We start from the raw sequence: 57,671 nt of genomic DNA on the forward strand, positions 1-57,671 counted from the left end.
AGAGAGAGAGAGAGACTAACTTTTTTTACAAAACAATATACTTTACCTCAAATAGCGAAACAGACTATTTGGGGCTAAGCTATTTATGCGTATACCTATAAAAAAGCGATTTCTTGATAACCAGATTGACAACCGGATCAGCTCTATATACAAATCAATTTATAAAATAAATCAATATTAATTAAAGTTAATCCTTAATATTATTTCGCATGGAAAGAAAGAGAAAGAACAGATGCGCAAAAGTATTCCTGATTATTATGTTAGGAATAATCACTTTGTCATCAAGTATGCATGCCCAAAGTGGCACTATTACAGTAAAAGGAAATGTGAAAGACAGCAATGGCGAACCTATCATTAGTGGTAGTGTTGTTGTTAAAGGCACAACGACAGGTACTGTTACCGATTTGGATGGAAATTATGAACTTAAAGCACCGGAAAACGGAACACTGGTGTTCTCATATGTTGGTTTCACCTCACAGGAAATACAGATTGCCGGAAGAACATCTATCGACGTGGCGCTGAGCGAAGATGCCGAACTACTGAAAGAAGTGGTAATAATCGGTTATGGTAGCGTAAAGAAAGAAGACCTTACAGGTTCTGTAACAGCCATCTCGGCCAATTCCCTGGCTAAAGGGATGGCAACATCAGCCTCTGACCTGCTTATAGGTAAAGCCCCTGGTGTAAGTGTTGTCACAGACGGTGGTGCCCCCGGCTCAGCAGCTAAAATACGTATTCGTGGAGGCTCTTCGATGAAAGCCAGCAACGACCCTCTGATTGTTATCGACGGTGTACCGGTAGACAATACAACATCTATAAATGGTATGGCCAATCCGTTGGCATCAGTCAATCCTAATGATATCGAGAGTTTCTCTGTATTGAAAGACGCTTCTGCTGCCGCGATTTATGGTTCTCGTGCTTCAAATGGAGTTATTATCATTACTACCAAAAAAGGAAGTTCCGGTAAAGCGAAAATCAATTACAACGGAACATTCTCCATCAGTAATAAAACAGACGATATTGATGTGATGAGCGCTGATAACTTCAGAAATTTTGTAAAATCGAAATATGCTGAGGGCAGCAGTCAGGTAAATGCATTGGGAACAGCCAATACAGATTGGCAGGACGAAATATTCCGTACGGCTTTCAGTACAGACCATAATCTAAGCGTAGCCGGAGCTGCAGGAAATTTCCCTTACCGTGTGTCGATCGGTTACACTAACGAAAACGGTATTCTGAAAACATCTTATATGGATCGTTGGACAGGGTCACTGAACTTAAATCCGAAGTTTTTTGATAATCATCTGAGTGTACAACTTAGCCTAAAGGGAATATACAATACAAACCGTTTCGCTGATACAGGAGCAATTGGTGCCGCCGCAGAATTCGACCCGACCCAACCTGTATATAATAGCGACAGCAAATATGGCAACGGATATTATATGTCTCTTAAAGAGGACGGTACTCCTATCGATATAGGTTTGGCAAATCCAGTGGCAACTTTGAATCAAAAAAGAGATGCATCCAGGGTAAAAAGAAGCATTGGAAATATACAATTTGACTATAAGATGCATTTTCTTCCCGATCTGAGGGCAAATCTCAATCTGGGATATGATGTATCTAACAGTATCGGTTGGATCAGTATAGAAGACAACTCTCCATTGAGCTGGGTAACAGGAAACTTCAAAACAGGATTTGGAGAAAACAGAGACTATAAGCAATTGAAACGCAACCAGCTGATGGATTTCTACCTCAACTATGTGAAAGAATTAGGCAGTCACAAGTTTGATGTTATGGGCGGTTATTCATGGCAATATTTCTACAGATCAGAATCTAATATTTATCCATATTCTGAAGCTAAGCAAAATGAATTTGGAGCACTATCTTATAAAGATGGCGATAGCTTCAAAACAGAAAATTATCTGATATCTTACTTCGGACGTTTCAATTATACATTTGCAAACCGCTATTTATTAACAGCTACGCTTCGTAATGACGGGTCGTCCCGCTTTAGCAAAGATAACCGCTGGGGATTATTTCCTTCTGTAGCTTTAGCATGGCGGATAACAGAAGAATCATTCATGAAGAACCAGAATTTACTTTCTGATCTGAAACTTCGCTTGGGATACGGTATCACCGGACAACAAAATTTAGGAACCGGAGATTATCCTTATATGGCTAAATACCAATATAGCAAACCTGGAGCAAACTATTACTGGGGAGATGAAAAAGTTCAATTGATCCGTCCTAACGCTTACGATTCGGAATTGAAATGGGAAGAAACTACCACTTATAATATCGGATTGGACTACGGCTTCCTTGGCAACCGTATATCAGGAGCTGTAGACCTGTATTATAGAAAAACGAATGACATGTTGAATGAGATACCTATACCTGCCGGATCTAACTTTAGCAATGTACTATTGACTAATATCGGAAACATGACCAATAAGGGTATTGAATTTAATATAACTGCCCGTCCGATTGAGACAAAAGATATTAACTGGTCCCTGTCATATAATGTTTCCTATAATAAAAATGAAATTACGAAACTAGCCGAAGACCCGACCAGCATATTCAGATGGGGAGGTATCACCGGCGGTACAGGTAACCAGGTATTAGTACACAAGACCGGCCAACCTTACGGTACATTCTATGTTTATGAACAAATATATGATACCGATGGCAAGCCAATAGAAGGAGCTTATGTAGATCAGAATAACGATGGTGTAATAGACGGAGAAGATTTACGACCATATAAGAAAGCTTCACCTGACGTATACATGGGATTATCATCTCAATTCTCTTATAAAAACTGGGATTTCAACTTCGCATTGCGTGCCAGTTTCGGGAATTATGTATATAACAATATACAGTCAAACCGTGAAGCTTATGGTGGAGCTTGGTTAATGGACCCTACCGGATTCCTTAAAAACAGGGTAAGTAGTGCATCCGATACCAATTTCAGCCAGGCACAGTTTATCTCTGATTATTATATACAGAATGCATCCTTCCTGAGAATGGACAACATCTCTTTAGGATATACATTCCTGAAGCCATTCAAAGGACTGGAATCAGCCCGTCTGTATGCAACCGTTCAGAATCCTTTTATTATCACCAAATATAAAGGATTGGACCCTGAGTTCAATAACGATGGTATAGACAACAATATCTATCCTCGCCCACGTATTTATATGCTTGGTTTAAGTCTCAATTTTTAACATTAAACAGATTAGAAAATGAAATCACTGAAATATAAATTTATGACTGTTATGGCTGTTGCCTTAAGCACATTAGCTATAACATCATGCACAGACGATTTAAATACACTGCCTATCGATCCCAACGAAGTGGTTGGCGAAACTGTGTATGGAAAAGAAATAGGAGCCTATAAATCCGGATTAGCCAAGATATATGCAGGTTTAGCCATTTCGGGAAATAAAGGGGGAGATGATGAATCGGATGTAGCCGGAGTAGACGGGGGTAGCCAGGCCTCATTCCTTCGCGGATTATGGAACCTGCAGGAACTGCCCACCGATGAAGCTCACTGCTGCTGGGGAGACATCGGTATAAACGATTTCAATACTCTTGCATGGAATTCTACCAATGTTTTCGTTAAAGGTATGTATTACAGGCTATACTATCAGATAAATTTATCGAATGAATACCTTCGTGAAACATCAGAAGATAAACTATCTTCAAGAGGTGTGGATGAAAGTGTAAAATCAGAGATACGCGTTCTACGTGAAGATGCACGTTTCATGAGAGCATTGGCTTATTATTATCTGCTGGATATGTTCCGTAATGTACCATACGTTACAGAAGAAAGTGTTGTAGGAAAAGAATCCGCGCCTCAGATAATGGCCAAAGAATTATTTGCGTATATTGAAAAAGAGCTGACTGAATGCCAAAACGGCTTGTTAGATCCTTTTGTAGGATACAACAGCAAAAATTATGGACGCGTGACCAAAGCCGCCGCATGGTCTCTTCTTTCACGCTTATATCTGAATGCCGAAGCATATATCGGGGAGAAAAAATACACTGAAAGTTTGACATACAGTAAACAAGTATTAAGCGTAGGATATGAACTGGAACCAAAATATGCAGACATATTCAAAGCCGACAATGGTAAATCCAAAGAAATGATTTTCCCGATACGCTATGAGGGTGCAGACACTCAGACATGGGGCGGAATGACATTCCTTCTTTGTAGTACGGTACCTTCAGCTATGCAGGCCGATATTAACGCACAAGGCGCATGGCAAGGCAACCGCGCCCGGATTTCATTGCAGGAAACATTTACCAAACAAAGTAATAATAGTAAAGATATCCGTTATACTATGCTATATCCCACTTTGGCTGATAATATAAATATTGTAGACCCTTCTAATTATAAAAACGGTATACCTGTAGTAAAGTTTTCTAATGTTAACAAAGACGGATCTTTACCGGCAAGCAATATTGCATATACAGATTTTCCTTTATTCCGTTTAGGTGAAATATACCTGAATTATGCCGAAGCAGTTCTCCGCGGAGGAACCGGGGGATCAGAAGCCACAGCCCTCACATATATAAACGATCTTCGCAAACGTGCCTACGGCAACGATGCAAGCGCAGAAATAAGCCAAGCCAATCTCACTTTAGACTTTATTCTGGATGAAAGAGGACGTGAATTATTCTATGAGGCTCAACGCCGTACAGACCTTGTACGTTTCGATAAGCTCACCACAGGATCTTACACATGGCAATGGAAAGGTGGAACATACGGAGGAACATCTGTAGATAAGAAATTCAATATATACCCTATTCCGGCTGATGATATGGGAGCTAACCCTAATCTGACTCAGAATGAAGGCTATAATTAACCATCTCTAAACAAAAAACACATTAGAATATGAAAAAGTTAAATATACTGCTGACTTGCTTCATCGCTTTGTTCATCTTTGTTGCCTGTTCCAACGATGATGATCACATAAAACTGGGAGATGAAAGCAATATTGAAAAACCGGTGTTTACACAAAGTACGCTTCAGGATTTTGTTATAGACAAGGATACTAAAATGTCTGAAAAAATAGGAACATGGTCGTGGACAAGAACCAATTATAATATACAGGCTGCACCGGTTTATACCATCGAAGCGGCGACAAGTTCAACCTTTGAAAATGCTCAAGCTATAGTAACATCATACTCAAACAATGCAGAAATAACATATAAAGTTTTGAATGACGCCGCATTATTGTTTGTAAAGGAATCTCAACCAATAACGCTCTATTTACGTTTGCGAACAGGGCTTAACACCGTAGGAACAGGCCCGGTTTTCTATTCCGATATAAAAAGCGTTGCGTTCACTTGCTATGTTGCATTTCCTAAAGAACTATATATGGTGGGCGCTGATTTCGGAAATTGGAACTGGGATTCGGATGGAATCGTTTCATTAATTCCTATACAAAATAATGATGGAGAGGATGGAGCGTTCTGGTGCATCAAATATCTCACTGCCGGCAACGGCTTTAAATGGTCTCCTGACAAGACTTGGGCTACTGCTTACGGAAAGATGGATACAAACACTGGTTTCTCCAATGATGGTGATGGAAATGCTGTTGTCGCTACAAGCGGATTGTATGTAATATTCGTAAACTATCCGGACAAAGCAATTGCCATCGAACCGGCTAAAGTATATGGTATGGGAGATGCTTTCGGTGGATGGGACACAGGTAAATATCCTTTCACTATAACCGGAAACAAAGCTACAATTGTAACAGTAGCATCAAACAATTTGAGGATGTATGCATCTTCGAATGCTATAGATGCTTATAATAGCGATTGGTGGAGACATGAGTTCAATATATTCAGTGGAAAGATCGTTTATCGTGCTACAGGAGGAGATCAGGATGCAGTTCCTGTTGCAGCTGGCAAAACAGTCACTCTCGACTTTAATGCCGGAACAGGAACAATCCAATAAATAAAATATTAATAAATACCCTTTTCGAAAAAGTGAGGACATGTCCTCACTTTTTCTTTTTATATCCTTGCAAACGTTTGCAAACTTTTTAGCCCGCTTTAATAAATATACAGGCTGCTATTGATTCTTTAAAAGCGTTTCTTTGCTGTGTAAAACTTTTAAAAGAATCATGAAGAAAGTAATAAGTATTTCCATTTTTATCAGCTTTTGTTTAATATTCCAGACAATGAAAGCACAGGAACTAAAATCACCGGATGGTAATCTCACGCTGAAATTCTCTATCCAGAACGGAGGTATCCCAACATATGCTCTAACATACAAAAACAAAGATGTTATAAAAACATCCAAACTCGGGCTGGAACTGAAAGACGATAGTGACGCACACACGGACTTCAGTGACTTTTCGGTAAAGCCAAAAGACAATAACCCAAGTGAAGATAAAGTATCTTTACTGAACGGTTTTGAAATAACAGATACTAAAACCGCGACATTCGACGAATCGTGGAAACCGGTTTGGGGAGAAACGAACCAAATCCGGAATCACTATAATGAACTTGCCGTCACTCTGAACCAGAAATCGACAGACAGGCATATAGTTATCCGTTTCCGTTTGTTCGATGACGGGCTGGGATTCCGCTATGAATTCCCTGAGCAAAAAAATCTTACATACTTCGTAATCAAAGAAGAAAGAACCCAGTTTGCCATGGCCGGAGATCACAAAGCTTTCTGGATTCCGGGCGATTATGATACACAGGAATATGATTATACAACATCTAAGCTATCCGAGATCAGAGGATTGATGAGTAAAGCTATTACACCGAATTCATCTCAGACTCCTTTCTCTGAGACAGGGGTGCAAACAGCATTGATGATGAAAACCGATGATGGTTTATACATCAACCTGCACGAAGCGGCATTGATCAATTACTCTTGTATGCATCTCAATCTGGATGATAAAAATATGATATTCGAATCATGGCTTACTCCCGATGCACAAGGTTACAAAGGCTATATGCAGGCACCGTGTCATACGCCATGGCGTACGGTTATCGTAAGCGACGATGCCCGCAACGTATTGGCTTCACACATCACACTCAACCTGAATGAGCCTTCTAAAATAGAAGATACATCATGGATCAAACCCGTAAAATACATTGGAGTATGGTGGGAAATGATTACCGGCAAAAGCTCTTGGGCATACACTGATGACGTGTATAGCGTACAACTGGGTGTTACCGATTACAGTAAAACCAAACCAAATGGCAAACACGCCGCCAATACTGAACATGTGAAAGCATATATCGACTTTGCGGCATTACATGGTTTCGACGGTGTACTTGTAGAAGGATGGAATGTAGGATGGGAAGACTGGTTCGGCAAATCGAAAGACTATGTATTCGACTTTGTGACTCCTTATCCCGACTTCGATGTTAAAGAGCTGAATGCATATGCAAAAAGCAAAGGTGTGAAAATCATAATGCATCACGAGACTTCATCGTCGGTACGCAATTACGAACGTCACATAGACAAGGCATATCAATTTATGGTTGACAATGGATACAACTCTGTTAAAAGCGGCTATGTAGGCAATATTATCCCTCGTGGCGAACATCATTACGGACAATGGATGGTAAACCATTATCAGTATGCTTTTGAGAAAGCTGCTGACTATAAGATCATGGTAAATGCCCATGAGGCAGTACGTCCAACCGGCGTATGCCGCACATGGCCAAACCTTATAGGAAATGAATCGGCTCGCGGAACAGAATATCAGGCATTCGGCGGTAATAAACCGAACCATGTCACTGTACTTCCGTTCACCCGCCTTATCGGTGGCCCGATGGATTATACTCCGGGAATCTTCCAGATGGATGTAAGCAAATACAATCCAGGCAATAATTCTCATGTGAACAGTACTCTGGCCAATCAACTGGCTCTGTACGTAACCATGTACAGTCCGTTACAGATGGCAGCCGATCTGCCCGAAACATACAACCAATATCTGGACGCATTCCAATTTATTAAAGATGTAGCCATAGATTGGGACGAAAGTAAATATCTGGAAGCTGAGCCGGGTGAATATATTACAGTTGCCCGTAAAGCAAAGAATTCAAACAACTGGTTCGTAGGTAGCGTATGTGACGAGAACGGACGCACATCAAATATCACATTCGAATACCTGGATCCGGCCAAAACATACATCGCAACTATATACAGCGATGCGAAGGACGCTCACTACAAAACAAATCCTCAGGCATACACTATCCGCAAAGTAGTGGTAACCAGCAAGTCGAAGTTATCGCAACTATGCGCACCTGCCGGAGGTTACGCCATCAGCATTACAGAAGCTGATAAGGCGCAGACAAAAGGATTGAAAAGACTGTAAAAGGTTTAGATTCTAAATTGGTTATCAAATGGTTGAAAAAACGCTCCCGATCGGGAGCGTTTTTTATTTCTTTAAGCTATCCAGTAAATTGAATACATCTTCTTTTTTCTCCGGTAATAAATACCATTTATTATCAAATTTGGCTTTTCCCAACTCTTTCCATATAGATATCCAGCTGTTATCATCCTGCGATTTACCCTTATAATGCATAGTTATCATATAATCGGGAGCAACCATTTTCACCATTATTCCGCTATTGTTCCACGCAGTGTCATTTACCAATCGGGACAGCATCTCCCCTACCCGCTCTTTGTCTGTATCTCCTATTGGCACTTTCAACTCATCCTTATCTATATAGATAATTGTATCTATATAGATAATTGTCATTGTATCTACAGATGCAAAATCCAGATTCAGATTCAGTTTCATCGTATCCGCAATTGCTGCCGTATTCTCCTCCCCTTGCACATTCTTCTTTGAAGAATTACAGGCAGAGAAGCCAATTACTAAAGCCAGCCCGCAAACAGGCAGCACCTTAAATGCATTTCTTATTTTCATTCTTATCAATTTAACTATTTACTCGTCATTATCTTTAATACCAACTTATCAGTTTCCTGCATGCCAACAGCACCGATACTGGTCAAATTTTCAATGGTCTTATCCACATCATCGTCCACAATACCCTCTAAAGATGATACTACCTTATGTTCCATTGCCATGATGGCTGAAAGAACAGCTGTAGATACACCGCTCGATATTTTAAGAGCACAACTGGGCTTTGCTCCGTCGCAAATCATACCGGTTATATTTCCCACCATATTTTTCACAGCAAAGGTGACCTGGTTATAATCCCCTCCCATCAGATGAGTAATACCACAACTTGCACCTGTTGCCGCCGCCACACAACCACACAAAGCAGAAAGACGGCCTAGCTTTTGTTTTATATACACAACAGTCAAATGACTTAGGATTAATGCCCTGACAAGTTCATCTTCGGTGCAATTGGTATCTTCGGCAAAGGTAAGAACAGGCAAAGTCGCCGTAATCCCCTGATTACCACTACCCGAATTACTCATAACAGGGATCATCGCCCCATCCATACGGGCATCGCAAGCGGCAGCTGTATATGACATCATATGCGAAAGCATGGAATCTCCGAATATCTTTTTACCTAAAGTACCTGTAACTGTTTTAGCAACATTATGCCCGTAATTACCCTCATGCGATAACTTTGATGCCTTTCTGTTCAGTTCTGCTGCCTGAAGTATAAACCGTATATTATCTACGGGAACAGTAGTAGCAAATTCATATACCTTAGCAAAAGTCAATGTAACTTCATCTTTACAAACCTCCCCATTCTCACTACAAGCCTCATCGCAAAGTATATGTCCGTTTTTGGCTATATATGAAAAGTTTGTATGCGTTCCGCGAATGACAGCTTGCGTCTCATCCGCCCCTGCGATACAATGCGCTTCTATATATAAGTTGTCTGCGGCACCTTCTTTCAGCGCTATCTCTATACGTTTTTCGGATATATATTGTTTTCCGAGTTCAACATCGCCCGGGGTAAGATCTTTCAATACCTGCAAGCCATATTCACTCTTTCCGATAAGAGCACCCAAAGCGACAGCTATGGGCAAGCCTACCATACGGGTTCCCGGAATCCCCACCCCCATCGCATTCTTCAAAACATTGGCACTCAGGTATACTTTGATTTTCTCAGGTTGCGTTCCTAGCACTTCGGTCGCCTTTGCCACACACAATGATACTGCAATAGGTTCGGTACAACCAATAGCGGGCACAACTTCTTTTTTTATCAAACTTACAATTTGCTCTTTTTCCAATGTGTTAATCATAGTCTACTACTATATTTAGTATTATATACACAAAGATATTGATTTAATTGTGTCATTAATCTCAAACCACCTCTTTAAGAAAAAGTTTTTTTATCATTTCCCAATATATGACTTAGCAGAAGACTAAATATAATAGAGAAACAAGGCAGGCATTAAAAAAGAAACAGAGGTTGTTCATCAAAATAAGGAACAACCTCTGTCTTATAAAACTGTTTACATAAAATTAATAATCTGCGTCCAGAGAACTTTCCGGAGCCTGATCAATTAATTCCATAAACTGATCCAGCTTAGGAGTAATAATTATCTGCGTCCTGCGATTAAGCGCTTTTCCTTCTATAGTACTGTTACTTGCAACAGGATTGTACTCTCCCCGTCCTCCAGCTGTCATACGTTTAGGATCCACTCCATAGTTGTTTTGCAACGCCTGAACTACCGAAGAAGCACGTAGGGTACTCAAATCCCAGTTGTTACGAATATTAGGACGGGAAATCGGATCTGTATCGGTATTTCCCTCCACCAATACATCGTAATCCTTATAATCTAAAATAATTTTTGCAATTTTACTTAGTATCTCCCCTGCCTTTTCACTTATCTCATAGCTTCCCGAACGGTACAGCATATTGTCCGCTAAAGAAATGTATACAACGCCTTTCAGCACTTTAATGTCCAAATCTTGCATTTCGCTGCGCGAAAGCGAACGAGTAAGATTATTAACCATCACCAGATTCAAAGAATCCGACTTATTTTTGGCTTCCACCAGATGTTGGATAAAACGGTTCGATGCATTAATCTCATCCAACAGTTTAGCAATATTCACATTACCTTGGGAACTTTGTGCCAAACTCTTGTTCAATGAATTTTGAAGCTCAGCATAAGCAGCACGCAAATCCGCATTGTTTTGCTGGGCTTCCCGCAATCTATCTTCAAGGCTCGCTACACGAGTCTTACTTTCCCTCAATTGTAGCTGACCTTCCTGATAATCGTTTTTCAACAGATTATAATCTGCTTCCAGGCTCCTGAATTTACCTTTACTCACACAACTTGTAAAAAAAATACTCGCTGTCAGTATCAACAACGTCCAAATAAAATGTCTCATAAATCTTATATTATTATTTAAACCTATTATAAATATAACAATGCTCCTTCTTTATTTGTTTTAAACTATCATTAGGAATATAACCTCTCAATTATTAAACGGAAGATTTCTTAGAATTCATATATATATGATACTAAAGAAAATAAAATAACTGCCACACAGGCTATCTTTTCTAAATCGAACCTATTATTTGGTCTATGACTCTTAATATGTTATTTTTGTATTACAAAACTTTTATGTGCTGATGAAATGAGTGCAAAGAAAAAAATATATGCTATAATCAACCCGAAATCGGGAACGTCATCGAAGCAAAACCTTCCACACAAAATCGCGGAAACATTTGATGCGCACAGGTTTGATGTCCATATATTTATTACTGGTTATGCCGGACATGGATCTGAAATAGCCAGGCAAGCTATCAAAGATAAGGTAGACTACGTGATTGCAGTCGGAGGCGACGGCACAGTAAACGAAGTTGCCCGCACATTGGTCAACTCCCAGACAGCACTAGGCATCATCCCACTGGGTTCGGGAAATGGACTGGCACGTGACCTGAATATTTCTACTGACGCAAAGAAAGCGATGGGTATTATTCTGGACGAAAATATAATATCCATTGACTACGGGATGGTTAATGACCGTATATTTTTCTGTACCTGCGGTGTAGGATTTGATGCAGAAGTAGCGGCTATGTCGTCGGGCAAAAAAAGCAGAGGTTCATTTATGTATATTAAAAATATGCTGGAAACCTTTATCAGACAAAAGCCTGAAACTTATGAAATAATATGCCCGGAAGGCACAATAAAAGATAAGGCGTTTGTTGTAACTTGTGCTAATGCGTCGCAATATGGATACAATGCACATATTGCACCTCATGCCGACATACAGGATGGTATGATGAATATTGCAATACTAAAACCCCTCTCTATATTAGAAGTCCCTCAAACATCCCTTCAACTCTTCACAAAGAAGATAGATGAGAATAACAAGATGATTGAACTAATCACCAATGAAGTCACTATAAAGAGAGAACAAGAGGGAATGATGCACATAGACGGTGACCCTGTAGAAATGGGAAAAGAGATACATGTAAAAATAATACCACAAGGATTGAAAGTACTGGTGCCTGCAAATCCACAAAAAAAACATCCATTAGATCCACAGGAAGTACTCATGCGAATAGCTGATACCTTTTTCTGAAAACCGGGATTATTAAAAGTTCAGTTCAAACGACACTCTGAAACCATCTTTATCCACATTCGGATGGTCGAGATAATTTATTCTGCGTACATAATCGATACGGAATAGCTTAAAGATATTCTCTATTCCTATGTTATATTCCATGTATGGACCTCTATTGGTAGTATATGTATCTTGAGGAAATATGAGCAGATTTTTATTATGTTCCGGATTGTTTTTATTACTCAGCGAGCCAATAAAACCACGGAATCCAAATACTTCCCTCCATTTCAATACCTTAAGGAAAGGAACTCTGTTGAGAAACCAGCCCCCCATATGATAATATATTTCCCATGAAGCCTGTGCATCGTGCATAAACTCGAGGGGTTCTATTAAATAGTAGTTGCCCCGCTGTATAGTATATGAGTTGTTGGCACTGGGAGTTATAAGAAACGGAAAAGGCGTTTCGCCCCATATTTTTTCAGCTTGCGCCGACAGGTAAATTTTGCCATACGGTGCAACCCAAAACTGCTTGGATATAGCCAGTGATGTCTTGTTATAATGGTATTGGCCTCCAAATATATTTTCGAGAGCCATCGTATGTGTCAGGTTTGTTACAAGCCGTGGGGAAGGGATGGAATGCCTCTTCCTACGTTGTTGAAAAAACTTTTCGTTCGGAGCATAGCGCAGTGCCAGCATAGCTTCGGTGGTCTTTACCCTGTCCACCTTGTATATATTACCATTTTCGCCCATTTTTTCAAATACGATATTGGCCGCAGGACGCTCGTCAAATGTCTGACCGGTAAGTTTGAATGAGAATCCTCCATAAAACTCTTTATCCCAAGCTATCTGAGTCTGGCGGTTATATGTCATTTTAGAGTTTCCTGACGCCTGTATAGACATCAGTATATTATCCCGTTCGGCCTGTGTATAACGTTGTCCGAGCGTATTTAGATCATACTTATAGGCAACTATCAGGTTATTCTTCGGATACTCATCCTTATGTTTCTCTATCTTATTGAAAGCCCATGTAGCCTCACCATAATATTTAAATTTCTCGTCCCGGGTTCCATAAGCTCCATAGCCATAGAAGAAAAGATGTTGATGGAGATTCTTTGTTGTAGACAGTGTCATACGAAAACGATTACCTTCCGTTTTATTGAAACTATAGAATGTTGGAATAGTCCCTATCTCCAGCTTATTTGTCTCTGGGTCTTTCGATGTAGGGAAATACCCGGTAGACAGAACATCACCTGTCCTCAATAAAAGACGGAACAGAAATACCTTATTTACATCTTCCAGCATTTCATCCATGCGGTAGTCTTTTTTATGTTCAGCCGGCCGGTTATCTGCCCAGAAATTCTTATCTCTTTTCAAATAATCTTTTTCAAATACCTCCGGAGCACTGAGAACAAAAACCGGTTCCATAGGCCGGTTTTCAACAAAATCCACATATGTACGGGTTTTATCTATATAGAATTTAATAAGATCAGCCATCGTCACATCAATGGCCATTCGCTCTTCCATCGGAATCCATTTGTTATCTGCCGATTTCTTAAAGTCATGCTGAATAATAAGCTCCTGAACAAAGTTTATATTCATTTTCTTAGGAGTCCTTATCACAGCTCTCTTTACAGCATACATACTATCGAGAGAGATATACAGATTACCGGTAAAGCCAATGTCGCGGGAGTTGAAAGGGGCAAAATCGAGCTTCACATAGCGGTCTTTATCAATTGTCACCGTATCCGAAAGGTACCATCTGTAAAAATTAACGGCACTATGTTCGCTCAATGGACTCACAAAGGGCTGCAGTAGTAAATTAATCGAATTATCATATATAGATATATCTTTAAAGACTTCCTTTATTATAGCATCAAGCCCTTCTGTATCGAAAGTCTTATCCAGTCCTTCGATATGATAGCCTTTTACAATACGTTTGGCCGAATTATTTTCTTTTTTATAAAATACATCAGATATTCTTTCCCTGATAGAGAAAGGCAATATGATTTTATTATCAATCATTGATGTGTCCGCATAATTGGGCAGAAACTTATATTTTTTCAATAAAGGCATATCCGGATGATACTCATTCAGTGCAAAAAATATCCGTTCATATTCCTTATACTGGTAATAGTTGAGATCTGTTATATTATTCTCATCTTTGTGAGCGATCACTTTCTTTATCAGTTCGACAGCAGGATTATTCTTCTTGGAGTACTTCTCCTTCTGCGGACGAACAATAACTTCTTTTAATAATTTGTCCTCGGGTTCAAGATTTATTTCTATTGTGGTAGTTCTTCCAACAGGGATAGTGATGGTCTCGGACTTATACCCCAAAAGGGAAGCAGTAACAGATGTATTATTCCCTCGGTTGCTCAATCTGAATTCACCCTCTTCATCCGAAAATGTGCCGATAGTCGTCTTATCGAAAACGACGGTTACAAACGGTAGCTTCTCCTTTGTTACAGCATCTCTGACAGTACCTCTTACAATCGTGAGTGACTGGGCGCATACAGTACCACAAATGATAAGAAAGAAAGACAACAGGAGTATCATCTTCCTTCTGATAATATATTGTGGTATTTCACTCATTCAGTTAAAACGTTTTTTCCTTTTTTTTGTTTTTAGATTCTCATCTATATTCAATCTTCATCTCCTCCACTACTATCAGTTTCCCTGTAGCATTTCTTAGAGACTGTTCCGAAACGACCGCTTATTTCCTTGTTTGATAAAGGTTTCCTCATTTCGTTTATATAGAAGTTATAAAGAACCAAGAGCAAATGTAATTAAATCTGCTCTTGATTCTAGTATATTAGATGTATGCAACATACATTTAGTTGCAGTTGTTATGATTTTTTAATTAATCAGTTTGCGGTAACGAATACGTTTCGGCTCCACATTACCCATACGTGCCTTTTTGTTCTCTTCATATTCACTGTAACTTCCTTCAAAAAAGAATACTTCCGAATTGCCTTCAAAAGCCAGAATATGTGTACAGATACGGTCGAGGAACCAACGGTCATGCGATATCACAACAGCGCATCCTGCAAAGTTTTCCAAACCTTCTTCCAATGCACGCAATGTATTTACATCGATATCATTGGTAGGCTCATCGAGAAGCAATACATTGGCTTCCGACTTCAGCGTCAATGCCAGATGCAAGCGGTTACGCTCCCCTCCGGAAAGCACACCGGTAAGTTTTTCCTGGTCTCCTCCCGAGAAGTTGAAACGTGATAAGTAAGCACGGGCATTAATATCTTTTCCTCCTACACGCACAAACTCGCTTCCTCCCGAAATAACCTGATAAACACTTTTATTCGGATCGATCTCGGCATGCGACTGATCTACATATCCTATTTTCACGGTCTCTCCCACTTCAAATGTCCCTTTATCTGCTCTCTCCAAGCCCTGAATCAAGCGGAATAAGGTAGTTTTACCGGCTCCATTTGGCCCGATAATGCCGACAATACCCGATGGAGGCAACATAAATTCAAGATTGTCGAATAAGAGCTTATCTCCAAAAGCCTTTGTTACTCCATGTGCCTCTATTACCTTATTACCGAGGCGCGGGCCGTTAGGAATAAATATTTCCAGTTTTTCTTCCCGTTCTTTCTGGTCGGCATTAAGCATCTTCTCATAGTCATTCAGGCGGGCTTTACCTTTTGCATGACGGGCTTTAGGAGCCATTCGCACCCACTCCAACTCCCGTTCGAGGGTTTTGCGGCGCTTACTGGCCTGCTTTTCTTCCTGCTCCATACGCTTGGTTTTCTGCTCAAGCCATGATGTATAGTTTCCTTTCCATGGAATACCTTCTCCTCTGTCAAGTTCAAGAATCCATCCGGCAACATGGTCAAGGAAGTAGCGGTCGTGGGTGATACAGATTACAGTACCTTTATACTGTTGGAGATGTTGTTCCAACCAATCGATAGACTCCGCATCCAAGTGGTTGGTAGGCTCATCGAGAAGCAATACATCCGGTTCCTGAAGCAACAAACGGCAAAGTGCTACACGGCGGGCTTCCCCTCCCGACAGGTTTGCAGTTAATTGATCTTCGGGCGGACAACGAAGCGCGTCCATCGCACGCTCGAGTTTATTGTCTATATTCCATGCATCAGTTGCATCTATCTTATCCTGCAATACTGCCTGACGGGCAAACAGAGCATCCATTTTGTCAGCATCTTCGTAATATTCAGGCAATCCGAATTTTTCGTTAATGCCTTCATATTCTTTCAGCAAGTCCATGATAGGCTGTACGCCTTCCTGTACTATTTCCTTCACGGTTTTGGTAGGATCGAGTTTCGGGTCCTGTTCAAGATATCCTACCGAAAAGCCTTTGTCCGATACTATTTCGCCCTGATATTCCTTATCTATTCCGGCTATAATCTTTAACAGTGTGGATTTACCCGAACCGTTGAGACCGATAATACCTATCTTGGCTCCATAGAAGAATGACAGGTAAATATTCTTTAATACTTGTTTTTGTGGCGGGTATAATTTACCAACGCCCATCATTGAAAAAATAATCTTTTTATCGTCTACTGACATGATTTTATATATAAATTTTTATTTTCTATACTTCCAAACCGTTCTCACTCCCAGCAAGAACTTTTTGATCCTTATTGCTTACTCCTGTAAAAGGTAACAGATATATCAATTAACAGTCAACAGTCATTAACCCGTAACTATTAAAAAGGTAACAAAGGTAACAGTCTTTTGCCCTTGTGCTCTTTGTGATTTCCTTCGTGTACTTAGTGGTTAAATCTCTTTTACCACAAGGGGCACAAAGAGTTACACAAAGAACACTATATAAAAAGTAACAAAGGTAACACATATACCAGTTATCAGTGAACAGTCATCAGTTAGCAACTTGTATCTCGTGTCTCATAACTTTCAACTTATTACTCATTACTTAAAACTTACTACTTGTTAAAAGGTAACACTTTTACACGTTTTTTAATCTTGTTACTTTTTCTCTATATAACACGCTTGCTATATATACTATATAGATAAAATTATTGAAATAAAGTAACATCAAATCTAGATAACGGATTTGTATAACTGTACACTTACTTCTGATACAAAAACCGCTTTATACTCCTCTTCGGCGTCTTTTCGAATTCCTGATCCTGCAATCTGAAATTCACTACCTGGCTATATCCCGGCAAGCGTTTGTTTATTGCTTTCAATTCAGCCACAAAAATAGCAGAATAATCCTCTTCTTTCACATCATGCGCCTTCAAATAATCTTTATCAGGATAAATAAGAGCAATCAGTTTGCCGCTTTCCTCAATTATAAGTGATTCGGCAACATAAGGAGAATTATTGAAATAATCCTCTATCTCTTCGGGATAGATATTCTGCCCCGATCCACTGAGTATCATTGTTTTACTACGGCCACGAATAAACAGGAATCCATCACGGTCCATCACACCCAAATCTCCGGTGCGCAACCATCCGGAACTATCCAGAACTTGTTTTGTTGCTTCTTCATTTTTAAAATAACCAAGCATCACATTCTGTCCTTTCACTATTATTTCCCCGGCTTCGGTTTCCATATTAGATGATTCTATCCGCACATTCATACGGTCGACAGGGCGGCCACACGATCCTTGCTTATATGTTTCCCAATATTCATAGGAAATAAGCGGCCCGCATTCTGTCATTCCATAACCTACTGTGTAAGGGAACCTTATATCCGTGAGGAAAGCGCCGACTTCTTTGTTCAATGCAGCCCCACCAATAACTACCTCAACCAGCTTATTGCCAAAAACAGGTACAAGCTTTTCCGCAATCTTCTTATATACTTTTTTCCTGATGAAAGGGATTTTAATCAGTGTCTTGACCGGCTGCTTCTTCAATTGAGGAAAAACACGGGTCTGTATTATCTTTTCTATAATAAGCGGAACAGCCAGCACCAGCGTAGGGTTCACTTTCGAAAAGGCGTCCAGAATTATCTGAGGCGAAGGCACACGGGTCAGGTAATGGATATGGCAGCCTTTAGCAATGGAAAGCAATACCTCGAAGGCCAGCCCGTACATATGCGCCATAGGCAGCATACACACTATGCCGTCACCCGCCTTCACAAATTCGATACTATCTATCGCGAAACGGGTATTAGACCATAAACTACGATATGGGATCATTACTCCCTTCGGATTACTGGTAGTTCCTGATGTATAATTAAGTACAGCCAGTTCATCCGGAGACTCATCATAAAAGATGACATCTTCCTGTGAGAATCCTTTCGGATATTTAACATTGAATGTCTGCTCCAAGTGAGAACATGATTCCAAAAATTTAGCCGAGCGTGATTTCTGCGCCGAAAAGTCATCTATGAGCAAAATAGCTTCCACGGTCGGCATTTGTACAGGATCTATTTTAGACCATACATATTCATCTGCAAACAGGACTTTCGCTTCGGAATGATTTACTAGTGTATGAATATTTTCTCCGCTAAAATCGTGCAGAATGGTAGTTATAACAGCGCCATAAGTAAGTGACCCGAAAAAGGCGACAGCCCAGTTAGCCGAATTCTTGCCGCAAATAGCGATTTTATCTCCTTTCTGAACTTCAAGATCATCGAACAAGATATGTAATTGTGCTATTTTTTTTGCAAAATCCTTATATAGGTATGTTTCTCCGTTATAATCGGTCAATGCGGGACGTTCCCAGTTATTAACTATTCCCTCCCGGATGAGTGTTAAAAATTTATTATTTTCCATATAATCATTCTATAGGTGATATATGCAAATGTAAACAAATTCTTAGATTTTATGCCATATAAGCATTGCAAATATCATAATTGTAACAGTAATGCTAACAAGCATCATCTCAAACAGGTACTTTGCTATAATCATCGAAATACGGAAAACATTCTTCGATAAATCGTATCTGATACCTGTTGCAATAAACTATGAACATATATAAATAAAGGGTGAATAAAATCCACCCTTTATTTTATCACTGATAAACAGATATTTATTTATTCAGAATATCTATTTGCTGTCTTACCGACTCTTCGTGGATCGCTTCCAGAACCACACGCATAAATTCGGGATTCATACCCATACCTTCAGCCTGAGAAATACGCTTGCTTAGTATTTCATCATAGCGGTCGGTCTGCACGATAGTCATATTATGTTCCTTCTTGAAAGTACCTATCTCGCAAGAAATACGCATACGTTTAGCCAATAGTTCAAGTAACTGGTCGTCTATTTCGTCTATCTGTCTGCGCAATACCGACAAGTCTTCCGTCGACTGCTTACCATCACGGATAACCAAAACCGAGAGAATCTCTTTCAATCTCGATGGTGTTACCTGTTGCGAAGCATCGCTCCATGCATTATCAGGATCGCAATGTGTTTCAATAATCAACCCTTCGAAATTCAGGTCCATAGCCTGTTGCGAAAGAGGTTGTATCAGATCGCGCTTACCTCCGATATGGCTTGGGTCGCAGATGATAGGCAAATCAGGGTAACGGCGTTTCAGTTCGATAGGGATATGCCATTGGGGAAGATTACGGTAGATCTTTTTATCATACGAACTGAATCCACGATGGATCGCACCCAGTTTAGTCAACCCTACATTGCTAAGGCGTTCGAGCGCCCCTATCCATAATTCCAAATCGGGATTCACAGGATTCTTTACCAGTACAGGTATATCCACACCTTGCAAAGCTTCTGCAATTTCCTGTACGGCAAATGGGTTAGCCGTGGTGCGGGCTCCTATCCAGAGCATATCTATGCCGTACTTCAATGCTTCATATACATGCTTCTGTGTAGCAACTTCAGTTGAGACATACATTCCTGTTTCCTGCTTCACTTTTTTCAACCATGCAAGACCTTCACTGCCTACACCTTCAAACCCTCCGGGTTTTGTACGTGGTTTCCAGATACCGGCACGCATAATTTTTATACCATCAGCTGCCAGTTGACGGGCTGTATTTAATGTTTGCTCCTCTGTTTCGGCACTACACGGGCCAGCGATTACCAAAGGACGTTCCGGGTCGACGCCCGGCAATAAGATTGATTCTAATTCCATTTTATCTGAGTTTTTATGATTGTAATTTCTTTATTCTTTCCAGTGCCTCTTTCAGCATATGTTCGTTGCAGCATAGCGATATACGGATATATCTTTCCCCTTTGCTCCCAAATATAAAGCCGGGGGTTAGGAATACTCTGGCATCGTATAAGATTTTATCTGCCAGTTCCTCGCTGCTTTTATACTTCGCAGGTATTTTTCCCCAAAGAAACATACCTACCTGATTCTCATCATATGTGCAGTCCAGCTCATCCATTATGGCAGCAGCATATCTACGGCGGTTTGCATATAGTTCTATATTATTTTTCCTGTGCCACTCGTCCAAATTATTCAATGCTGCAATAGTGGCCATTTGCATAGGTTTTAGAATGCCGCTTTCGATGTTGCTGAGCACTTTGAGTATCCATCCTATAAACTGCGGATTGGAAACAACCAGACCGATACGCCATCCGGGCATATTATGCGATTTACTCATAGAATTCAACTCTATACAAATCTCTTTTGCTCCCTCCACTTGCATGATACTAAGCGGATTCTCGTTCAATATAAGGCTATACGGATTATCATGGGCGATGACAATGCCATGCTTTTTCCCAAATGCAACCAACTTTTCGAACAGGCCTAACGAACCGTTCGCTCCTGTAGGCATATTCGGATAATTAACCCACATCAGCTTTACACCGGATAAATCCATTTTTTCCAATGCTTCAAAATCGGGCTGCCAGTTGTTATTTTCATCCAGATCGTATGTATGTATCTTCGCGCCCACCATCTTACTTACAGATGTATATGTAGGATAACCGGGGTTTGGCACCAAGACACCATCTCCAGGATTGAGAAATGCCAGAGAGATATGAAGGATTCCTTCTTTTGAGCCGATTAGCGGCTGTATCTCCTTTGCCGAATCAATCGTCACGTCATACCAACGTTTATACCATGTAGCAAAAGCATCACGCAACTGAGGAATACCCACATGTGGCTGATAACCATGCGCGTCATTTTTCGCTGCGGATTCACTCAGAGCCCTTACTGTCTCTTCGGAAGGAGGCAGGTCGGGACTGCCAATGCCAAGACTGATCACATTCTTACCTGCGGCATTCATTTCCGCTACTTCTCTCAATTTGGTAGAGAAATAGTATTCCTGTACTGTATTCAGGCGGTCGGCGGGGATTATATTCATATTGATTTCAATATTTAAGATTCCAAAAATTCAAAATTAAAGTTCGCTCTGACGGCCTTCCGGGTATTCACCCAGTGTTTTCAGTTCACTTATCAGGGGACGGATAGCGTCCAGCGATTGGTGATAACGTTCCAAATCCGAGAATTTGAGGTCTACATAAAACTGATATTCCCACTCCCGGCCAACAATCGGCAAAGACTGTATCTTGGTCAGGCTAATACCATAGAAAGAAAATACAGATAAAACTTTCGAAAGGCTTCCTTCTGTATGCGGCAGGGTGAACACAATAGATGATTTGTTTATGACCTCATTTTGCTGAATCTCCTGTACTATCCATTTATTACCAAAAATAAGAAAGCGAGTAAAATTGTGCTTATTCGTCTCAATTCCTCTCGCCAGTATATTCAGTCCATAAATTTCAGCTGCTCTCACACTGCATATAGCAGCCGTAGCTTGCAAACGCTTTTCGGCGACATCTTTCGCTGCCAGAGCTGTATCCTCATGTTCAATAATGCGTACCCCGGGTAATGTATCCAGAAAATTAGTACATTGCATCAGCGCGATAGGATGCGATTCCACTTCCTTTATATCATGGATGGTTTGTCCGGGAAGCGCTGCCAGGCAATGAGATATACGTTGCTTAAACTCACCTGCAATAGGAAGCTTATTTTCTTTCAGTAATTCATAATTACCCAAAAGGCTCCCGGCAATGGTATTTTCTATAGCCATAATACCAATTGTATTCGGCTCTTTTTTGATGGCAGTAAAGATATCGCGAAATGTAATGCAGGGCACTATTTCGACCTCTTCTTCAAAGAAATTTTCAGCGGCAATGCCGTGATATGCTCCCAGTCCTCCTTGTATTGCAACTCTTCTCATTTATTTAGCTTATTGTCAAAAAAAAATCCCGTCATACCTGACAGGATTCTATATATCTGATTGTTTTATTTTATTTTCAATTTTCGCATACAAAATCCTGTTTCACCTTGCTAAAAAAGTAAAAGTAAAAAAAGAAAAAGTATGTAGAAAAATTCTTCATTTCAATAACCTTGTTATGATTATGGATACAAAAGTAATACTTTTTTGAATAAAACAAACATTTTGTCTTTTTTATTTCAAAAATTTTAAAATAAGTAAATCCCCGTATCCTCCGCTATTTCCATTTAGGATCGTAAAGAACCCGCTCCCCATCGGCAGAACTATACTGATTCAGTGAATCTTCCTTCGACTGAATAACCATATAAATCATTGTTTCATCAGAAGAATTACGCAGGCACCTCTTGCCTGCCGGTGACACTCTCACCACACTGCCTTCCATTATGGGAAAGCAATCCTCATCTACCTGAAAATCGCCAAAGCCCTTTAATACGATATAGGTCTCTTCATTTTGTTTATGGATATGAAAATAGGAAAGATCTGTTTTTGGGGGTAGCATCTGAAATGAGATTTCGGTACCCGTCGCATCTGTGGCTTCTTTCAGGAAAACTTTGCCTGTTATCTCCTGTTTATTCTTGGGGTGGATAAGAGAATATTCATTCAGGTCTTCCAAACGGCCGATATTAATTGCCGTGTAATTTTCATTTTCTGATATTCGCTTTATTTCTTTCATATAATCTATTTTTATTTCTACATATCAGGATGATTAAAAGTCCCGTACAGTTATTTTCTGAAATATTATTTATCTATAAAGTAAACGAAGATATGATTTTTAAAGAATCATTAATTTATAATGTGATATATTTTTCAAAAAAAGATATTGTAATTTTTCGACAAGAATATAAATAACAAAAATATTTACAGGACATTATATGGACAAGAAAAGTATCTATACCATATTGTATTCTATATATTTGATTAAACTGGCAGACCGATCAGGCAATTAGTTATTTGGAAATTAATTAATTACATTTAAACCATCATCTTAATTTAACTAACGATTTAAATCTGATATTCTATGTCCGGAATAAAATTTCTATTGACTATTTTTTGTTGTATATCCTTATCGGGGATCAGTATTGCACAATCAGGCACAATCACTGCCGGATTATCGAAAGTAAACATTACATCACCCCATGAAATACCACTGCACGACTCATTGTATGCCCGTGTACTGGTGTTACAGGATGGGAATAAACGAATAGCCTTTATAGCTGTTGATCAGGGAATCTACACAAGTGACCGGATAGCCAAAATAGGTAAAGAACAGTTTGGCTTAGATGTATTATTTTTATCTTCATCACATACCCATTCTTCCGGGAAAAGCGACGAAACTCTTGTCATAAGCCAATTAACCAAAGCATTGAAAAAAGCTACAGACAATATGTTTCCGGCAAAACTGGCTGCCGGTCACCGAAAATTCCCTCAACTGGGGTTCAACCGATTGATAGTAAGGGAAGATGGACATTCGCGGGAATCATGGTTTTCGGACGATCATTATACTTCTGAAAATCCGGAACGTATTCCTTTTGGCCCTGTCGATCCTGAAGTGGGAGTTATAAAGGTGGAAGATATGCAGGGAAATACAAAGGGAATTGTAATGAATTATGCCTGTCATGCCGATATAGTATGCAGCAATTATGAGATTTCAGCTGATTTTCCGGGTGTTGCCTGTAAAAAAGTCGAGGAAGCTTTTGAAAATAACGCGGTTTGCCTGTTTGTACAGGGTGGCGCCGGAAATATAGAATCATTGATTATCAGTTCGAGGAGAAGTGGTCCGGACGATTCATTTAAGACAGACTACAGAACCATAGAACGGGTTGGAAGCCTGCTTGCATATGAGGCTATAAAACTAACCGGATCACTGACTCCCTCGCCAATCAAACAGGCCGGCATAAGATATATGAACGATTCACTGCAATTTACAGGAAGATTCATGACCGATGCTCTTTTTGATGTTCATATCTCAACAATCCTGCTCAATGACAATATAGCTATTTCTACTTGTCCGGGCGAACCGTTTGTACAACTTCAGTTGGAATGGAAACAAAAGATGCGGGATGCAGGAAGTATTCCATTCCTCTTTGGTTACACATGGTATAAAGGTACATGGCCAAACTATATACCTGATATTAAATCAGCGGCGCAAGGTGGATACGGAGCAGATCAGGATGGCCCTACGCTTATAGCAGTGGGTTCGGGAGAAGCGATAATGAATAAACATTTCGAGAACTTTTTCCGTCTGAACGGACTAATGCGCAAAGAAAGCGGCCCGGTCGGATTTAAAGGGGGATCACAATGGCAGACTATAGAAATCACACCAGAATCGAAAAATAAATAAATACAGATATGAAACTGCTTATAACATTCATTGTAAGTTCCATTATATTCAGCTTCTCTTCCTGTGAAACCAAGGATAATAAAAAATCTTATCATTTTGATAAAAACGGCATACAGGAAGATGTTCTGAGTAATTATCTTGACAGATCAATTACAATGGTATACTTTCTTATGCCCGATAAACCAGAGGGCAAACGCACATACCCTTATCATCAGGATGATATACGGATGGTAAAAAACATTGGGGCTAAATTTATAGGACGTTCCATCTACCGATGGGGCGGTGAAAGCCTTTTAAATTCGCCGGAGTTTTGGACGAGGGCCAAAGCCATTGTTACTGAGATGCACGCATTTGATCCCGAAATGATTTTTCAGGCTTGTATATTTGAGATTATCACGCAGGATGTTAACAATGTGAAGATACCGACATGGGTATTCAAAGATTTTAATCTTCCGGTCGAAGATCGCTTTTTCTCGTATGACAACATGTTGAATAGTGAAGGGAAACTCGTTAATCACTGGCATGAAGGCAGTAGTGTACCCGATATAAGCAAACAGGAAACTCAGTTATGGTTCTACTTTCTGGCAGGTTCATATATCAACCTTGGTTGTGAAGCGTTCCATATCGGACAGGTCGAACTTATAGGAATGAATGATCCCGAGAGAGAAGCCTGGGAAAGTATTCTGAAAAAAATACGGAATTATGCACAACGACATGCTCGCCGCAACTGGGTACTGATAGATGCACATGTACCCAAAGGCGATATGATAAAAGACGGGGTAAGTTTATTGGATTTCAATTCGTTTCCATTACGGATTAAAGAAATACCGGAAAAACCGTATGAGGGTATATTGGAAGAAAATTATCTGGATGCCATATACAACAAAAGTAAAGGTTGCATCACTCCAAGCGGATGGAAATGCGATAACCTCCCGTATCTGGTAGAATTCGATAATTTCGGGCGGGGAGAAAAGCCCAATGTGGCAAATCTGGAAAGTCATTTTGTATGGGGGTGGGATGAGATATCTTGGTTTTCACTCCAGCCGGAAGCATATAGAAATGAGTGGCTCCGTTATGCCTACAAATGGATAAAGAAAAATGATCCTGACGGTCATCTAGAAATGCCGGGCTTCCGTATGATCACCTGCCCTAATGAATCGGAAGGAAGCTATAGAGCCAATACCAAAAGTGATGATTGCCCACTCGGATATTCACAGGAAGAAGTCATTAAGGAATTATGGAATGGTAAATAAAAAGAGCTACTCACTGATAATAACCTTTTTATTTAAAAGCTTTTCGAATTCCTCACGGCTTCCATTGAAGGCATTCAGGTCGACCGGAGTATCTACGCCTTCTATCCGACCCCGGTTCGAGAATTGCCAGAATAGCCAGTCACGGCCATCGGGTAAATTGGGTTTTGCGATAATATCACGTATCCAGATAGGATTATCCGGGAATTGGTGTTGCAAGTAATTTTTATAGAATTCATTTGTAGTATAAATAATCACCTTGCGCTGATAGTGATCTTCTATAATTTCAAAGTAATTGGCTATTTCAGCGATCAGATCCTCCTTCCGGTTTGCGGGGCTACAGTTTCCTCCATACTCCAGGTCGACAATAGGTGGTAAATCTATACTATCACGAGGAACGTAGTGTATATAATTCCGGGCTTGCTCCTCTCCGTCTTTACAAAAAGTAAAGAAGTGATAGGCTCCCGACAGTATCTTATTCTGACGGGCTTCGCGCCAGTTAAGCTGAAACATGGAATCTTTATGATTACCTCCTTCTGTAGCTTTGATAAAGGCAAACTGAACCTTTTCCTTATCCAGCCTGGCCCAGTCTATCTCTTGCTGATGGTGAGAAACATCGATCCCTTGTACAGGGTAATCTTTGAAAGACGGATAATTCAAGCGGATATATCCATTCATAAAAGCCACGTATACCCCGGCACAGATAAAAACAATCATGGCCAATACAATAAGGGAATACAGGGCAACTTTTACTTTCATTGATACTTATTTAAACCGAATAACGAAGTTAGGATTAATTTTTCTTTTTGCATGTTATATTTTTATATATATTTGAACAGTATTAACAAACTTTTTTAATAATAATATCATAACCATGACAGAATTTAGCAACCAAGGTTATCAAGAACCTGCTCAACAAGCTAACGGTTGGGAAAACCCGACTAAACCACCAAGACCAAATAATAATTTGATTTTAGCTATCATAGCTACAGTTGTAAGTTTGATAACCTGCTGCGGATATGTCAGTTGTATCGGTTTTATCCTTGGTATTATCGCCATAGTATTCTCCACTCAGGTAGATTCCAAATATTTCGCCGGAGATTATGCCGGAGCAGAGAGCGCGGCTAAGAATGCTAAATTATTGTCGTTAATAGCCATAGGTACAGTTGTTCTGTCAATTGTTTGGATTATTGTTTCTATCATATTGGCAGGTGGTATTTCCGCTATCATGGAGCAATACCAGACTATTATGGATCAGTACGGGGCTTAATAGCTACTAAATAAACATTATAATACAGAAAGGTAATTTCAATGGAATTACCTTTCCTTTTTTATGAAAAAGTATATACTCCTTATATCAGCCATTTTATTCCCAATCGTTATTATAGTCGTTTATTATGCGATCTATAATATAGCGGGGGAAAATACCCCCTGTACATTCAAAGCAGCCACCGGACTGGAATGTCCCGGATGCGGCGGACAACGGGCTTTGCATTTCCTGCTGCATGGCAATATATTGGAGGCTTTGCGCTATAATATTTTCTTTATCGTAGCAGGGCCATTTCTGGCTTACTTCTACTATCTGGCTGTAAGGGTTTATATACTCGGACAGGAAAAGTATCTGAAAAGCTTTGTATTCAAACCCTGGTTCGGATACACACTTTTGATTACAGTTATCCTGTTTTTCGTCCTGAGAAATATCCCTTTCTGGCCATTTATGTATCTGGCTCCTCCCCCATAAAAAAAGTGGCACCAGGCCACTTTTATATATTTCAGAGCACTTTTTTAAACCTTTCGAGAAATTCTTTTGCCTGCTCTATTGTAAGACAGAGCGGTGGCAGTAAACGAAATACGTGCGTACCTGTAGCTCCGGTAAAAACTTTTTCTTCAAATAAAAGCTTCGTCCGTTTTTCTTTTATAGGTTCTTCAAACTCCATACCTATCATAAGCCCGCGTCCGCGTACTTCTTTTATCTGAGGGAATTTCCTTAATTCCTCCATCAGGAATTCGCCGACATTATATGCGTTCTCTATAAGCTTCTCATCCTTCATTATATCAAGTACAGCAATAGCTGCCGCACAAGCCAGATGATTACCCCCGAATGTGGTTCCCAATTGTCCGTATACAGCTTTAAACATCGGATTAATCAGTACTCCCGACATCGGGAAACCGTTACCAATACCTTTGGCTACTGTTATCAGATCGGCTTGTATTTCCGCATACTGATGGGCGAAAAATTTACCGCTGCGGCCATAACCCGATTGTATTTCGTCCAGAATCAGGATAGTTCCTGTTTCGGTACAAACGTCGCGAAGCTCTTTCAGAAAATCATCGTATGGTATCTGGATACCTGCAACGCCCTGAATACCTTCTATAATAACAGAGCAGTATTCTTTTGTGGCCAACTCCTTTTTTACAAATTCAATATCATTAAACGGAGCGAACACTACATTCTCCGACTGATTTACAGGCGCTGAATACGCAGGGATATCCGTTGTGGCAACGGTAACCGAAGTACGTCCGTGAAACGCTTTCTTAAACGAGAGAACTTTCTTGCGTCCATTATGGAATGAAGCCAGTTTTATAGCATTCTCGTTTGCTTCTGCACCTGAGTTTACAAGGAACAGGAAATAGTCGGGGTAACCGCATTGTTCTCCCATCTTTTGCGCCAGCTCCTGTTGCAGCTTATTCACTACAGAATTGGAATAGAACCCGAGTTTATTCAACTGCTCTGTAAGTTTGGCCACATAGTAAGGATGTGTATGCCCCACCGATATTACAGCATGGCCTCCGTAAAGGTCCAAATATTCATTACCCTTATCGTCATACACATAACATCCTTTACCTTCCACAACATTGATGTCGAACAGCGGAAATACATCGAATAGTTTCATTTTATATATTATTTATTTCTTTAATTGTTTCTATTAAGTTCTCTTTCCGGATAATGTACATTCCTAACCTGACCTGCGAAATTCCGTCTTTCAGCTTATATGTGTACACAGGATGCCCATCCTGCTCGAGAATCTCGAAATAAGAAAATTCTATATTCTTATTGGCTTCCAGCTCTTTGGTCACTTCTACAATATGGGAAGATATGACAAAGAACGAACTTTTCACCTCGGTAAATGCATTCACCACAGCCAATGTCCCGTCATAGGCATCTTTCACATTCGTACCCCTGAATAATTCATCGAAAATCACCAACATATTCCGGTGTGTTTTCAACTGGCGGGCAACATCCTTGATACGCATCACTTCTGCATAAAAATGGCTGTAACCGGAACTCAGGTTGTCGGAAATATTAATTGTAGTACACAATCCCGACAATATACTCAAAGTCATCCTCTTTGCGGGAACAGGGAATCCCACATGCGCCAGATATGCGGACAATCCCAGCGCTTTCAGGAAAGTGGATTTCCCTGCCATATTCGGCCCCGATATAAATAACAGGTTCGAAGGCTTTTCAAAGCGCATATCATTCGGAATAGCCGCTTCTACAAAGGGATGGTATAAACCATCTATCTCCAGCCGGTTATCATCGGCCGAAAACATTTCAGCATACGACAATCCGTATTTATCCGCCGCTTTTGCAATGGATAGAAAGGCATCATATTCGTATATAAGGTCAAGAAAGAAAAGAATATCCTTTTTGTGAGTATAGCGAAACATATAGTCGAGCCGGGATGTCTCATAAGAAGGTATTTTCCGCCCTAATTTAATGATGTCGGCATAGTCGTCCGAAGAAAATATTTCCAAGACCTTTTCGTTATTCTTTTCCAACAATTTCGGATAATTATTTTCCTTAAACTTATCAGCTAAAACGTGGGAGAAAGCATATATTGTTTTCAGCAAGTCGACAGTAGAACCAACCCCTTTCTTTACAAGATAGTACTCCGTATTTGTACTTACCTTGTCCATTATCATCCTCTCCATAGCAGTAAACCAAGTAGGGATGCGTGTCGGATAATCACCATGCCGGATATAATATTCGGTAAAATCAAGCGAATCTTTATCTACACTCAGGCCTTCCGGCAAATATTTCTGAAAGAAAGCAATGGTGTCTGTCCGTTCGGTTATCTTTTCCAGATCGGTCAGAGGATTGGACAAAAAATTATAGAGTATCCTCCTGCCACCATAACACTGAGTGTGATTAAACAGGCTGAATACAGACGTACCGTCTTTGACTGTGTCAAAAATTTCAAGGTCTTTCAGGGTTTGGGAGTCTACTTCAAATTTCATACGATTCAATTTATTGATTTATGCCAATTATATAACAGCAATCGTCTTCTACTTTCCAATTCATTAATGTGAATAGAACTGACATCTTCCAATTTATAGATACTGGTATCTAATACAAAACCGTTTCTATCTATCTCTGTAAAAGAAAAGAAAATATCATCCACATCATTAACAAAACCAACATACCAGTCTCCATTTGCTTCAATTCCTAACAATGTTGATTTGTCTTTTTTATATTCATTTAATGTATGAAAAACCCAATTAGAAGAAGAATCTAAGGGTAAAGTACTACTTTGTTCACCATCTATAAGAACGTTATTATCTATAATATACTGAATCGATTTCAGATAATCATTATCGATAGTTATATAATTTATATCTGAATACCTCAGGGTAACAACTCCATCAGATTTACCATTTCGAGTAAAATGTTGTATTTGAACGGTATTCGAATTAAAACTTAAAACATATCCGCAAAAACTAGTCTCTCCTGTATATTTTTTAAAATACAAAAGCTTTTTACTTTTCTTTGATTCTGTAAAAATCTTATCATATAAATCCATAATTCACATCTTTAAAAAGCACTAGCCTTTAGCTTTAATCCGATTGTCTCTTCTAATCCGAATATCAGGTTCATATTATGTACTGCCTGTCCCGACGCTCCTTTTACCAGATTGTCTATACAGGAAAGGATAAGCAACCTATTTCCGTGCTTTTCCAGATGCAAGATACATTTATTTGTATTTACCACCTGCTTGAGATCTATATTTTTATCGGAGACAACGACAAAAGGACTTTCTTTGTAAAAATCCTGATATAATTTCGCTGCATCTTCAATCGTTCCGTCAAATTTCAGATAGGTAGAAACAAATATACCTCTGGTGAAATTTCCACGAACAGGTATAAAGTTAATATCTTCTGTAAAAGCGGTCTGGAACTGAGTTAAGGACTGGCGAATCTCTGTCAGGTGCTGATGTTCAAAAGCCTTGTAAACAGAAATATTATTCTCCCGCCAGCTGAAATGGGAGGTTGCCGACGGCTTTACTCCCGCCCCGGTGGAGCCTGTGATAGCATTCACATGGATTTCAGTATTCAGCCATCCGGCCTTCGCCAGTGGTAACAGGCCTAACTGTATGGCTGTGGCAAAACACCCGGGATTTGCGATATAAGATGATTTCCGTATCTCTTCTTTATTCAGTTCCGGTAAGCCGTAAATGAATTTATTCCCTTCGGCTTTGTGTCTGTAATCGGTAGACAGGTCTATAATTTTCAGATGTCCGGGGATCTCATTCGTTTCCAGAAACTTCTTTGTATCACCGTGTGCCGTACAAAAGAATAAAACGTCTATTTTATCGTAAGGCAACTGGTCGGTAAAGTCCATATCCGTATCGCCTAACAATCCGCTATGTACATCCGTGAGTTTATTACCCGCGTTACTTGTACTGTTTACAAATACCAGTTCAACCTGTGGATGATTGATCAATATCCTTATCAGTTCTCCGGCAGTATAGCCGGCTCCCCCTATAATTCCTGCTTTTATCATAGTTTTATTTTTATTGAAACTCTTTACTAACCACAGAGTAAAAGGAGTAACACGGAGTTTTTACAGTATATATCTTTTTATTCCGTCTTTTAGAGACTTTACATTAAAATTCATTAGAAAGCCAATTTCACAATCGGAAAGTTTCATATAAGTCAGTAATTGTGCTGTATGAAAATCAGTTAATTCTTTTACAGACTTCAATTCCAGGATTATTTCATCTTCAACTAGAAGGTCTAATTTATAGCCGGCATCCAATGTTATTCCCTTATATTCTACCGGAAGTTCAACTTGTTTTTCAACATATAATCCAGATTCGCTTAATTCATAAAAAAGGCATTCTTCATATACTTTTTCAAATAGTCCAGGTCCTAATTCTGAATGTACAGTATATGCACAACCTAATATCTTACCTGTTAAGCTTTCTTTTTTAATCATTTAATAAAAACTCCGCGTTACTCCTTTTACTCCGTGGTAATAAAGATATTTTACTTTTTGTTTTTCTCTTGTACGCTATGATATATCTTATTTGTCATAGCATAAATTTTCGTAAAGCCTTTTGCATCATCCGATGTCCATGCCTTATTCACTTCACCGTACTCTCCGAAATCGGCTTTCATCAGGTCGAAATCACTTTCCACACCAATCAGCACATAATGATATGGCATAAGTTTAATGCTCACACGCCCTGTTACATTTTGCTGCGAACTCGATAGGAAAGCCTCTATATCACGCATAACCGGTTCCAGATATTGCGCTTCGTGAAGAAACATCCCGTACCAGTTACCTACCTGCTCTTTCCAATACTGTTGCCATTTGGTCAGCGTATGCTTTTCCAGCATTTTGTGCGCATTGATAATTACCAGCGGAGCCGCGGCTTCAAAGCCCACACGCCCCTTTATGCCGATAATAGTATCACCTATATGCATATCGCGGCCGATAGCATAAGCCGATGTAATCTCTTCTATCTTCTGGATAGCTTTTACCTTATCAGCATATTTTTCACCGTTTACTGCTGCTATTTCGCCTTCTTCGAAATCAATCGTAAGAACTTCCTGTCCTTGTTTCTTCAATTGGGACGGATAGGCTTCTTCCGGCAAAGTCTGTTCTGACTTCAGCGTTTCTTTGCCACCTATGCTTGTACCCCAAAGCCCTTTATTAATGGAATACACCATCTTCGTAAAATCAGCTTCATATCCGTGTTCTTTCAGATAATCGATTTCATACTCACGGGTAAGGATCATATCGCGGGTAGGTGTAATAATCTCAATACCGGGAGCAAGCACATCAAATGTCAGGTCGAAGCGAACCTGATCGTTTCCTGCTCCTGTGCTGCCATGAGCAACAGCGTCAGCACCTATTTCCTTTGCATAGTTGATAATGGCTATCGCCTGAAATATACGCTCCGAACTCACCGAAATCGGGTATGTACCATTACGCAATACATTTCCGAAAATCATATATTTGATGCTCTTTTCGTAATATTCCTGTGTTATATCGAGGCTTACATGCTTTACAGCACCTAATTTATACGCTTTTTCCTCTATAACTTTCAATTCTTCGGGGGTAAAACCTCCTGTGTTGGCTATGGCTGTATATACATCATATCCCATATCAGCGGACAGATATTTTGCACAGAACGATGTATCTAATCCTCCACTGAATGCTAAAACGACTTTCTTTTTCATATATGTTATGTTATTTCAATTGCTTTTTGAGGTCTTTTATTATCTCTTTTATCTCCTTCTTGTCTTTCTGCTTTTCGGGATCGAAGAGCATCGCAGTACAGATACAGTATTTCCTGTCGGTACGGGTAAGGATATCATAATTGACACATCCCTGACAACCTCGCCAGAAAGACTCATCATCTGTCAGTTGCGCAAAAGTCACGGGCACATACCCCAGTTCTGTATTTATTTTCATTACCGCTGCGCCTGATGTCAGGCCAAATACTTTCGCTGTCGGAAACATAGCCCTCGCCAAGGAAAAGGCATGCTGTTTGATTTTTTTTGCCAGCCCGTGCTGTCTGAATTTTTCGACCACAATTAGCCCAGAATTGGCAACAAACTGCTTATTTCCCCATGATTCTATATAGCAAAATCCGGCAAACTCATCACCCATCAGGGCAATGATAGCTTTACCTTCCTTTATTTTAAGTTCCACATATTCCGGTGTACGTTTTGCAATTCCCGTGCCCCGCACCTTAGCCGCAGCCTCAATTGTATCCAATATCGTTTGCACGTATCCGATATGGCTTTCGTTGGCTATCTGTATAGTAAGTTGTTGTTGCTCCATTGGCTTTTCTACCACAAGTTCTTCTATGTTGTTCATTGTTGTCTTATCATTCAATATTCGGTATAAATTCAGAAAGTGAAGCTATTACCTCCTCCCTGCTTATATTCTCTCTCGGTATCAGAAGTATAGTATCGTCACCTGCTACTGTACCTAATATATAACGTGTAGCCCTGCGGTCTATTTCTCCCGCTATAGCCATAGCATAACCCGGACGGGTCTTTATCACAGCCAGTTGTCCCGAAAATTCAATATTAACAAATCCGAAAGAAGACAACGGCATTTCCTCTTCCAGATTCTGCATCGACTCCGAAAACTGATATACATAATTACCTTTTGCCGTGGGTACCTTCACTATTTTCAGTTCTTTTATATCGCGGGACAAAGTAGCCTGAGTAAGCTCAAACCCTTTATCCACCAACAGTTTAAGAAGCATATCCTGACTATTTATATCGTTCGTCTGCAACACTTCTCTTATTATTTTATGTCTGTACTTTTTAGTCATCACGTATAAATATGCAATTAATAGCGCAAATTTACACATATTTATGCATATTCTAAAATATTTAATGTATAAAAAATATTATTATATAAATAACAGATCTGCAAAATGTTAAACATTCCTTTTTTTAATTTATTTTTCTATATTTGCAGGATATAGGATGCGCCCGGCATAGGCCAAAGTAAGTTTTGACTCAGCTCTCGGCTTTTTCTATATTTATGTATTGGCACTTCAAGACACATCATGTCTGGAAATAAACCTATATATTTTGAATTTGAATGGAGGAACCAGAGAAAAAGCAACCGATAATATCTGTCTTGCGGTCAGATACTCCGGAGAAAAAAGCGACAAAAGTCACAGTTGATGACTCTTTTGCGCGCATTGTAGTATATGAAAAGGAGGATTTGACTAACGATGAGATTTTTCTTCTTCTGAATATTCGGAAATGTATAAAAATAGATATAGACAAACACTATGAGCGTACAAATGAGGGGGTTGAAACGCATTCTTACACGATATATAACATTCTGATTTAAAACAGATCACGTTCACAGAACATATCTTACTTCTTTAAACGCAAAGCGCCTCTCATCCCCGCTTTCCGTTTCTAAAATAAGCGTTCCATCAGGAGCTACATTCTTTATCCTGGCTATAAAATCATTTGTGTTGTCATTAAATAAATGATAACCTGTTTTTCTGAACAGAGAATCTCTATAATTCTCTGCGATAATCTGTATCTCTCCCCTCCTCAACTGCTCGTAATAAGAAAAAAGGAGCTCTCTTACTTCTCCGAGCATAATACTTTGTTTATAATATTCTCCTGTTATTTGTTTTAGTGATACAGGATTAGGCAGACTGCTATCGAAGCTCTCCTGATTAAGATTGATACCTATCCCGCATACAGACTCTTTTATTTGATCACCTTCTATGGCGTTCTCAATCAGAATTCCGCATATTTTCCTCTCTCGCCAGTAAATATCATTTGGCCATTTTATTGTAATACCATCTGTATATTTCCGGAGAAAATCGGCTACAGCCAACGATACAACCTGCGATATAAGGAACTGCTCATTCGCTTTTACCGCATCGGGATACAATACGATACTGAACAACAGGTTCTTTCCGTTCTCTGACATCCAGCCGTTGCCACGCTGCCCTCTGCCTCCTGTCTGAAAATCGGCCGAGACAATGGTTCCTTCCTTTACTTTCTGTTTCAGCAACAGGCTTTTCATATAATTGTTTGTAGAATCAATTTCGTCAACAAGGTGAATAATCAGAGGCATAGTATGTTCGATTATTTAGATATTAGACAAATTATTATATTCGGCTTGCTTTACTTTTGGCAATTTTCTGATCACCTCATCCACCGAGTGCTGGATAAGTTCTTTGATCAAAGCATCAGATACATCACTCTCAATAACAATAGTATTCCAATACTTTTTATTTGAATGATAGCCCGGCCGGATACCGTTGTAATGCTCCCTCAGTTCAATCGCTTTCTCCGGATCACATTTCACATTCAGCCAGAATTCGCCGTCTCTTGATTCCAGGCCCATATAGGCAAACATTTTGTCCATTACTTTATAGACCAGCGTATCGTCTCCGAAGGGGAAGCTTTCCGTTGCTCCTTTTATCGATATACATGCTTCACGAACTTCTTCTATATTCATTTTCTCTAATTTACAGGTGCCAGAAATGCATCGTCTATATGTTCTATCTCAAACTTCTCTCCGTTCCAGATAGCCGCAACCACATCGAAACGGGCAGGCAAATCTATATCGTACTCCCTAAGGTAAAAATCGGCAGCTTCAACAATCCGTTTTATCTTTCCCTTCGATACTGCCTCCTCCGGATTCCCCCATTGGTTCGAACTACGGGTCTTAACTTCTACAAAAACAACATACTCCTCATTCCGGGCAATTATATCTATTTCATATTTTTCGTATAACCAGTTACGCTCTATTATTTCATAACTCCTCTGCCTGAGATAATGCTCCGCTGCATCCTCACCCTTTTTCCCCAGATCGTTATGCTCAGCCATAAAACAAAATCAGCCAATTGTTATTTTCTTGGTTTCTTTATTGTAAACGGGAATCAAATTCACAGTATCTTCTGTTAAACAGTATTCGACCGAATCTTGCAGATTATGAGCTTCCAACCGCTTAATATGCTCTGTACGGTCAATATAACTGCGAACATCGGGTACCGCCTCCTTCCACATCGACAAAGCTACCTGAGTTGCATCCGAGGCAGAAATATATCCTCTATCAATCAGTTTGCGAGCCAAAGCGCCGCCAAAAAGAGAATCCTCCATATTGAAACGGTTATTCCATCCGGCACAAAGCACTATTACATCCTTCTGTTTATCTGTGCAAAAGTCAGCCAAAGCGCTAATATTGGAAAAAGCGCCAACAGTCAGTATATCCGAATCTTTCGCCATATCGATAGCCTGTGTTCCGTTTGTGGTAGTAAAAACAATATCCTTACCGCTAACTCTATCGGCTGTATAATCAAATGGAGAGTTCCCAAAATCTGCGAAATCGCAACGCTTCACATTACGCTCTGCACCGACAAGATATCCCTTTGCCTTATAGTCCTGCGCTTCTTCAATCGAAGCTACAGATATTATAGACCTCGCTCCGTTCTTCAAGGCTGCACACATCGTAGTGGTTGCCCTGAAAATATCTACTACAACTGTAATATGGTTATTGCCACTAGCATAATATGGATAAAGAGCCGGGGAAAAACACACTTCTACTTTCATTCTTTTAATGCTGATTTAATCCGTGTAAGTTTTATCAATAAGCCTTCCAACTGGTCGAGTGGCAACATATTTGCGCCATCAGACAGGGCATTAGCCGGATCGAAATGTGTTTCTAAGAACAATCCGTCGACACCAGTTGCAATACCGGCTTTACACATTGTTTCTATCAATTGTGGCTGCCCTCCTGTAACTCCCGAGGCCTGATTTGGTTTTTGAAGGCTATGGGTAGCATCCAGAACGACAGGAAAGCCAAATTCTTTCATTTCGGGTATTCCGCGAAAATCAACTACCAAATCTGAGTATCCGAAAGATGTTCCTCTATCTGTTATAATTACATTATTGTTTCCCGAATCCACAACTTTCTGTGCAGCAAATTTCATCCCTCCCGGTGCAAGAAACTGGCCTTTTTTGATATTCACTATTTTCCCTGTCTTAGCTGCAGCGATAAGCAGGTCGGTTTGGCGGCAAAGAAATGCAGGAATCTGCAATACATCAACATACTCGGCAGCCATTGCGGCTTCATGCGTCTCATGGATATCCGTAACTGTAGGCACGCCAAAAGTTTCGTTTACCTTACGCAATATTTTCAAAGCCTTCTCGTCACCAATACCCGTAAAAGAATCGACTCGCGAGCGATTCGCTTTTTTATACGATCCCTTAAAAACATAGGGTATATCAAGTTTTGATGTGATTCCTATTATTTTTTCGGCAATGCGTAATGCCATTTCTTCCCCCTCAATAACACATGGTCCGGCTAGCAGGAAGAAATTATCATTTTTCAGATTTGTAATATTCATTTTATTCGTTTGATTAGAATGTATTAAAAACTTTATCAAAGGTACAAATATTATACCTTTTACAGAAACGCCTTTACCATTTTTAGACTAATTAATTAATTACAAACTGATTACAATCAGAAACAGATAAATATGCTTTGATTCTAACAAAAAATTAATAGCAAACCAGACCCGCCCTTCGGAGTAAAAAAACAAACCCTTTTTATAATTTGTCCATTAAAAATAAATTCTCTTAATTTACAAAAAAATCTAGCCTCATGAACACTCAATCGGATACGATTATTTACAATTACATGGATACCTTCTTCTGTTGCCACGTAGAAAAGGACAAACTCTGCGAAGAAATGATTACTGACCACATGCTGGTATACATCTGCTCCGGTGAAATGGTTTTGCAGACAAAAGAAAAACGTACCATCTTCAGGAAAGGGGATTCCGTATTTATGAAACGCAATCATCTCGCAAAAAAGACAAAACGGCCGACCAAAAGCGGAGAGCCATTCAAAGGACTTTTTTTACAGCTTAGAACACCTCTCCTAAAGAGCTTGATGGCTGAGGCCAAATTTCCAATATCTACCAATTTTTATGCGGGAAGTAAAGACAGAAGTTATACAATGCTTACCAGGCATCCATTCCTAACCGGCCTGTTTATGTCGTTGGAACAATACTTTGATTCGCAGAAATATCCGTCCAATGAGTTGATGACAACCAAATTGAAAGAAGCTGCCCTCGTCCTTTTAGAGGTGGATCCTTCGCTAGCCAGTGTCTTATTCGATTTCGCAGAACCATGGAAAACGGATCTCGCCGAGTTCATGAACAAAAATTACAAATATGATCTGTCGCTTCAGGAGTTTGCTCATTATACCGGCCGAAGCCTCACTTCTTTCAAGCGTGATTTTGCATCTATCTTTAATGAACCTCCGGGCAGATGGCTTGTAAAAAAAAGATTGCATGACGCATATAATCAGATTGTAAACAAAAACCAAAAGCCGTCTGAAGTATATCAGGAAGTAGGATTTAAGAATCTGTCGCACTTCTCTACTGCATTCAAAAAAGAATTCGGATATCCACCCTCTAATAAAATGGACTTTCAAGAAAAGTAAATTTGAACCTATAAGCAAAGTAAGCCATTCTCTTTCTCCTTATATTTGTGCCTGATTGCCATAGCACTATCTTAAGGATATAAAAAAAACAACACGTTTTTTGCTTAGTTCAAAGATAATATATAGTATTGTATTGGTTTTGAAGATTATGGGTACAGAGTAAAAAACAAATACCAGAATTACATTTTTTATCAACAGCAACCTGAAAAACAGAAAGGATGAGAAGAATATATTTCTTCCGTTTTAACAAAAGCATTTTCAATAAATAATAATAAACACCGCACTTAATTCACTTTGATTATGGAAACAACAACAGTAAAACTTTATTCTCTCAACTACAAAGAGGTTAAAACATATATGTTTGCCTTACTGTTTATTGCCGGCAATATAGTTCTTCCTCAAATCTGCCATTTAGTTCCCGGTGGAGGGCTTACATGGCTGCCTATCTATTTCTTCACACTGATTGCCGCATATAAATATGGCTTTCGCGTAGGGCTACTGACAGCCATACTATCTCCTTTGGCTAACAATATCTTATTTGGTATGCCTCCGGCAGATGTATTGCCTATAATCCTTATCAAATCAACTTTATTAGCCGGTGCAGCAGCTTATGCCGCACACCGTTTCGAAAAAGTATCTCTTCCTGTTCTGGTTGGTGTAGTACTGGCTTATCAGATAGTAGGAATACCTGTAGAATGGGCTATAGTTAAAGATCTGTTTGTAGCAGTTCAGGACTTCCGCATTGGTATACCGGGTATGCTGATCCAGATATTCGGAGGGTTTGCTGTATTAAAAGCTATAGCTAAACTCTAAAAAATAACTTAAAGATTTCAGGTTTCAAAATTTCAAAATAGGTTTATTCTCAATATATCTATACCCTAATCTTGAAACCTGAATTGAAAATCGGCGTAAGCCAAATTTTGAAATCATAGTTATCATGTATGACAAAACATTCGAAGAAGTATTGGAGCGATTCCGCTCAATATCTTTTTCCGAACAGTTCGATATGATTGTAGCCATCGCTAACGGAGGTATAATTCCTGCGGCGATTCTAAATCAGCGTTTAGGCATTGAAATACAGCTTTTGAAAATCAATCTCAGAGATAGCAACCAAAGGCCAATCTACGATAGTCCGCAGCTAATGGCTCCCATCGATTTTGAATTTAAAGGTAAAACGATCCTGCTTGTAGAAGACAGGGTTAAAACAGGCGCATCTCTTACGAAAGCCTGCGAATTGCTGAAAGACGCTAAAGTTATAAAAACGTTTGCAGTAAATGGAAAAGCAAATTACAGCCTCTACGATGAGACCTGCTTTAAATTTCCATGGTTATTATAATAAAGGTAAAAGGTAAAATAAATAAAGAAAAAAAGTTGGTTATGGATAGACGTAATTTTTTAAGGGCAATTGCACTTACAGGAGCTGCGGCAACAATTAAGGCAAGTGGCAACATAGATATACTGTCTGAAAAATTTATTAGTTCCGAATCTGCAGCCGCAGTGGATATGGTTGCCGTCATGGGCGGTGAGCCCGAGGTTATGTTCAGGCGCGCCATGACTGAAATGGGCGGCATGGGTAAATTCATAAAAAAAGGGTGGAAAGTAGTAGTAAAACCGAATATCGGATGGGATAAGACCCCTGAACAATCGGGCAATACCAACCCGAAGCTGGTAGCTGAAGTCATCCGCCAATGCTTGTCTGCAGGGGCTAAAGAAGTTGTTGTATTCGACCACACCTGCGATGATTGGATCAAATGTTACAAAAACAGTGGTATTGAAGCCGCAGCCAAAGCAGCCGGAGCTAAAGTACTTCCTGCACACGAAGAATCATACTATCGTGAGGTTGCCCTCCCTCTGGGGAAAAAACTGAAAAGTGCAAAAATACATCAAGCTGTCATAGATTGTGATGCCTGGATAAACCTTCCTGTACTGAAACATCATGGGGGTGCCAACCTTACAATTTCCATGAAAAATTATATGGGTATCGTCTGGGACAGGCGTATTTTTCACAGTACTGATTTGCAACAATGTATAGCCGATGTATGTACATATTCGAAAAAACCGGTTCTCAATATTGTAGACGCGTACAGGATCGTGAAAACAAACGGTCCGCAAGGCCGTTCGACTGCCGATGTGGCAAATCCGAAAGGTCTTTTTATTTCTCAGGATATAGTGGCGGTAGATACGGCTGCAGCCAAATTCTTCGGTCAGGTACGGACAATGCCTCTCGACCATGTAGGCCATATAGCAGGAGGTCAAGCCCATAAGCTTGGTACAATGGACATAGATAATCTGAACATCAAGAGAATAAAAATTTAATTTCACAAAGATCAACTATCAACTATGCTAAAAAAACTTCGGGTGGGTGTATCTCTTATTTTATTCGCCCTGATAACATTCTATTTTCTTGATTTTGCAGCACTGATGCCTGACCAGTTTCATGCACTGGCGCATATACAGTTCATTCCTGCAATATTGGGTAGCAGCTTTATTATATTAACAGTACTTATTGTATTGACTCTGCTATTCGGACGCGTATACTGTTCCTCTGTTTGTCCGATGGGTATCTATCAGGACATTGTGGCATGGATTTCTAAAAAAACTGCCAAAAAGAAAAAGAGATACAAATACAGCAAGGCCAAGAATATACTCAGATGGTCGGTAATCGCAGTTGTCCTGATGACTTTCTTTGCAGGTTACCCTGTTTTATTAGGATTAGTAGACCCCTATAGTGCATACGGACGCATTATTGCCAACCTGTTCAAACCGGTTTATATGGCCGGAAATAACGTTTTGGAATCTATTTTTACCAGTTTCGGCAATTATACATTCTATAAAATGGAAGTAGTGATACTCAGTATGTTTTCTTTCCTCATTGCTATTATCACATTCCTTGGCATAGGCTTCTTTGCTTGGAAATACGGACGAACATTTTGTAATACGGTGTGTCCTGTAGGAACTGTGCTGGGTTTCATCAGCAAGTTTTCGCTATTCAAAATCCGGATAGACGACAGTCTGTGTAACAGCTGCGGTTCGTGCGCTATGAAGTGTAAGGCTTCGTGCATCGACAGCAAAAACCATACAGTAGACCACAGCCGCTGTGTAGATTGCTTCAATTGCCTCGACAGCTGTTCACGTAATGCATTGAAGTTTACACCTTACAGGAAGAAAGCCACTAATATCAATATAGAAAATACGACTGACTCAGGAAAAAGGCAATTTCTGGCTACGGCAATAACAACAGCCGTATCTGTACCTGCGGTATTTGCACAGGAAAAGATAGTAGAAATTGTAACAGGCGAAAAAGTCCCTACACGTCAAAATCCGATATGCCCGCCGGGAGCAAAAAGTGCTGAGCATTTACTGCATCATTGCACATCGTGCCACCTTTGCATAAGCCGTTGCCCGTCAAGGGTTATAAAACCAGCTTTCATGGAATATGGCATCGGAGGCATTATGCAACCTGTAATGACTTACGAAAAGGGATTCTGTAACTATAACTGCACAGTATGCGCCGATGTGTGTCCCAACCAGGCACTGCTGCCTCTGACGATGGAAGAAAAACATATGACACAAATAGGCCGGGTACATTTTGTTGAAGATATTTGTGTGGTGCATGTAGAGGAAACCAATTGCGGGGCTTGTGCCGAGCATTGTCCTACGCAAGCTGTAACGATGGTTCCCTACGAGGGTCACGAAGGACTTACTATACCACATATCACCCCTGACATTTGTGTAGGGTGTGGCGGATGTGAATTTATCTGTCCCGTACGACCTAACCGTGCAATTTTTGTAGAAGGTAATGTAGTTCATCAGACCCGGAAAGCGTTTGAGATTGAAGAAAAAGAAGAAGTTGAGGTTGATGATTTCGGATTCTAATTTCCCCGTTCATCATTATCCCTGAAAATTCATAATACGAGGGAGAACCGGCCAAGTTGGCCGGTTTTATTTTTTCACAGTATGTTTAAAGGTTAATAACAACCGTGAAATTCGTAAGAGTCCATTTCTAACTTTTCTTCAGAATGTCCGTGTCCTATATAAGATTTATAAGTTGTAGAGTTTAAAGTCCACTCCAAATCGAACTCTTCCAACAGGCGAACTATGATATGAATAAAAAGGTTTTTTATGCTTTTGTTGAGATTCATCACTATAATGTTTATATGGTTTAATTATAACAGGGTGGGTTATCTCCCTATTATTGTAGACGAATAACTCAAATGCATATTTTAAGAAAAGGTCTTTTTTCGAAAAAAGTTGATCGAACAGGCATAAGAATAAAGGTATATCCGGTAATAAAAAAAGAGACTCTCATATGAAAGTCTCTTTTTTGTTATTTGTTTCTATATACAACCCGGCATTCTATCCGCCACTGTTGAGGGAACAAATTATCCCGCATATATCTGTATGGATTACCTTGAGCTAACTGCATAAGTTTCAACTCACGACCTGTAAAGATGCCTGTATTATTTATGATATTCAGCACTTCTTGCTGATACGGCATATTTGATTGCTTGACAAGCTCTGTCAATCCCGGCCAATCCTCTCCTTTAAACTCTGTAAAAAATAACTGATCAGGATAGCTATTTCCGGCTTGCAAGGTTCTCTTGAATGCCAGAGACTGCTCCTTAGTGAGTTCATCATTATCCATATAAATTCCATCCACAGACGTGTAAGCAGTAATATAAACACCTATAAGAGTAACATTCTCGTTGGTCATAGCCCAATCGATCAAAGCTTTTACCTTATCTACTTCCTCCTGATTAGCTACAACAAATGATTTTTTGCCCGAAAGGCGCAAATCGAAAGTAGCGCTTTCGCGTGAAGGATCTGCCGGATTGGAAAAGATCTCATTTGTGGATGACGGTGCACTGCCTATGAATTCCTGTCTTACGGTAGGTAAAGGCGTCTGCACCTTAGATACCTTTGCGTTAATACCATTCTTCAAAGCTTCTGCATAACTGTATAATGGAAATCCTCCAATCTGGTTCAAATCAATCTTCATATCTAATCTCGAACTATTCATCCAAGGTTCGTAAGAGACTTTAGTCTGATATAATTCGTTTTTTTGACCGGGAGTTTTAGGAAACCTGTATGACCCAACGTCTGCCAGACTCCTGTTAAGCAAATAAAAGCCTTGCTGTCCTTGTCCTATCAGTACTACATTCGGGAGTGCCAGAGCATTAGAATTTGCCCTTATCAGAGGTGTCAACGTAAGGGAATCGCCTAATTCAACATAGTAATCTTGCAAATTAAAATAAATGCTTACATATACATTTTCCTTGTCATATTCAAATTCAATGTTTTTGTATTTGGCATTATTATTTTGTTGTGCATAGACTCCCTGGTGATAACAAATGAATGCTACCATCAGAAAAATGATAAAAATCTTCTTCATATTTATATATTAGTGTTATAGGTATTTGTCTACACCTTCTATAAAGTCTCCACCCTTAAAATCGGGTAATATAAAAAACAGAATATACAAAAGATATTCTTGTATGCATGCTAATATTCAGTTGTCTTGTATTCCGACCTGGTTTTATGTCCGAAAGGTAATAAAAATATTTCAAAAATTCACTTTGTATAAATCAAATCAGCTATATTTATTGTTATATATCACAGATAAAGTAATTGTAAAGAATATGGCAAGAAAGAAAAAGAAGAACTTTGTATTAGATACAAATGTAATACTACATGATTTCAGATGTTTAGACAATTTTGAAGAAAACGATATATATCTTCCTATCGTAGTGCTGGAAGAGTTGGACAAATTCAAAAAAGGAAATGACCAGATAAATTACAATGCCCGCGAATTCCTCCGTCAACTGGACGCTATCACCGACGACAATCTATTCTCAGAAGGTACTCCCTTAGGAAGCGGGATGGGGAATCTTTTTGTGGAAACAGGTATCAAAGCACAAAGCCAGGTATATGAAATATTTCCTGAAAGAATCCCCGATCATCGCATACTGTCCGCCGTAGTAGAGATAACAGAGCGCGATCCGAAAACAAAAACAATACTGGTTACCAAAGACATTAATCTGCGGATGAAGGCACGCGCCATCGGTCTGCTGGCAGAAGATTATATCAACGACAAAGTCGTGGATGTATTTATGTTTGAGAAACAACACAAAACGTTCAAAGACATGGACTCTTCCGTCATTGATAATCTGTACGCCAGTCCGGATGGTATCGACCTCGATGAATTTGATCTGGAAAGTCCTGTTATCGCAAACGAATGCTTTGTGATGAAAAACGGGAAAAAGAGTGTCTTAGCACGCTACAATCCTTTTAGTAATAAGATAAAGAAGATTGAGAAACAAATAGCGTACGGCATACAGCCACGCAATGCCGAACAAACATTTGCGCTGGAAGTATTGATGGATCCGGAAATAAAGCTCGTGGCGCTGACAGGGAAAGCGGGTACAGGAAAAACCTTACTGGCTCTGGCTTCGGCCTTGAAGCAAAGTGAAAGTTTCGACCAGATATTGCTAGCCCGCCCCATTGTAGCCCTTGGCAATAAAGAATTGGGATTCCTGCCCGGCGACGAAAAGCAAAAGATCGCACCATATATGCAACCTTTGTTCGATAATCTTTCGGTAATAAAAAATCACATCGCATATGGAGGCGCAGAATACCGCAACATTGAAGAGATGCAGAAGAGCAAGAAACTGGAAATAGAAGCCCTTGCTTATATCCGCGGACGAAGCCTGTCGGAAATGATATGCATTATAGATGAAGCGCAAAACCTAACCCCCCATGAGATAAAAACGATTATCACCCGTGCAGGAGAAGGTACTAAAATGATATTCACAGGAGACTTGCAGCAGATAGATTCCCCATACCTCGACGCCCAGTCGAACGGGCTTGCCTATATGATAGACAAGATGAACGGACAGGATCTGTTTGCTCATGTAAATCTGGTGAAGGGTGAAAGAAGTAAGTTATCCGAAGTGGCAAGTACATTATTATAATTAAAAAGCAGCGATTTGATACAGATTGTACCGAATCTTGTATCTTTGCACCAATTTTAAATAATAATACAGGAAATGAGAATTTTGATACTTGGAGCCGGAAAGATGGGTTCTTTCTTCGGCGATGTGCTTAGCTTCGACCACGAGCTTGCTGTATTTGATATTGATCCGCAAAAGCTGAGGTTTATATACAATACGGTGAGGATGAGTGATCCAAAAGAAATTGCGGATTTCGATCCAGAACTTGTTATCAATGCTGCTACAGTCAAATATACGATAGATGCATTCAAAACGGTACTGCCATACATCAGCAAAGATTGCATCATCTCGGACATAGCATCCGTAAAAACAGGATTGAAAGAGTTTTATGCAACTGTAGAGCAGCCTTTTGCTTCATCTCATCCTATGTTCGGCCCCACATTTGCCGACCTGCGCAACCTGAGTACACAAAGTGCAATCGTGATCTCGGAATCGAGCGAAGCGGGAAAGAAATTTTTCCTTGATCTATATAAAAGTCTGAATTTAAGAGTATTTGAATATACGTTTGAAGAACATGACGAAACAATCGCTTACTCTTTGTCTATACCTTTTGCATCCACCCTTGTTTTCACATCGGTAATGAAACATCAGGAAGCACCGGGTACAACATTCAAACGACATATGGATATTGCTAAAGGTTTGCTCTCGGAAGACGATTATTTACTTACGGAAATCTTATTCAACCCATATACACCTGCTCAGGTCGAAGGTATCCGTAAGGAGTTGAAGAACCTTCTGGAAATAATAGAAAGGAAGGATAGTACGGCCATGCTCGACTTCCTGACCAAGGCAAGAAAGAATATAGCAGAAAAGGAATAATTAATGAGAAAACAATATGAGCTGCATCTTGAGAAATCAGGGTGCAGTTTTTCGTTTCAATCTATACCGGTAATATTGCAATGCATTCAGTAATACCGATGTAACCATCAGTATTTCGAACGGATAGCTGAACCGTGAATTTGTCCCGTATGTAGCAAAAGCCTGAAGGAGCGAAGCAAATAATATAATCAAGGATATAATTGCTTCGGGCGTCAACTTCCTTCTGCGTATAGCAACTACAATATTGTAAGGGATAAGTAATACAAAAAGAATTTTCACCAGTTGCAGGACAATACGCCCCGTATAGCACACATACATAACTACAATATGCGACTCGGGTACAGAGAAACTATAAACCTCCCAATAAAGCGAGGTTTTCCAAAAATCGCGCCACGAGACAAGTACCTGTTCAAGATAAAGCCCCGGATTCTTTTTAATAGTAGCAATACTGTAATCGTACATTTTTTTTGACAAATCGGGGAATGATAAACCTGTGCGGGCTTTCAGCTCGGGATAGGCCTCCCAGATAGTCATAGCGATTTCTTTATCTTTAGGGTTTTCGTATCTGTATCTCACATATACATTTCCGATTTCCCTGTATTCTTCAGTCGTATTATCTGCAAACCATACACAATTCTGCGCAATATTGAAACCATAGAAAGTAGAAGAAACGAAAAGACCTGTGTTCAGTTTATTTACATAAGACCATCCTAAAAAGACAAATAGAGGTATCAGTAACGTCAAAGCATATTTACGGGTTATAATCTTCAGAGAACTATGATTGTGCAGTACCAGTATTATGAACAAGAGGATAGCCAGATAGACATAAAACATCTTTATCAGCACAAGGTAGCCACAGAGCAGAGACAGCCATAAATAGTTTTTCGAACTGCTTTCCTTATCCTTTATAATACTAAAAAACACATAAAATATAAGCGTGACAACCAGCAATATAAACGTCTCGGTAAGTATAGCGAATTCAAAGAAAACCGAAGGTAGGTAAGTTGTTCCGAAAAGGGTCATTACCAATGCAATCCTTTTCTCCACATCCATCAGCAATAAGGTCTTATAGCCTGCCACAAGTGTACAGACACCCATTACCAACTGGAATATAACCGTTACCAGATCAGACAAACCGGAAAAGCAAAGCAACAGCGGATAGCCGGGCGGCCTCTCACCTTCGTATCCGGCAAGATTTAAACTAAGAATGCGTTCTGCCAATACCTTGTAATCTTCGCTGTCAGGATATAATGTAATATGCCCGTAAAGGATAGCTATCAATAAACGGACAAATACCGCAACAATAACAATCGTTTTTACGGGGTGATTGATACACCACAGCCATATTTTAGTTGTTGATTCCAAATTATCTGACTTTAAATAACAGACCGGTATGATTATAACTAACAGGGCCTGATTATGTTCGCCAAGATATTAATATTTTGTGAAAACATTCCCATTAAAACTTTAATACTTTATATCTTTACAGACACAATTTTTATAAACATGGCAATAGTACTTATATCGTGGTTCATAATTTTCTTTGTATTATTCACTGCCGGAGATTTTTTTATTTCCATATATAATCTGATTTGCAAGAGAAAAGAAGTATATTCGGTTCCCGATACAATTCTATTCGGCCTGTTTTTTACAATCATTCCTCTCTCTGTCACCTCTTTCTTTATCCCTTCCAATCATTATATCTTGTTCGCCTGTATTGCATTATGCATAGGATACTGGATTTGGAAAAGAGAAAGAATAAGTCTGTTATTACAGAAATTGAAAGAAATTAGTAATCTGGCCTTCTATCAAAAAGTTTTACTCGCATTTCTCTTTTTATCCTTTATCTTAATTGCTGTGTGGGCACCAAACGGTTTCGACGCTATGTCGTACCATTATGCGAATATCCGCTGGAATGAAGAATATCCCGTAACGCCGGGCATAGCAAACCTTGAAGACCGTTTCGGATTCAATTCCAACCTGTTTTTGCTGGATGCCATTTTCACACTCAGGCTTTTTCTCGGTTATCCGGTTTATACTGTCCAGTCATTAATCGCCATTCTCATATTCTCGTGGATACTCTTAGAGGTTTTCAGGTCAAAATTTGAATTGAAACGGGTAATCCTTTTTATCGTATCAGTCGTTTATTTCTATTATGAACATAGGGGCATAAGCGATACATCGACCGATATAATCCCCGGACTGGTTACGTTTTATCTGGTTGTCAAAATCATTTTATATCCTGAATCTTTCAGGCAAAACTATTTACTATATATCTTCGTTCCTGTTGCTCTGGCCGGATTCAAACTGTCGGCCGCACCGGTTGCCCTGCTCAGTATTTTCCTTGCTATTGCTGTTATCCGTCAAAAAGAATACAAGCCGTTAATCTTTATCACCTCCCTTCTATTCTTATATTTTGTTTTGTGGATGGCACGGACTGTAATTATATCGGGTTACCTCATATACCCTCTTCACGAAATTAACCTTTTCGCTTTCGACTGGCAGGTACCTGTGGAGACTGCGGTCAAACAACGTTTCCTTATCGGCTATTATGCAAACGAATACATGGCAGAGGCTTTCCGAAACGGGATAGCAGTACACAACAAATATTATATAATACTTTCATTTATCTATTTGCTTACCGCATCATCTGTCGTCGTCTCCTTATACACAACCTTTAAAAGCAGGAATACAATATACAAATATGTACTGGCAACCCTGACACTCTGCTTGTGTTACTGGTTCTTTTTTGCGCACGATTTCCGTTTTGGCAGCGGCTATGTATTCGCGGCCATATTTACAGGGGCAGCATGTCTATCGGGAAAAAAGACATATTTCTTTCCTCGCTTAAGCATTGCTTCTATATCCTTACTGATCTTGTGGATGACTGTCTTTTCTTTTCGTTCAGCGTCCTATTACGACGAATGTCTGAAGGATCAGCTGGATGTGACTGAAAAGAGCAAACGCATAACAAGAATATTGTTGCATCCCTACTCTGCCAAAGATAAAATGGCCGCGTTAAAAGAAAACGAAGCTGCGGATGAAGACTTTTCGATAAAACAACATAAGTTGAATAATTCGGTCTCCATCGGCATCAGCACCTACCCCAGTGGCTGGTATGGCGACAACATTCCTTGTATAGCCAATAAGGAAGGTACGCCGGATTTCTGGACAATCCCGGATATCAGGTGGATAGAAGCAAGAGGAAATTCAATAAAAAATGGGTTCAGAAGGAAAAGGGAATTTATAAATAAATGATTAATTTTACCCTCAATTTCACGAACTTTTTATTCTCTGAGTTTTTATAAATCTAAATCAATACTCCGATGTTCGACAACGAAAAAAGGGCTTTTATCGCCATATCACAAGATGCAGAGGTTTGTCTGGTTCCTAAGATGGCAAACCGTCACGGGCTTATTACCGGAGCCACCGGAACAGGGAAAACCGTTACCCTGCAAACATTGGCGGAGACATTCAGTAAAATGGGCGTACCTGTTTTTGCTGCCGATGTAAAAGGTGACCTGTCGGGTGTAGCCGCCACTGGAGGCAACAAGGATAGCGTAGTACAGCGCGTAGAGTCGTACCATCTGGCTGGCAAAGGATTTAAATTTCAGGCATTTCCCGTACAATTCTGGGATGTATTCGGTGAACAGGGAACTCCTATCAGAGCTACAGTAGCCGATATGGGACCATTGCTGCTCAGCCGCCTGCTTTCGCTGAACGACACTCAATCTGCCGTTCTGACCATTATATTTAAGATAGCAAAAGACGAATCTCTGGCGATAATTGACCTTAAAGATTTGCAAAAGTTACTCGAATATGTAGGGAACAACTCCAATAAATATACAACTGCATACGGAAATATATCAACGGCCAGCATCGGAGCCATACAGCGTGGATTAATAACACTCGAACATGACGGGGCAGACCAGTTTTTCGGAGAGCCTAACCTGAATATTGACGATCTGATACAAACGGAGGGAGAAAAAGGAGTAATCAATATCCTTGCGTCGGACAAGCTGATGAATTCTCCGAGGGTGTATACAACCTTCCTGATGTGGCTGATGACAAAACTGTTTGAAGTAATGCCGGAAGTAGGAGACCCTGATAAACCGAAAATGGTCTTTTTCTTCGATGAAGCACATTTATTATTCACAGATGCGCCAAAAGCATTATTGGAAAAGATAGAGCAGGTCGTACGGCTTATCCGTTCGAAAGGAATAGGTATATATTTCATATCCCAAACGCCTGCCGATATACCCGATTCTGTTTTGGGACAATTGGGTAACCGTGTACAGCATGCACTCAGGGCATATACGCCGAAAGACCAGAAAGCCGTAAAAGTAGCAGCACAAACATTTCGTGCCAATCCGAAATTCGATACGGAAACCGCAATCTCCGAACTGGGAACAGGAGAAGCATTAGTCTCTTTCCTCGATGAAAAGGGACGGCCAAATCAGGTGGAAAGAGCCTATATATTGCCTCCGGAAGGACAGATAGGCCCATTAGATGCAGATGTAAGAAAGAAAATGATAGCCGGTTCATTGCTTTACAGGCATTATGCACAGGTACAGGACAGGCAATCGGCCTACGAAATCCTTACCGAACGCCTGCAAGGCACATTGAGCGAAAGGAACAGGCAGCACAAGAAAAAGCCGATGCCAAAGCTCAAAAAGAACAGGAAAAAATACAGAAAGAACAAGCAAAAATAGAACGTCAGGAAGCAGTGCAAAAAAAGAAATTCTGGGGAGCAATAGCAACTACGGTTGTAGTTCCATTGGCAAAGCAGGTTATTAACGCCTTCTTCAAAGGTTCAAAGAAAAGATAAAAAACAGATTGATGCAATTATTACAACCTCAGCACTGGATCGATTACGAACTGATCGACTCGGGAGAATATGAAAAGTTGGAGAGATTCGGCAAATACATTATACGCCGCCCCGAGCCGCAAGCCGTATGGCGCAAATCATTACCGGAAAAAGAATGGGAAAATATACCGGATGCCATATTCAAAAGGGAAAAAGGAAAAACTTCTCAGGATGGTAACGACAAGGGTGTATGGACTCAAAAAAAAGGAATGCCAGACCAGTGGTTCATCAATTATAAGTATAAGGAAATGAACCTTAAGTTTCGTTTGGGACTGACCTCTTTCAAGCATGTCGGCATATTTCCCGAACAGGCCGAAAACTGGAATTTCATCTACGATACAATCAAAGAAATAAAAACAGAGGAGCCTAAAATCCTCAATCTCTTCGCATACACAGGCGGAGCCTCTATTGCAGCTAAGAGTGCCGGAGCAGATGTTACACATGTGGATTCGGTGCGGCAGGTAATTACTTGGTCACGTGAGAATATGGAAGCTTCGGGACTGGACAATATCCGCTGGATAGTGGAAGATGCCCTTAAATTTTGTCGCAGAGAGGTAAAACGCGAAAAGAAATACAATGGTATAATCCTCGACCCTCCCGCTTATGGCCGGGGACCTGACGGTGAAAAATGGATATTGGAAGAGAATATTGCCGAACTGATGGAGCTATGCCGTGAACTATTGGCTGAGAAAGATTCGTTCCTTATACTCAATCTCTACTCGATGGGATTCTCGGCTGTCATTGCTGAAAATCTGATAAAGGATTATTTTCCGGATGTAAAAAATTGCCAGTTCGGTGAACTTATTGTTCCGGAAAAATCGGGTAAGAATCTTCCGCTTAGTGTGTATGCCCGTTTCAAGAAGTAAGTGATGAAAATATCGATCTATGATCTTTCAAAGAACCAGATTACCATACTTAAAGGGCTTGGTATGATAATTATAGTTCTGCACAACTTTCTGCACTGGACAAACAAAATAGGTGAAAATGAGTTCTCTTTCGATCCCGGTCGTATATTCAGGTTTATAGATGCCGTTATTCATTACGATGCGTGGTTAATTATAGGAGGTAGTTTTTCTTTCTGGGGATTCCTGGGTATTGAAGTATTCATCTTTGCCAGTGCCTACGGATTGACAAAACAATTTCTGAAGAAAAAACCCGCATCATACAAATCATACATTTTACCGAAGTTGATAAAGATATACGGTCTGATTATAATAGGCCTCGTCTGCTACTTCATGTTGATGTTTCGTTTCAATCCGGCAACCACAGACCGTTTTCCCGAATTTGTAATATCGTCTCTGCTATTATATAATAACTTCTCTTTCGATATCATTTTTTCGTATCCTTACATAGGCCCATGGTGGTATTTCAGCTTTATTATTCAATTATATCTGATCTTTCCCCTACTCTACTTCATAATAGATAAGTATAAAAAAAGGGGATTGTATATTATGTTTGCTATCAGTTGTATTCTGATATATGCGTTGCTACCTGTTTGCAATAAATTAAATATACCCCTCTTTGCCAATTTCATTGGGCATTTACCGGAATTTATTCTTGCTATTGGTTTTGCCATGTATAAAGACTGGTATATCGATTATAAAACGGTATTGCCTGCTCTCTGCATATTTATACTGTCATGGTTTTCCGAATACTTTTTTCCGTTGAGTTTTGTATCGGCAACTATTCTGATAATTTATTTTTGCCATCCTATATATAATTGTTCTTGGAAAATTATACAAAAGCCGCTCTTATTTGTTGGAGGCATCAGTATGTTTATGTTCCTTATCAATGGCCCTTTACGTGCTTACAGCCTCAGGTATATGTACGGAAAGGAACAACCCGAAATATTATTACTGACACTTATCCATTTGTTGACAACAATAGTTATATCATTTGTTATCAGTATATTTTATAACAACATGATCTCTCCCCATCTTAACAGATTGATAAAGAAGGTGAAATAATAATGGAAAAAAGAAAAAGTATCGGCGACCTTTGCGATTTTTCATATCATGTCAAAAAAAGTAGTAACTTCGGCTTGATTTTATGGAAAAATAAAACAAACACACAAACTTTCCGTTATATATAGATATACAAACAGAACAAATTACGAAAAATCAATAAATTATGAAGAAAGTATTAACCATTATTGGAATAGTATTGGTAGTCATTATAATAGCAATGATATCAATACCACTTTTGTTTAAGGACAAAATTAAAACCGCAGTACTGAATGTTGCCAACGAGCAACTGAATGCCAAAGTAGACATTAAAGACTTCGGTCTCAATTTATTCTCAAATTTCCCCAATGCCACATTATCTCTCGAAGATGCAAGTATTACAGGTATCGGTGATTTCGAGAAAGACACGCTAATACAGGCTAAATCGGGTAGTGTAACAATTGATTTGATGAGCCTCTTTGGAAATAACTACAATATTTCCAGAATCAATCTGGACAGGGCTTCCGTATATGCGAAAGTGCTGGCCGACGGGCGTACCAATTATGATATAATGAAAACGGATTCTACTGCGACCGGCACCGAAGCAGAAAACAGCACTCCGTTTAACCTGAATCTGAAAAAAATTACAGTGAATGACTGTAACATCGTTTATCAGAACGATTCTACAAAGATGAAACTCGTGCTCAATAAATGGAGCGGTGAAATCTCCGGTGATTTTTCTGCCAGTGAAACAACGATAAAAACGACGTCCGAGATCAGTGAAATTTCCTTTTACATGGATGGTATCCCTTACCTGAATAAAGTAAAAGGAAATGCGGATGCAACCATTAACGCGAATTTCGACAATATGAAATTCACATTCGACAAGAGTGAAATCAGGATAAATGAGTTGAAAGCCTCTATCGACGGATGGTTTACGATGCAAGGCAAGAACTATGAGGATATGGACTTCGACCTGAAACTGAATGCTCCCGACACGCAATTCAAAGATATACTCTCCCTTGTTCCGGCCATGTACACAGCCGACTTCAAAGATGTGAAAACATCGGGCACAGCAACCCTCGATGCCTATATCAAAGGGCTTTGGCAAGGAGAAAATTACCCTGCTTTCGATGTGAAGATAGGTGTAAACAATGCTATGTTCCAATATCCGTCATTACCTAAATCGGTGAACGAGATCAATGTTGCTGTGGATATAAACAGTAAAGGCGGTTCGTTGGATAATATGATCATTGACATCAGCAAATTCAGCTTCAATCTGGGAGGAAATCCGTTCAGCGGAAACCTGAATATTACCACTCCTATGAGTGACCCTAACCTGAAAGCGCATGCCAACGGTACAATCAATCTGGGTATGATAAAGGAAGTATATCCTCTGGAAAAAGGCACGGAACTGAACGGTATAATCACAGCCAACATCAATCTGGCAACAAGAATGTCGGCTATAGAAAAAGAACAATACGAAAATGTATCGGCAACCGGAAAACTGGAACTGAACAATATGGCATATAAAGCTACCGATATGCCTGAAGTATTGATAAACAATGCATCCCTCGAGTTTACCCCACGTTATGTAAACCTTCCTTCGCTGGAAGTAAAAATCGGCAAGAACGATATCTCGGCAAACGGCCGTCTGGAAAACTTTATCGCATATGCGCTGAAAGATCAGACACTGAAAGGCCAGTTGAATATAAAATCGAATTACCTGAACGCTAACGATTTCATCAGCAGTGAAACGTCCGGCACAGCCGCATCTGATACCACATCGGCAACCTCGGAAGACATCATTATCCCTAAGAATATAGATTTCACGCTGAGCGCTGTCCTTAACCAGATTGTATATGGTAAAATGAACATTACAAATATGGCAGGGAATATGACTATAAGAAACGGCATATTGACTTTGAATAATGTAGGTGCTAATGCTTTAGGTGGTTCCGCAAAAGTAAGCGGGTCATACAATACGTCCGACCCTAAAACACCAAAGGTCGACTTTGACATCGCATTGTCGAAAGTATCATTTGCAGAAACATTCAAATCAGTAGAATCAATACAGAAATTCGCTCCTATCTTTGAAAGCCTGATTGGTACATATTCCATGAATCTGAAATTTAATACATCACTGGGACAATCCATCATGCAAACCCTTGCTGGCCTTACCGGTAGCGGCGCATTGCAGACAAGCGATGTAAAGGTAGAGAATGTAGCTGCACTTACAGCCCTTTCATCTGCGCTGAAAACCGACGCGCTGAAATCTATATCACCGAAAGATCTGAACCTTCCCTTCAATATCGATAACGGACAGATTATTACCAAGCCATTTAATATAAATATCGGCAACGGAGGTATGATGAAACTGGAAGGTTCTACCGGACTCGACCAGAGTATCAATTACAAAGGAACTGTAACCCTGCCCAAATCATTGGCTAATAATTATATCAACAATGTGCCTATCACTATCGGCGGTACCTTCTCCAGTCCTAAAATCGGAGTGGACACCAAAGCTCTGGTAACCGATGCCGCATCGTCAATTGTCAGCGGTCTGCTTGGCGGAAAGAATAGTGACGGTACTGCAACTTCTTTGTCGGATGAAAAAGCCAAACAGATAGAAAAAATCAGGGCTGAAGCAGACAATACGGCTAAGAAGCTCGTTGAAGAAGCTCAAAAGCAATCAGATAATCTGGTAGCTAAAGCCGGCAGCAACGCCCTTGCAAAAGTTGCAGCTAAAGCCGCAGGTAAAAAACTGGTGGATGAGGCCGAGAAACAGGCTCAAAACCTAAGGAACAAAGCCGAAGAGCAAATCAAGAAGATTGAAGGCGAAACGGCTGCGGCTACAGAATAAAAACAGAATATATATCTTGCCCGGAGAGGTGCTTTAGTAATTGCTAAAGCGCCTCTTTTTGTTATGAAATACCCAAATGTTTATCTATACTATTTTTTCAGGAGGTATAAGAAAATAATTATTAATTGTTCATTCATAATTATTAATTGGTTTCTTGTTACGTTTGTTACGTTTGTTACCTTTTAACTATAAACTGCAAATATAGGTTAATAGTAAGCGGTCTTTGAAATGATTATTGTTAAGGAAGAAGAGAAAAGGTTATAGTTGAGAAGACAGAAAGAGTGTTACCTTTGTTACCTTTTCAAAGTAGTAAGTATTGAGTAATAAGTTGAAAGTTATATAAGATACGAGTAGACGAGTTTTTAACTGATGACTGTTCACTGACGAGATGCTTCACTCTATTCAGCATGACAAGCTAATTATTAATTTTTCATTATTCATTCTTAATTGCTTTCCCTGTTACCTCTGTTACTTTTCATCTATATATGATTAACAGATGCAAAAATAACAAGGTATAAATAATGAAAAAACTGTCAGAAGTGTCAGGTTTTAACTAAATACCCCGGCTAGCGCGGACTTCCGGTATCTGTTGCACAACTGAAAAGGGAAGTCTGCGCGAGCGAGGGACAAGATAATTATTAATTTTTCATTCTTAATTATTAATTGGTTTCTGTGTTACCTTTGTTACCTTTTTTATCCGGAT

The 57,671-nt window shown here is 39.7% G+C and carries 48 protein-coding genes; 22 read left to right on the forward strand and 26 right to left on the reverse strand.

Annotation, left to right across the window (positions count from 1 at the left end):
• Positions 1 to 209: 209 nt before the first annotated feature.
• The 4 genes from HMPREF9455_RS10150 to HMPREF9455_RS10165 all read left to right on the forward strand — a co-directional run bounded on the left by HMPREF9455_RS10150 (position 210) and on the right by HMPREF9455_RS10165 (position 8,345).
• On the forward strand, positions 210 to 3,218 hold the full coding sequence (locus HMPREF9455_RS10150; protein ID WP_006799593.1) for a SusC/RagA family TonB-linked outer membrane protein: 3,009 nt from the start codon (positions 210 to 212) through the stop codon (positions 3,216 to 3,218).
• Between the two features lie 18 nt (positions 3,219 to 3,236).
• Positions 3,237 to 4,862, forward strand: a complete 1,626-nt coding sequence (locus HMPREF9455_RS10155; protein WP_006799594.1) for a RagB/SusD family nutrient uptake outer membrane protein — start codon at positions 3,237 to 3,239, stop codon at positions 4,860 to 4,862.
• A gap of 29 nt (positions 4,863 to 4,891) precedes the next feature.
• The gene (locus tag HMPREF9455_RS20710) at positions 4,892 to 5,959 is read left to right on the forward strand and encodes a SusF/SusE family carbohydrate-binding protein (protein ID WP_006799595.1); all 1,068 of its coding nucleotides are present in this window, start codon (positions 4,892 to 4,894) and stop codon (positions 5,957 to 5,959) included.
• Between the two features lie 169 nt (positions 5,960 to 6,128).
• A complete protein-coding gene (locus tag HMPREF9455_RS10165; protein WP_006799596.1) occupies positions 6,129 to 8,345 on the forward strand; it encodes a glycoside hydrolase family 97 protein in 2,217 nt (738 codons plus the stop codon).
• Between the two features lie 63 nt (positions 8,346 to 8,408).
• Here the strand turns inward: HMPREF9455_RS10165 and HMPREF9455_RS10170 are convergent, their stop codons facing one another.
• The 3 genes from HMPREF9455_RS10170 to HMPREF9455_RS10180 all read right to left on the reverse strand — a co-directional run bounded on the left by HMPREF9455_RS10170 (position 8,409) and on the right by HMPREF9455_RS10180 (position 11,297).
• Positions 8,409 to 8,903 carry a hypothetical protein gene (locus tag HMPREF9455_RS10170; protein WP_006799597.1) on the reverse strand — a complete coding sequence of 165 codons (495 nt, stop codon included), beginning with the start codon at positions 8,901 to 8,903 and terminating at the stop codon, positions 8,409 to 8,411.
• A 14-nt stretch (positions 8,904 to 8,917) separates the two neighbouring features.
• Positions 8,918 to 10,201 carry an L-cysteine desulfidase family protein gene (locus HMPREF9455_RS10175; RefSeq protein ID WP_006799598.1) on the reverse strand — a complete coding sequence of 428 codons (1,284 nt, stop codon included), beginning with the start codon at positions 10,199 to 10,201 and terminating at the stop codon, positions 8,918 to 8,920.
• Between the two features lie 223 nt (positions 10,202 to 10,424).
• The gene (locus tag HMPREF9455_RS10180; protein WP_006799599.1) at positions 10,425 to 11,297 is read right to left on the reverse strand and encodes an OmpA/MotB family protein; all 873 of its coding nucleotides are present in this window, start codon (positions 11,295 to 11,297) and stop codon (positions 10,425 to 10,427) included.
• A gap of 249 nt (positions 11,298 to 11,546) precedes the next feature.
• Here HMPREF9455_RS10180 and HMPREF9455_RS10185 point away from each other — a divergent pair, with 249 nt between their 5' ends.
• On the forward strand, positions 11,547 to 12,497 hold the full coding sequence (locus HMPREF9455_RS10185; protein WP_006799600.1) for a diacylglycerol/lipid kinase family protein: 951 nt from the start codon (positions 11,547 to 11,549) through the stop codon (positions 12,495 to 12,497).
• A 12-nt stretch (positions 12,498 to 12,509) separates the two neighbouring features.
• On the opposite strand, the gene HMPREF9455_RS10190 is transcribed toward HMPREF9455_RS10185, so the two are convergent.
• The 7 genes from HMPREF9455_RS10190 to HMPREF9455_RS10220 all read right to left on the reverse strand — a co-directional run bounded on the left by HMPREF9455_RS10190 (position 12,510) and on the right by HMPREF9455_RS10220 (position 23,308).
• Positions 12,510 to 15,071, reverse strand: a complete 2,562-nt coding sequence (locus HMPREF9455_RS10190) for a DUF5686 and carboxypeptidase-like regulatory domain-containing protein (protein ID WP_006799601.1) — start codon at positions 15,069 to 15,071, stop codon at positions 12,510 to 12,512.
• 264 nt (positions 15,072 to 15,335) lie between these two features.
• Complete coding sequence (gene ettA, locus HMPREF9455_RS10195; protein ID WP_006799602.1) at positions 15,336 to 17,024, reverse strand: energy-dependent translational throttle protein EttA; 1,689 nt, start codon at positions 17,022 to 17,024, stop codon at positions 15,336 to 15,338.
• A gap of 521 nt (positions 17,025 to 17,545) precedes the next feature.
• Positions 17,546 to 19,201: an AMP-binding protein gene (locus HMPREF9455_RS10200; RefSeq protein ID WP_006799603.1), complete on the reverse strand. Its 1,656-nt coding sequence runs from the start codon at positions 19,199 to 19,201 to the stop codon at positions 17,546 to 17,548.
• A gap of 256 nt (positions 19,202 to 19,457) precedes the next feature.
• The gene (locus tag HMPREF9455_RS10205) at positions 19,458 to 20,519 is read right to left on the reverse strand and encodes a bifunctional 3-deoxy-7-phosphoheptulonate synthase/chorismate mutase type II (RefSeq protein ID WP_006799604.1); all 1,062 of its coding nucleotides are present in this window, start codon (positions 20,517 to 20,519) and stop codon (positions 19,458 to 19,460) included.
• Between the two features lie 13 nt (positions 20,520 to 20,532).
• Entirely contained in the window at positions 20,533 to 21,699 is a 1,167-nt protein-coding gene (locus HMPREF9455_RS10210) for a pyridoxal phosphate-dependent aminotransferase (protein WP_006799605.1), read from the reverse strand.
• Between the two features lie 36 nt (positions 21,700 to 21,735).
• On the reverse strand, positions 21,736 to 22,578 hold the full coding sequence (locus tag HMPREF9455_RS10215) for a prephenate dehydratase (RefSeq protein WP_006799606.1): 843 nt from the start codon (positions 22,576 to 22,578) through the stop codon (positions 21,736 to 21,738).
• A gap of 274 nt (positions 22,579 to 22,852) precedes the next feature.
• On the reverse strand, positions 22,853 to 23,308 hold the full coding sequence (locus tag HMPREF9455_RS10220) for a cupin domain-containing protein (RefSeq protein WP_006799607.1): 456 nt from the start codon (positions 23,306 to 23,308) through the stop codon (positions 22,853 to 22,855).
• A gap of 345 nt (positions 23,309 to 23,653) precedes the next feature.
• Here HMPREF9455_RS10220 and HMPREF9455_RS10225 point away from each other — a divergent pair, with 345 nt between their 5' ends.
• Both HMPREF9455_RS10225 and HMPREF9455_RS10230 read left to right on the forward strand, forming a co-directional pair.
• Entirely contained in the window at positions 23,654 to 24,976 is a 1,323-nt protein-coding gene (locus tag HMPREF9455_RS10225) for a hypothetical protein (protein WP_006799608.1), read from the forward strand.
• Positions 24,977 to 24,984: 8 nt separating this feature from the next.
• A complete protein-coding gene (locus HMPREF9455_RS10230; protein ID WP_006799609.1) occupies positions 24,985 to 26,229 on the forward strand; it encodes a hypothetical protein in 1,245 nt (414 codons plus the stop codon).
• A gap of 6 nt (positions 26,230 to 26,235) precedes the next feature.
• Here HMPREF9455_RS10230 and HMPREF9455_RS10235 read toward each other — a convergent pair whose 3' ends face one another.
• Complete coding sequence (locus tag HMPREF9455_RS10235; RefSeq protein WP_006799610.1) at positions 26,236 to 26,985, reverse strand: glycoside hydrolase family 25 protein; 750 nt, start codon at positions 26,983 to 26,985, stop codon at positions 26,236 to 26,238.
• 115 nt (positions 26,986 to 27,100) lie between these two features.
• Between HMPREF9455_RS10235 and HMPREF9455_RS10240 the strand changes: the two genes are divergently transcribed.
• Together HMPREF9455_RS10240 and HMPREF9455_RS10245 are read left to right on the forward strand one after the other, a co-directional pair.
• The gene (locus HMPREF9455_RS10240; RefSeq protein ID WP_006799611.1) at positions 27,101 to 27,496 is read left to right on the forward strand and encodes a CD225/dispanin family protein; all 396 of its coding nucleotides are present in this window, start codon (positions 27,101 to 27,103) and stop codon (positions 27,494 to 27,496) included.
• 63 nt (positions 27,497 to 27,559) lie between these two features.
• Positions 27,560 to 27,967 (forward strand): DUF2752 domain-containing protein, encoded by a 408-nt coding sequence (locus HMPREF9455_RS10245; RefSeq protein WP_006799612.1) that lies wholly within the window; start codon positions 27,560 to 27,562, stop codon positions 27,965 to 27,967.
• 31 nt (positions 27,968 to 27,998) lie between these two features.
• On the opposite strand, the gene HMPREF9455_RS10250 is transcribed toward HMPREF9455_RS10245, so the two are convergent.
• From HMPREF9455_RS10250 to argR, 8 genes are read right to left on the reverse strand one after another with little or no spacing between them, the layout of a single operon-like run.
• A complete protein-coding gene (locus tag HMPREF9455_RS10250) occupies positions 27,999 to 29,120 on the reverse strand; it encodes an aspartate aminotransferase family protein (RefSeq protein WP_006799613.1) in 1,122 nt (373 codons plus the stop codon).
• Position 29,121: 1 nt separating this feature from the next.
• Complete coding sequence (locus HMPREF9455_RS10255; protein WP_006799614.1) at positions 29,122 to 30,468, reverse strand: MutS-related protein; 1,347 nt, start codon at positions 30,466 to 30,468, stop codon at positions 29,122 to 29,124.
• A 5-nt stretch (positions 30,469 to 30,473) separates the two neighbouring features.
• Complete coding sequence (locus HMPREF9455_RS10260) at positions 30,474 to 31,031, reverse strand: hypothetical protein (RefSeq protein WP_006799615.1); 558 nt, start codon at positions 31,029 to 31,031, stop codon at positions 30,474 to 30,476.
• An 11-nt stretch (positions 31,032 to 31,042) separates the two neighbouring features.
• Positions 31,043 to 32,011 carry an N-acetyl-gamma-glutamyl-phosphate reductase gene (gene argC, locus HMPREF9455_RS10265; protein WP_006799616.1) on the reverse strand — a complete coding sequence of 323 codons (969 nt, stop codon included), beginning with the start codon at positions 32,009 to 32,011 and terminating at the stop codon, positions 31,043 to 31,045.
• A 60-nt stretch (positions 32,012 to 32,071) separates the two neighbouring features.
• Positions 32,072 to 32,446 (reverse strand): GxxExxY protein, encoded by a 375-nt coding sequence (locus HMPREF9455_RS10270; protein WP_006799617.1) that lies wholly within the window; start codon positions 32,444 to 32,446, stop codon positions 32,072 to 32,074.
• A gap of 50 nt (positions 32,447 to 32,496) precedes the next feature.
• Complete coding sequence (locus tag HMPREF9455_RS10275; RefSeq protein ID WP_006799618.1) at positions 32,497 to 33,696, reverse strand: argininosuccinate synthase; 1,200 nt, start codon at positions 33,694 to 33,696, stop codon at positions 32,497 to 32,499.
• Between the two features lie 10 nt (positions 33,697 to 33,706).
• On the reverse strand, positions 33,707 to 34,303 hold the full coding sequence (locus tag HMPREF9455_RS10280; RefSeq protein WP_221408049.1) for a GNAT family N-acetyltransferase: 597 nt from the start codon (positions 34,301 to 34,303) through the stop codon (positions 33,707 to 33,709).
• A 46-nt stretch (positions 34,304 to 34,349) separates the two neighbouring features.
• The gene (gene argR, locus HMPREF9455_RS10285) at positions 34,350 to 34,844 is read right to left on the reverse strand and encodes an arginine repressor (protein WP_006799620.1); all 495 of its coding nucleotides are present in this window, start codon (positions 34,842 to 34,844) and stop codon (positions 34,350 to 34,352) included.
• Between the two features lie 236 nt (positions 34,845 to 35,080).
• Here argR and HMPREF9455_RS10290 point away from each other — a divergent pair, with 236 nt between their 5' ends.
• Entirely contained in the window at positions 35,081 to 35,338 is a 258-nt protein-coding gene (locus HMPREF9455_RS10290; RefSeq protein WP_006799621.1) for a hypothetical protein, read from the forward strand.
• A gap of 12 nt (positions 35,339 to 35,350) precedes the next feature.
• On the opposite strand, the gene HMPREF9455_RS10295 is transcribed toward HMPREF9455_RS10290, so the two are convergent.
• From HMPREF9455_RS10295 to kdsA, 5 genes are read right to left on the reverse strand one after another with little or no spacing between them, the layout of a single operon-like run.
• The gene (locus HMPREF9455_RS10295) at positions 35,351 to 36,085 is read right to left on the reverse strand and encodes a biotin--[acetyl-CoA-carboxylase] ligase (RefSeq protein WP_006799622.1); all 735 of its coding nucleotides are present in this window, start codon (positions 36,083 to 36,085) and stop codon (positions 35,351 to 35,353) included.
• 15 nt (positions 36,086 to 36,100) lie between these two features.
• A complete protein-coding gene (locus HMPREF9455_RS10300) occupies positions 36,101 to 36,472 on the reverse strand; it encodes an MmcQ/YjbR family DNA-binding protein (RefSeq protein ID WP_006799623.1) in 372 nt (123 codons plus the stop codon).
• A 5-nt stretch (positions 36,473 to 36,477) separates the two neighbouring features.
• The gene (locus HMPREF9455_RS10305) at positions 36,478 to 36,843 is read right to left on the reverse strand and encodes a YraN family protein (protein ID WP_006799624.1); all 366 of its coding nucleotides are present in this window, start codon (positions 36,841 to 36,843) and stop codon (positions 36,478 to 36,480) included.
• A gap of 9 nt (positions 36,844 to 36,852) precedes the next feature.
• A complete protein-coding gene (locus tag HMPREF9455_RS10310) occupies positions 36,853 to 37,566 on the reverse strand; it encodes a 2-phosphosulfolactate phosphatase (protein ID WP_006799625.1) in 714 nt (237 codons plus the stop codon).
• The gene (kdsA, locus tag HMPREF9455_RS10315) at positions 37,563 to 38,363 is read right to left on the reverse strand and encodes a 3-deoxy-8-phosphooctulonate synthase (RefSeq protein ID WP_006799626.1); all 801 of its coding nucleotides are present in this window, start codon (positions 38,361 to 38,363) and stop codon (positions 37,563 to 37,565) included. The genes HMPREF9455_RS10310 and kdsA overlap by 4 nt, the downstream gene beginning before the upstream one ends.
• 257 nt (positions 38,364 to 38,620) lie before the next feature.
• On the opposite strand from kdsA, the gene HMPREF9455_RS10320 reads away from it, so the two are divergent.
• The 5 genes from HMPREF9455_RS10320 (at position 38,621) to HMPREF9455_RS10340 (ending at position 43,342) form a co-directional block, all read left to right on the forward strand.
• Positions 38,621 to 39,466, forward strand: coding sequence for a helix-turn-helix domain-containing protein (locus HMPREF9455_RS10320; protein WP_006799627.1), 846 nt, complete (start codon positions 38,621 to 38,623; stop codon positions 39,464 to 39,466).
• Between the two features lie 300 nt (positions 39,467 to 39,766).
• Complete coding sequence (locus tag HMPREF9455_RS10325; protein ID WP_006799628.1) at positions 39,767 to 40,279, forward strand: hypothetical protein; 513 nt, start codon at positions 39,767 to 39,769, stop codon at positions 40,277 to 40,279.
• 124 nt (positions 40,280 to 40,403) lie between these two features.
• Positions 40,404 to 40,802, forward strand: coding sequence for a phosphoribosyltransferase (locus tag HMPREF9455_RS10330; protein ID WP_006799629.1), 399 nt, complete (start codon positions 40,404 to 40,406; stop codon positions 40,800 to 40,802).
• A gap of 41 nt (positions 40,803 to 40,843) precedes the next feature.
• A complete protein-coding gene (locus tag HMPREF9455_RS10335; RefSeq protein WP_044216033.1) occupies positions 40,844 to 41,782 on the forward strand; it encodes a DUF362 domain-containing protein in 939 nt (312 codons plus the stop codon).
• 24 nt (positions 41,783 to 41,806) lie between these two features.
• On the forward strand, positions 41,807 to 43,342 hold the full coding sequence (locus HMPREF9455_RS10340; protein ID WP_006799631.1) for a 4Fe-4S dicluster domain-containing protein: 1,536 nt from the start codon (positions 41,807 to 41,809) through the stop codon (positions 43,340 to 43,342).
• A gap of 451 nt (positions 43,343 to 43,793) precedes the next feature.
• On the opposite strand, the gene HMPREF9455_RS10345 is transcribed toward HMPREF9455_RS10340, so the two are convergent.
• On the reverse strand, positions 43,794 to 44,858 hold the full coding sequence (locus tag HMPREF9455_RS10345) for a DUF3868 domain-containing protein (RefSeq protein ID WP_006799633.1): 1,065 nt from the start codon (positions 44,856 to 44,858) through the stop codon (positions 43,794 to 43,796).
• Between the two features lie 247 nt (positions 44,859 to 45,105).
• Between HMPREF9455_RS10345 and HMPREF9455_RS10350 the strand changes: the two genes are divergently transcribed.
• Positions 45,106 to 46,437: a PhoH family protein gene (locus tag HMPREF9455_RS10350; RefSeq protein ID WP_044216037.1), complete on the forward strand. Its 1,332-nt coding sequence runs from the start codon at positions 45,106 to 45,108 to the stop codon at positions 46,435 to 46,437.
• Between the two features lie 75 nt (positions 46,438 to 46,512).
• Entirely contained in the window at positions 46,513 to 47,295 is a 783-nt protein-coding gene (locus HMPREF9455_RS10355; protein ID WP_006799635.1) for a prephenate dehydrogenase/arogenate dehydrogenase family protein, read from the forward strand.
• Positions 47,296 to 47,331: 36 nt separating this feature from the next.
• Here HMPREF9455_RS10355 and HMPREF9455_RS10360 read toward each other — a convergent pair whose 3' ends face one another.
• Positions 47,332 to 48,660, reverse strand: a complete 1,329-nt coding sequence (locus HMPREF9455_RS10360; RefSeq protein WP_006799636.1) for a glycosyltransferase family 39 protein — start codon at positions 48,658 to 48,660, stop codon at positions 47,332 to 47,334.
• 141 nt (positions 48,661 to 48,801) lie between these two features.
• Here HMPREF9455_RS10360 and HMPREF9455_RS10365 point away from each other — a divergent pair, with 141 nt between their 5' ends.
• From HMPREF9455_RS10365 to HMPREF9455_RS10385, 5 genes are all read left to right on the forward strand, one after another.
• On the forward strand, positions 48,802 to 50,553 hold the full coding sequence (locus HMPREF9455_RS10365; protein ID WP_044215981.1) for an LIC_10190 family membrane protein: 1,752 nt from the start codon (positions 48,802 to 48,804) through the stop codon (positions 50,551 to 50,553).
• A 68-nt stretch (positions 50,554 to 50,621) separates the two neighbouring features.
• Positions 50,622 to 52,007, forward strand: a complete 1,386-nt coding sequence (locus HMPREF9455_RS10370; RefSeq protein ID WP_006799638.1) for a helicase HerA-like domain-containing protein — start codon at positions 50,622 to 50,624, stop codon at positions 52,005 to 52,007.
• Positions 52,008 to 52,134: 127 nt separating this feature from the next.
• On the forward strand, positions 52,135 to 53,028 hold the full coding sequence (locus HMPREF9455_RS10375; RefSeq protein WP_006799639.1) for an RsmD family RNA methyltransferase: 894 nt from the start codon (positions 52,135 to 52,137) through the stop codon (positions 53,026 to 53,028).
• Positions 53,029 to 53,031: 3 nt separating this feature from the next.
• A complete protein-coding gene (locus HMPREF9455_RS10380; protein WP_006799640.1) occupies positions 53,032 to 54,129 on the forward strand; it encodes an acyltransferase family protein in 1,098 nt (365 codons plus the stop codon).
• A 163-nt stretch (positions 54,130 to 54,292) separates the two neighbouring features.
• A complete protein-coding gene (locus HMPREF9455_RS10385) occupies positions 54,293 to 56,968 on the forward strand; it encodes an AsmA family protein (protein ID WP_006799641.1) in 2,676 nt (891 codons plus the stop codon).
• Positions 56,969 to 57,671: the final 703 nt, after the last annotated feature.

It is taken from the genome of Dysgonomonas gadei ATCC BAA-286 (assembly GCF_000213555.1).
Classification (GTDB): Bacteria; Bacteroidota; Bacteroidia; order Bacteroidales; family Dysgonomonadaceae; genus Dysgonomonas; species Dysgonomonas gadei.

Excerpts from the sequence above, each read along its gene's own strand:
- HMPREF9455_RS10150 (WP_006799593.1), top strand. The coding sequence starts at position 210 with ATGGAAAGAAAGAGAAAGAACAGATGCGCAAAAGTATTCCTGATTATT.
- HMPREF9455_RS10155 (WP_006799594.1), top strand. The coding sequence starts at position 3,237 with ATGAAATCACTGAAATATAAATTTATGACTGTTATGGCTGTTGCCTTA.
- HMPREF9455_RS20710 (WP_006799595.1), top strand. The coding sequence starts at position 4,892 with ATGAAAAAGTTAAATATACTGCTGACTTGCTTCATCGCTTTGTTCATC.
- HMPREF9455_RS10165 (WP_006799596.1), top strand. The coding sequence starts at position 6,129 with ATGAAGAAAGTAATAAGTATTTCCATTTTTATCAGCTTTTGTTTAATA.
- HMPREF9455_RS10170 (WP_006799597.1), bottom strand. The coding sequence starts at position 8,903 with ATGAAAATAAGAAATGCATTTAAGGTGCTGCCTGTTTGCGGGCTGGCT.
- HMPREF9455_RS10175 (WP_006799598.1), bottom strand. The coding sequence starts at position 10,201 with ATGATTAACACATTGGAAAAAGAGCAAATTGTAAGTTTGATAAAAAAA.
- HMPREF9455_RS10180 (WP_006799599.1), bottom strand. The coding sequence starts at position 11,297 with ATGAGACATTTTATTTGGACGTTGTTGATACTGACAGCGAGTATTTTT.
- HMPREF9455_RS10185 (WP_006799600.1), top strand. The coding sequence starts at position 11,547 with ATGAGTGCAAAGAAAAAAATATATGCTATAATCAACCCGAAATCGGGA.
- HMPREF9455_RS10190 (WP_006799601.1), bottom strand. The coding sequence starts at position 15,071 with ATGAGTGAAATACCACAATATATTATCAGAAGGAAGATGATACTCCTG.
- ettA (WP_006799602.1), bottom strand. The coding sequence starts at position 17,024 with ATGTCAGTAGACGATAAAAAGATTATTTTTTCAATGATGGGCGTTGGT.
- HMPREF9455_RS10200 (WP_006799603.1), bottom strand. The coding sequence starts at position 19,201 with ATGGAAAATAATAAATTTTTAACACTCATCCGGGAGGGAATAGTTAAT.
- HMPREF9455_RS10205 (WP_006799604.1), bottom strand. The coding sequence starts at position 20,519 with ATGGAATTAGAATCAATCTTATTGCCGGGCGTCGACCCGGAACGTCCT.
- HMPREF9455_RS10210 (WP_006799605.1), bottom strand. The coding sequence starts at position 21,699 with ATGAATATAATCCCCGCCGACCGCCTGAATACAGTACAGGAATACTAT.
- HMPREF9455_RS10215 (WP_006799606.1), bottom strand. The coding sequence starts at position 22,578 with ATGAGAAGAGTTGCAATACAAGGAGGACTGGGAGCATATCACGGCATT.
- HMPREF9455_RS10220 (WP_006799607.1), bottom strand. The coding sequence starts at position 23,308 with ATGAAAGAAATAAAGCGAATATCAGAAAATGAAAATTACACGGCAATT.
- HMPREF9455_RS10225 (WP_006799608.1), top strand. The coding sequence starts at position 23,654 with ATGTCCGGAATAAAATTTCTATTGACTATTTTTTGTTGTATATCCTTA.
- HMPREF9455_RS10230 (WP_006799609.1), top strand. The coding sequence starts at position 24,985 with ATGAAACTGCTTATAACATTCATTGTAAGTTCCATTATATTCAGCTTC.
- HMPREF9455_RS10235 (WP_006799610.1), bottom strand. The coding sequence starts at position 26,985 with ATGAAAGTAAAAGTTGCCCTGTATTCCCTTATTGTATTGGCCATGATT.
- HMPREF9455_RS10240 (WP_006799611.1), top strand. The coding sequence starts at position 27,101 with ATGACAGAATTTAGCAACCAAGGTTATCAAGAACCTGCTCAACAAGCT.
- HMPREF9455_RS10245 (WP_006799612.1), top strand. The coding sequence starts at position 27,560 with ATGAAAAAGTATATACTCCTTATATCAGCCATTTTATTCCCAATCGTT.
- HMPREF9455_RS10250 (WP_006799613.1), bottom strand. The coding sequence starts at position 29,120 with ATGAAACTATTCGATGTATTTCCGCTGTTCGACATCAATGTTGTGGAA.
- HMPREF9455_RS10255 (WP_006799614.1), bottom strand. The coding sequence starts at position 30,468 with ATGAAATTTGAAGTAGACTCCCAAACCCTGAAAGACCTTGAAATTTTT.
- HMPREF9455_RS10260 (WP_006799615.1), bottom strand. The coding sequence starts at position 31,031 with ATGGATTTATATGATAAGATTTTTACAGAATCAAAGAAAAGTAAAAAG.
- argC (WP_006799616.1), bottom strand. The coding sequence starts at position 32,011 with ATGATAAAAGCAGGAATTATAGGGGGAGCCGGCTATACTGCCGGAGAA.
- HMPREF9455_RS10270 (WP_006799617.1), bottom strand. The coding sequence starts at position 32,446 with ATGATTAAAAAAGAAAGCTTAACAGGTAAGATATTAGGTTGTGCATAT.
- HMPREF9455_RS10275 (WP_006799618.1), bottom strand. The coding sequence starts at position 33,696 with ATGAAAAAGAAAGTCGTTTTAGCATTCAGTGGAGGATTAGATACATCG.
- HMPREF9455_RS10280 (WP_221408049.1), bottom strand. The coding sequence starts at position 34,303 with ATGGAGCAACAACAACTTACTATACAGATAGCCAACGAAAGCCATATC.
- argR (WP_006799620.1), bottom strand. The coding sequence starts at position 34,844 with ATGTGTAAATTTGCGCTATTAATTGCATATTTATACGTGATGACTAAA.
- HMPREF9455_RS10290 (WP_006799621.1), top strand. The coding sequence starts at position 35,081 with ATGGAGGAACCAGAGAAAAAGCAACCGATAATATCTGTCTTGCGGTCA.
- HMPREF9455_RS10295 (WP_006799622.1), bottom strand. The coding sequence starts at position 36,085 with ATGCCTCTGATTATTCACCTTGTTGACGAAATTGATTCTACAAACAAT.
- HMPREF9455_RS10300 (WP_006799623.1), bottom strand. The coding sequence starts at position 36,472 with ATGAATATAGAAGAAGTTCGTGAAGCATGTATATCGATAAAAGGAGCA.
- HMPREF9455_RS10305 (WP_006799624.1), bottom strand. The coding sequence starts at position 36,843 with ATGGCTGAGCATAACGATCTGGGGAAAAAGGGTGAGGATGCAGCGGAG.
- HMPREF9455_RS10310 (WP_006799625.1), bottom strand. The coding sequence starts at position 37,566 with ATGAAAGTAGAAGTGTGTTTTTCCCCGGCTCTTTATCCATATTATGCT.
- kdsA (WP_006799626.1), bottom strand. The coding sequence starts at position 38,363 with ATGAATATTACAAATCTGAAAAATGATAATTTCTTCCTGCTAGCCGGA.
- HMPREF9455_RS10320 (WP_006799627.1), top strand. The coding sequence starts at position 38,621 with ATGAACACTCAATCGGATACGATTATTTACAATTACATGGATACCTTC.
- HMPREF9455_RS10325 (WP_006799628.1), top strand. The coding sequence starts at position 39,767 with ATGGAAACAACAACAGTAAAACTTTATTCTCTCAACTACAAAGAGGTT.
- HMPREF9455_RS10330 (WP_006799629.1), top strand. The coding sequence starts at position 40,404 with ATGTATGACAAAACATTCGAAGAAGTATTGGAGCGATTCCGCTCAATA.
- HMPREF9455_RS10335 (WP_044216033.1), top strand. The coding sequence starts at position 40,844 with ATGGATAGACGTAATTTTTTAAGGGCAATTGCACTTACAGGAGCTGCG.
- HMPREF9455_RS10340 (WP_006799631.1), top strand. The coding sequence starts at position 41,807 with ATGCTAAAAAAACTTCGGGTGGGTGTATCTCTTATTTTATTCGCCCTG.
- HMPREF9455_RS10345 (WP_006799633.1), bottom strand. The coding sequence starts at position 44,858 with ATGAAGAAGATTTTTATCATTTTTCTGATGGTAGCATTCATTTGTTAT.
- HMPREF9455_RS10350 (WP_044216037.1), top strand. The coding sequence starts at position 45,106 with ATGGCAAGAAAGAAAAAGAAGAACTTTGTATTAGATACAAATGTAATA.
- HMPREF9455_RS10355 (WP_006799635.1), top strand. The coding sequence starts at position 46,513 with ATGAGAATTTTGATACTTGGAGCCGGAAAGATGGGTTCTTTCTTCGGC.
- HMPREF9455_RS10365 (WP_044215981.1), top strand. The coding sequence starts at position 48,802 with ATGGCAATAGTACTTATATCGTGGTTCATAATTTTCTTTGTATTATTC.
- HMPREF9455_RS10370 (WP_006799638.1), top strand. The coding sequence starts at position 50,622 with ATGTTCGACAACGAAAAAAGGGCTTTTATCGCCATATCACAAGATGCA.
- HMPREF9455_RS10375 (WP_006799639.1), top strand. The coding sequence starts at position 52,135 with ATGCAATTATTACAACCTCAGCACTGGATCGATTACGAACTGATCGAC.
- HMPREF9455_RS10380 (WP_006799640.1), top strand. The coding sequence starts at position 53,032 with ATGAAAATATCGATCTATGATCTTTCAAAGAACCAGATTACCATACTT.
- HMPREF9455_RS10385 (WP_006799641.1), top strand. The coding sequence starts at position 54,293 with ATGAAGAAAGTATTAACCATTATTGGAATAGTATTGGTAGTCATTATA.